Annotated in this window: 59 protein-coding genes and 1 other RNA gene; 28 read left to right on the top strand and 32 right to left on the bottom strand. The window is 66.8% G+C overall.

The window, feature by feature from the left end; all coding sequences use genetic code 11:
* Positions 1–76: 76 nt before the first annotated feature.
* Both E1832_RS19855 and E1832_RS19850 read right to left on the bottom strand, forming a co-directional pair.
* On the bottom strand, positions 77–694 hold the full coding sequence (locus E1832_RS19855) for a hypothetical protein (protein WP_133361518.1): 618 nt from the start codon (positions 692–694) through the stop codon (positions 77–79).
* A 66-nt stretch (positions 695–760) separates the two neighbouring features.
* Complete coding sequence (locus E1832_RS19850) at positions 761–1,720, bottom strand: L-malyl-CoA/beta-methylmalyl-CoA lyase (RefSeq protein WP_133361517.1); 960 nt, start codon at positions 1,718–1,720, stop codon at positions 761–763.
* Between the two features lie 279 nt (positions 1,721–1,999).
* Here E1832_RS19850 and dgcN point away from each other — a divergent pair, with 279 nt between their 5' ends.
* From dgcN to E1832_RS19835, 3 genes are all read left to right on the top strand, one after another.
* Positions 2,000–3,001, top strand: coding sequence for an N-acetyltransferase DgcN (dgcN, locus tag E1832_RS19845; RefSeq protein ID WP_133361516.1), 1,002 nt, complete (start codon positions 2,000–2,002; stop codon positions 2,999–3,001).
* 118 nt (positions 3,002–3,119) lie between these two features.
* Entirely contained in the window at positions 3,120–4,085 is a 966-nt protein-coding gene (dgcA, locus tag E1832_RS19840; RefSeq protein WP_133361515.1) for an N-acetyl-D-Glu racemase DgcA, read from the top strand.
* Positions 4,086–4,176: 91 nt separating this feature from the next.
* The gene (locus E1832_RS19835; RefSeq protein ID WP_133361514.1) at positions 4,177–5,037 is read left to right on the top strand and encodes a D-amino-acid transaminase; all 861 of its coding nucleotides are present in this window, start codon (positions 4,177–4,179) and stop codon (positions 5,035–5,037) included.
* A gap of 61 nt (positions 5,038–5,098) precedes the next feature.
* On the opposite strand, the gene E1832_RS19830 is transcribed toward E1832_RS19835, so the two are convergent.
* The 3 genes from E1832_RS19830 to E1832_RS19820 all read right to left on the bottom strand — a co-directional run bounded on the left by E1832_RS19830 (position 5,099) and on the right by E1832_RS19820 (position 7,876).
* Positions 5,099–5,893 (bottom strand): dioxygenase family protein, encoded by a 795-nt coding sequence (locus tag E1832_RS19830; RefSeq protein WP_133361513.1) that lies wholly within the window; start codon positions 5,891–5,893, stop codon positions 5,099–5,101.
* Between the two features lie 223 nt (positions 5,894–6,116).
* Entirely contained in the window at positions 6,117–7,391 is a 1,275-nt protein-coding gene (locus tag E1832_RS19825) for an MBL fold metallo-hydrolase (protein WP_133361512.1), read from the bottom strand.
* Between the two features lie 191 nt (positions 7,392–7,582).
* Entirely contained in the window at positions 7,583–7,876 is a 294-nt protein-coding gene (locus E1832_RS19820) for a DUF1330 domain-containing protein (RefSeq protein WP_165978934.1), read from the bottom strand.
* A 241-nt stretch (positions 7,877–8,117) separates the two neighbouring features.
* Here E1832_RS19820 and E1832_RS19815 point away from each other — a divergent pair, with 241 nt between their 5' ends.
* Complete coding sequence (locus E1832_RS19815) at positions 8,118–8,750, top strand: tyrosine-type recombinase/integrase (protein WP_133361510.1); 633 nt, start codon at positions 8,118–8,120, stop codon at positions 8,748–8,750.
* 168 nt (positions 8,751–8,918) lie between these two features.
* Here the strand turns inward: E1832_RS19815 and E1832_RS19810 are convergent, their stop codons facing one another.
* From E1832_RS19810 to E1832_RS19770, 9 genes are all read right to left on the bottom strand, one after another.
* Positions 8,919–9,659, bottom strand: a complete 741-nt coding sequence (locus tag E1832_RS19810) for an ABC transporter ATP-binding protein (protein WP_133361509.1) — start codon at positions 9,657–9,659, stop codon at positions 8,919–8,921.
* On the bottom strand, positions 9,656–10,702 hold the full coding sequence (locus tag E1832_RS19805) for a FecCD family ABC transporter permease (protein WP_133361508.1): 1,047 nt from the start codon (positions 10,700–10,702) through the stop codon (positions 9,656–9,658). The genes E1832_RS19810 and E1832_RS19805 overlap by 4 nt, the downstream gene beginning before the upstream one ends.
* Positions 10,699–11,790: an ABC transporter substrate-binding protein gene (locus E1832_RS19800; protein WP_133361507.1), complete on the bottom strand. Its 1,092-nt coding sequence runs from the start codon at positions 11,788–11,790 to the stop codon at positions 10,699–10,701. Before E1832_RS19800 ends, E1832_RS19805 begins: the two co-directional genes overlap by 4 nt.
* Positions 11,791–11,815: 25 nt before the next feature.
* On the bottom strand, positions 11,816–12,541 hold the full coding sequence (locus E1832_RS19795; protein ID WP_245514054.1) for a Crp/Fnr family transcriptional regulator: 726 nt from the start codon (positions 12,539–12,541) through the stop codon (positions 11,816–11,818).
* A gap of 58 nt (positions 12,542–12,599) precedes the next feature.
* Positions 12,600–12,953 carry a DUF2946 family protein gene (locus E1832_RS19790; protein WP_133361506.1) on the bottom strand — a complete coding sequence of 118 codons (354 nt, stop codon included), beginning with the start codon at positions 12,951–12,953 and terminating at the stop codon, positions 12,600–12,602.
* 33 nt (positions 12,954–12,986) lie between these two features.
* The gene (locus tag E1832_RS19785) at positions 12,987–13,451 is read right to left on the bottom strand and encodes a copper chaperone PCu(A)C (protein WP_133361505.1); all 465 of its coding nucleotides are present in this window, start codon (positions 13,449–13,451) and stop codon (positions 12,987–12,989) included.
* A gap of 357 nt (positions 13,452–13,808) precedes the next feature.
* Entirely contained in the window at positions 13,809–14,168 is a 360-nt protein-coding gene (locus E1832_RS19780; protein WP_133361504.1) for a polyketide synthase, read from the bottom strand.
* Between the two features lie 312 nt (positions 14,169–14,480).
* The gene (locus E1832_RS19775; RefSeq protein WP_133361503.1) at positions 14,481–14,798 is read right to left on the bottom strand and encodes a DUF1244 domain-containing protein; all 318 of its coding nucleotides are present in this window, start codon (positions 14,796–14,798) and stop codon (positions 14,481–14,483) included.
* Positions 14,799–14,960: 162 nt separating this feature from the next.
* Entirely contained in the window at positions 14,961–15,698 is a 738-nt protein-coding gene (locus tag E1832_RS19770) for an N-formylglutamate amidohydrolase (RefSeq protein WP_133361502.1), read from the bottom strand.
* A 141-nt stretch (positions 15,699–15,839) separates the two neighbouring features.
* On the opposite strand from E1832_RS19770, the gene pyk reads away from it, so the two are divergent.
* The 5 genes from pyk (at position 15,840) to E1832_RS19745 (ending at position 19,093) form a co-directional block, all read left to right on the top strand.
* Positions 15,840–17,285, top strand: a complete 1,446-nt coding sequence (gene pyk, locus E1832_RS19765) for a pyruvate kinase (RefSeq protein WP_133361501.1) — start codon at positions 15,840–15,842, stop codon at positions 17,283–17,285.
* A gap of 5 nt (positions 17,286–17,290) precedes the next feature.
* The gene (locus E1832_RS19760; protein WP_133361500.1) at positions 17,291–17,515 is read left to right on the top strand and encodes a hypothetical protein; all 225 of its coding nucleotides are present in this window, start codon (positions 17,291–17,293) and stop codon (positions 17,513–17,515) included.
* Positions 17,516–17,626: 111 nt separating this feature from the next.
* Positions 17,627–17,827 carry a 50S ribosomal protein L35 gene (rpmI, locus tag E1832_RS19755; protein WP_133361499.1) on the top strand — a complete coding sequence of 67 codons (201 nt, stop codon included), beginning with the start codon at positions 17,627–17,629 and terminating at the stop codon, positions 17,825–17,827.
* A gap of 14 nt (positions 17,828–17,841) precedes the next feature.
* Positions 17,842–18,207, top strand: coding sequence for a 50S ribosomal protein L20 (gene rplT / locus E1832_RS19750; protein WP_133361498.1), 366 nt, complete (start codon positions 17,842–17,844; stop codon positions 18,205–18,207).
* Between the two features lie 151 nt (positions 18,208–18,358).
* Positions 18,359–19,093 carry a bestrophin-like domain gene (locus E1832_RS19745; protein ID WP_165978933.1) on the top strand — a complete coding sequence of 245 codons (735 nt, stop codon included), beginning with the start codon at positions 18,359–18,361 and terminating at the stop codon, positions 19,091–19,093.
* 9 nt (positions 19,094–19,102) lie between these two features.
* Here E1832_RS19745 and E1832_RS19740 read toward each other — a convergent pair whose 3' ends face one another.
* A complete protein-coding gene (locus E1832_RS19740; protein WP_133361496.1) occupies positions 19,103–20,308 on the bottom strand; it encodes a YbfB/YjiJ family MFS transporter in 1,206 nt (401 codons plus the stop codon).
* A gap of 130 nt (positions 20,309–20,438) precedes the next feature.
* On the opposite strand from E1832_RS19740, the gene pheS reads away from it, so the two are divergent.
* From pheS to E1832_RS19720, 4 genes are all read left to right on the top strand, one after another.
* Positions 20,439–21,512: a phenylalanine--tRNA ligase subunit alpha gene (gene pheS, locus E1832_RS19735; protein ID WP_133361495.1), complete on the top strand. Its 1,074-nt coding sequence runs from the start codon at positions 20,439–20,441 to the stop codon at positions 21,510–21,512.
* 76 nt (positions 21,513–21,588) lie between these two features.
* Positions 21,589–23,982, top strand: coding sequence for a phenylalanine--tRNA ligase subunit beta (gene pheT, locus E1832_RS19730; protein ID WP_133361494.1), 2,394 nt, complete (start codon positions 21,589–21,591; stop codon positions 23,980–23,982).
* A gap of 149 nt (positions 23,983–24,131) precedes the next feature.
* Positions 24,132–24,773: a phosphoribosyltransferase gene (locus E1832_RS19725; RefSeq protein WP_133361493.1), complete on the top strand. Its 642-nt coding sequence runs from the start codon at positions 24,132–24,134 to the stop codon at positions 24,771–24,773.
* 60 nt (positions 24,774–24,833) lie between these two features.
* Positions 24,834–25,283, top strand: a complete 450-nt coding sequence (locus E1832_RS19720; RefSeq protein WP_133361492.1) for a YtoQ family protein — start codon at positions 24,834–24,836, stop codon at positions 25,281–25,283.
* Here E1832_RS19720 and pdxR read toward each other — a convergent pair.
* Entirely contained in the window at positions 25,280–26,695 is a 1,416-nt protein-coding gene (gene pdxR / locus E1832_RS19715; protein WP_133361491.1) for a MocR-like pyridoxine biosynthesis transcription factor PdxR, read from the bottom strand. The two genes, E1832_RS19720 and pdxR, sit on opposite strands and share 4 nt — an antisense overlap.
* Before the next feature lie 82 nt (positions 26,696–26,777).
* Here pdxR and E1832_RS19710 point away from each other — a divergent pair, with 82 nt between their 5' ends.
* Positions 26,778–27,425, top strand: a complete 648-nt coding sequence (locus tag E1832_RS19710) for a pyridoxamine 5'-phosphate oxidase family protein (RefSeq protein WP_133361490.1) — start codon at positions 26,778–26,780, stop codon at positions 27,423–27,425.
* A 22-nt stretch (positions 27,426–27,447) separates the two neighbouring features.
* Here the strand turns inward: E1832_RS19710 and E1832_RS19705 are convergent, their stop codons facing one another.
* Positions 27,448–28,146: a glutathione S-transferase family protein gene (locus E1832_RS19705; protein WP_133361489.1), complete on the bottom strand. Its 699-nt coding sequence runs from the start codon at positions 28,144–28,146 to the stop codon at positions 27,448–27,450.
* 157 nt (positions 28,147–28,303) lie between these two features.
* Between E1832_RS19705 and mscL the strand changes: the two genes are divergently transcribed.
* Both mscL and E1832_RS19695 read left to right on the top strand, forming a co-directional pair.
* Positions 28,304–28,738, top strand: a complete 435-nt coding sequence (gene mscL, locus E1832_RS19700) for a large conductance mechanosensitive channel protein MscL (protein WP_133361488.1) — start codon at positions 28,304–28,306, stop codon at positions 28,736–28,738.
* A gap of 100 nt (positions 28,739–28,838) precedes the next feature.
* Positions 28,839–29,624: a mechanosensitive ion channel family protein gene (locus tag E1832_RS19695; RefSeq protein WP_206021082.1), complete on the top strand. Its 786-nt coding sequence runs from the start codon at positions 28,839–28,841 to the stop codon at positions 29,622–29,624.
* 149 nt (positions 29,625–29,773) lie between these two features.
* On the opposite strand, the gene ald is transcribed toward E1832_RS19695, so the two are convergent.
* Complete coding sequence (gene ald, locus E1832_RS19690; protein WP_133361486.1) at positions 29,774–30,892, bottom strand: alanine dehydrogenase; 1,119 nt, start codon at positions 30,890–30,892, stop codon at positions 29,774–29,776.
* 144 nt (positions 30,893–31,036) lie between these two features.
* On the opposite strand from ald, the gene E1832_RS19685 reads away from it, so the two are divergent.
* Both E1832_RS19685 and ppk2 read left to right on the top strand, forming a co-directional pair.
* Positions 31,037–31,495, top strand: a complete 459-nt coding sequence (locus E1832_RS19685) for an Lrp/AsnC family transcriptional regulator (RefSeq protein WP_133361485.1) — start codon at positions 31,037–31,039, stop codon at positions 31,493–31,495.
* Between the two features lie 153 nt (positions 31,496–31,648).
* Positions 31,649–32,566, top strand: coding sequence for a polyphosphate kinase 2 (gene ppk2 / locus E1832_RS19680; protein WP_133361484.1), 918 nt, complete (start codon positions 31,649–31,651; stop codon positions 32,564–32,566).
* A gap of 18 nt (positions 32,567–32,584) precedes the next feature.
* Here the strand turns inward: ppk2 and E1832_RS19675 are convergent, their stop codons facing one another.
* The gene (locus E1832_RS19675) at positions 32,585–33,118 is read right to left on the bottom strand and encodes a MarR family winged helix-turn-helix transcriptional regulator (protein ID WP_133361483.1); all 534 of its coding nucleotides are present in this window, start codon (positions 33,116–33,118) and stop codon (positions 32,585–32,587) included.
* A gap of 93 nt (positions 33,119–33,211) precedes the next feature.
* Between E1832_RS19675 and E1832_RS19670 the strand changes: the two genes are divergently transcribed.
* Positions 33,212–34,375 carry a cytochrome P450 gene (locus E1832_RS19670; protein WP_133361482.1) on the top strand — a complete coding sequence of 388 codons (1,164 nt, stop codon included), beginning with the start codon at positions 33,212–33,214 and terminating at the stop codon, positions 34,373–34,375.
* Here the strand turns inward: E1832_RS19670 and mntR are convergent.
* Entirely contained in the window at positions 34,372–34,806 is a 435-nt protein-coding gene (mntR, locus tag E1832_RS19665) for a manganese-binding transcriptional regulator MntR (protein WP_133361481.1), read from the bottom strand. The two genes, E1832_RS19670 and mntR, sit on opposite strands and share 4 nt — an antisense overlap.
* A gap of 257 nt (positions 34,807–35,063) precedes the next feature.
* On the opposite strand from mntR, the gene E1832_RS19660 reads away from it, so the two are divergent.
* Complete coding sequence (locus E1832_RS19660) at positions 35,064–36,317, top strand: Nramp family divalent metal transporter (protein WP_245514060.1); 1,254 nt, start codon at positions 35,064–35,066, stop codon at positions 36,315–36,317.
* An 82-nt stretch (positions 36,318–36,399) separates the two neighbouring features.
* On the opposite strand, the gene rpsU is transcribed toward E1832_RS19660, so the two are convergent.
* On the bottom strand, positions 36,400–36,606 hold the full coding sequence (rpsU, locus tag E1832_RS19655; protein WP_008207378.1) for a 30S ribosomal protein S21: 207 nt from the start codon (positions 36,604–36,606) through the stop codon (positions 36,400–36,402).
* A gap of 116 nt (positions 36,607–36,722) precedes the next feature.
* Between rpsU and E1832_RS19650 the strand changes: the two genes are divergently transcribed.
* Positions 36,723–37,409 carry a COQ9 family protein gene (locus E1832_RS19650; RefSeq protein ID WP_133361480.1) on the top strand — a complete coding sequence of 229 codons (687 nt, stop codon included), beginning with the start codon at positions 36,723–36,725 and terminating at the stop codon, positions 37,407–37,409.
* On the opposite strand, the gene E1832_RS19645 is transcribed toward E1832_RS19650, so the two are convergent.
* Positions 37,406–37,759 carry a hypothetical protein gene (locus tag E1832_RS19645; RefSeq protein ID WP_133361479.1) on the bottom strand — a complete coding sequence of 118 codons (354 nt, stop codon included), beginning with the start codon at positions 37,757–37,759 and terminating at the stop codon, positions 37,406–37,408. The two genes, E1832_RS19650 and E1832_RS19645, sit on opposite strands and share 4 nt — an antisense overlap.
* Positions 37,760–37,891: 132 nt before the next feature.
* Between E1832_RS19645 and E1832_RS19640 the strand changes: the two genes are divergently transcribed.
* A complete protein-coding gene (locus E1832_RS19640; RefSeq protein WP_133361478.1) occupies positions 37,892–38,875 on the top strand; it encodes an NAD(P)H-quinone oxidoreductase in 984 nt (327 codons plus the stop codon).
* 169 nt (positions 38,876–39,044) lie between these two features.
* Here the strand turns inward: E1832_RS19640 and E1832_RS19635 are convergent, their stop codons facing one another.
* The gene (locus E1832_RS19635; RefSeq protein WP_133361477.1) at positions 39,045–39,902 is read right to left on the bottom strand and encodes a DUF2189 domain-containing protein; all 858 of its coding nucleotides are present in this window, start codon (positions 39,900–39,902) and stop codon (positions 39,045–39,047) included.
* A 227-nt stretch (positions 39,903–40,129) separates the two neighbouring features.
* Between E1832_RS19635 and E1832_RS19630 the strand changes: the two genes are divergently transcribed.
* A complete protein-coding gene (locus tag E1832_RS19630; protein ID WP_133361476.1) occupies positions 40,130–41,113 on the top strand; it encodes a quinone oxidoreductase family protein in 984 nt (327 codons plus the stop codon).
* Positions 41,114–41,248: 135 nt separating this feature from the next.
* Positions 41,249–41,728, top strand: coding sequence for a hypothetical protein (locus E1832_RS19625; protein ID WP_245514059.1), 480 nt, complete (start codon positions 41,249–41,251; stop codon positions 41,726–41,728).
* Positions 41,729–41,770: 42 nt separating this feature from the next.
* Here E1832_RS19625 and E1832_RS19620 read toward each other — a convergent pair whose 3' ends face one another.
* Complete coding sequence (locus E1832_RS19620) at positions 41,771–42,409, bottom strand: ribonuclease T2 family protein (RefSeq protein ID WP_133361474.1); 639 nt, start codon at positions 42,407–42,409, stop codon at positions 41,771–41,773.
* Positions 42,410–42,539: 130 nt separating this feature from the next.
* On the opposite strand from E1832_RS19620, the gene E1832_RS19615 reads away from it, so the two are divergent.
* On the top strand, positions 42,540–43,331 hold the full coding sequence (locus tag E1832_RS19615; RefSeq protein ID WP_133361473.1) for a DUF1013 domain-containing protein: 792 nt from the start codon (positions 42,540–42,542) through the stop codon (positions 43,329–43,331).
* A gap of 33 nt (positions 43,332–43,364) precedes the next feature.
* Here the strand turns inward: E1832_RS19615 and E1832_RS19610 are convergent, their stop codons facing one another.
* The 4 genes from E1832_RS19610 to E1832_RS19595 all read right to left on the bottom strand — a co-directional run bounded on the left by E1832_RS19610 (position 43,365) and on the right by E1832_RS19595 (position 45,866).
* The gene (locus E1832_RS19610; RefSeq protein WP_133361472.1) at positions 43,365–43,787 is read right to left on the bottom strand and encodes a hypothetical protein; all 423 of its coding nucleotides are present in this window, start codon (positions 43,785–43,787) and stop codon (positions 43,365–43,367) included.
* 8 nt (positions 43,788–43,795) lie between these two features.
* A complete protein-coding gene (recR, locus tag E1832_RS19605) occupies positions 43,796–44,389 on the bottom strand; it encodes a recombination mediator RecR (protein WP_133361471.1) in 594 nt (197 codons plus the stop codon).
* A 115-nt stretch (positions 44,390–44,504) separates the two neighbouring features.
* Positions 44,505–44,849, bottom strand: coding sequence for a YbaB/EbfC family nucleoid-associated protein (locus E1832_RS19600; protein WP_133361470.1), 345 nt, complete (start codon positions 44,847–44,849; stop codon positions 44,505–44,507).
* A gap of 33 nt (positions 44,850–44,882) precedes the next feature.
* Positions 44,883–45,866 (bottom strand): GlxA family transcriptional regulator, encoded by a 984-nt coding sequence (locus tag E1832_RS19595; protein WP_245514053.1) that lies wholly within the window; start codon positions 45,864–45,866, stop codon positions 44,883–44,885.
* An 88-nt stretch (positions 45,867–45,954) separates the two neighbouring features.
* Between E1832_RS19595 and E1832_RS19590 the strand changes: the two genes are divergently transcribed.
* Positions 45,955–46,518 carry a cysteine hydrolase family protein gene (locus E1832_RS19590; protein WP_133361468.1) on the top strand — a complete coding sequence of 188 codons (564 nt, stop codon included), beginning with the start codon at positions 45,955–45,957 and terminating at the stop codon, positions 46,516–46,518.
* A gap of 135 nt (positions 46,519–46,653) precedes the next feature.
* Here E1832_RS19590 and E1832_RS19585 read toward each other — a convergent pair whose 3' ends face one another.
* From E1832_RS19585 to E1832_RS19570, 4 genes are all read right to left on the bottom strand, one after another.
* On the bottom strand, positions 46,654–48,420 hold the full coding sequence (locus E1832_RS19585; RefSeq protein WP_133361467.1) for a DNA polymerase III subunit gamma/tau: 1,767 nt from the start codon (positions 48,418–48,420) through the stop codon (positions 46,654–46,656).
* An 82-nt stretch (positions 48,421–48,502) separates the two neighbouring features.
* The gene (locus tag E1832_RS19580; protein ID WP_133361466.1) at positions 48,503–48,892 is read right to left on the bottom strand and encodes a bacteriohemerythrin; all 390 of its coding nucleotides are present in this window, start codon (positions 48,890–48,892) and stop codon (positions 48,503–48,505) included.
* Between the two features lie 304 nt (positions 48,893–49,196).
* Positions 49,197–49,294, bottom strand: an RNA gene (gene ffs, locus E1832_RS19575) — signal recognition particle sRNA small type.
* A 59-nt stretch (positions 49,295–49,353) separates the two neighbouring features.
* Positions 49,354–51,180, bottom strand: coding sequence for a 5'-nucleotidase C-terminal domain-containing protein (locus E1832_RS19570; RefSeq protein WP_133361465.1), 1,827 nt, complete (start codon positions 51,178–51,180; stop codon positions 49,354–49,356).
* Positions 51,181–51,375: 195 nt separating this feature from the next.
* Between E1832_RS19570 and nudC the strand changes: the two genes are divergently transcribed.
* Both nudC and E1832_RS19560 read left to right on the top strand, forming a co-directional pair.
* Positions 51,376–52,359 carry an NAD(+) diphosphatase gene (nudC, locus tag E1832_RS19565; protein WP_133361464.1) on the top strand — a complete coding sequence of 328 codons (984 nt, stop codon included), beginning with the start codon at positions 51,376–51,378 and terminating at the stop codon, positions 52,357–52,359.
* 38 nt (positions 52,360–52,397) lie between these two features.
* A complete protein-coding gene (locus tag E1832_RS19560; protein WP_133361562.1) occupies positions 52,398–52,865 on the top strand; it encodes an SRPBCC family protein in 468 nt (155 codons plus the stop codon).
* The last annotated feature ends 89 nt before the right edge of the window (positions 52,866–52,954 follow it).

Below are 52,954 nucleotides of genomic sequence, written 5' to 3'. Positions count from 1 at the left end.
CGCGCCGATCAGAGGGTGCCGCGCCAGCCCCCGGTCCGGCGCTTGCGCGGCTCGCTCCATAACGGAACCAGCGACGTCAAGTCAGACCCAGCGCCGCTCGCAGCGCCGTCTCCGGCGAGGTCAGCACCGGAACGCCCGCCGCGATATGCGCCGCCGCCCCGGCCATCGAGGCCTGGGCCAGCACCACGCATCCGGTCCCGGGCGCCGCCCGCAGCTCTGCCTCCACCCGCCCCGCGATCTCCTGCGCGAAACCCTCGGTGTCCCCGGCCTCGAACAGCCCCCAGAGATCGCCCAGATCCAGCATCCGGACCTCCCCCGTGGTTCCCACCGCCGCAAAGGCCGCCTCCAGCAGCGCGCGCGAGGCGTCTTGTGTACTCTCCAGACAATAGGCCAGCAGCACCGGCCCGCCGGTCCGCGCCGCAAGCGCCATCATCGGCGCGTCGATCCGCACCGCCCCCGCCGCGCCTGCCACCGGCCCCAAGGTGGTGCAGCTGCACAGCACCGCGCCGGGGGCCGCGGCAATCTCCGCTTCGATCTCGTCGGCCAGATCTGCCGCAATCCCGTCCTGCGCCCGCGCCAGCCAGTCGGGCCGCACCACATGGACCAGCCGCGCCCCCGGCGCGATCCGCGCGGCCAGCGCGTCGAATGTGCCGCGATGCACCTCGGCGGTATGAATCAGGGTCAGCGCGGTCATGGCATCCTCTCGAAAAAAAGGGGGCGCCCGAGGCGCCCCTGAAAACCGTCTCCGATCGCGCCGGGCTCAGCTTGCCGCGATCATCTCGGACTGGCGCACGATCACCTCGGCCTGCTTGATGCTGGCGATATCGACCAGGCGGCCCTTGTAGACGGTCGCGCCTTCGCCCTTGGCCTTGGCCGCCTCCATCGCCGCGAGGATCTCGCGCGCCTCGGCGACGGCTGCCTCGGACGGCGTGAACACCTCGTTGGCCAGCGCCACCTGCTTGGGATGGATCGCCCATTTGCCGACCATGCCCAAGGTGGCCGAGCGCAGCGCCTGCGCGCGGAAGCCCTCGTCGTCGCTGAAATCGCCGAACGGGCCGTCCACCGGCAGCACGCCGTGGGTACGGCAGGCGGCGACGATGGCGGTCTGCGCCCAGTGCCAGGGGTCCGACCAGTATTTCGCGCCCTCGCGCAGCATGTAATAGTTTTCCTGCGTGCCGCCGATGCCGGTGGTCTGCATCCCCATCGAGGCGGCGAAATCCGCCGCCCCCAGGCTCATCGCCACCAGACGGGGGCTGGCGGCGGCGATCTCCTCCACATGGGCGATTCCCGCCGCGCTCTCGATGATCACCTCGAAGTTGATCTTCTTGGTGCGGCCCTTGGCGGTCTCGACCGCCGTGGCCAGCGCATCGACCGCATAGATGTCCGCCGCGCAGCCGACCTTGGGGATCATGATCTGGTCCAGACGCTCGCCCGCCTGTTCCAGCAGGTCGATGACGTCGCGATACCAATAGGGGGTGTCGAGCCCGTTGATCCGCACGCTCAGGGTCTTGTTGCCCCAGTCGATCCCGGAAATCGCCTCGATGATGTTCGCGCGCGCGCTGTCCTTGTCCGAGGGGGCGACCGAATCCTCCAGATCCAGATTGATCACGTCGGCGGCGCTGGCGGCCATCTTCTCGAAGATCGCCGGACGCGAGCCGGGGCCGAACAGCTGGCAGCGGTTGGGGCGGGCCGGGGCGGCGGGCTGGATGCGGAAGCTCATGTGACTCTCTCCGGGTAAGGAAATTGCGAATTTTCAGTCATGGGGCGTATTAAATTGCGCTGCGCCCTGCAAGGAAATTGTGCAGTCGCAGCATTTCCGCCGCATCCCGCCGCCGGCGCCCGGCCCGTCACGGCGGGCGGTAGAGAGTGCGTAATTCTTCGGCATTTCCGCATTCTCCGCGAAGAATATTCTGCATTTGTACGGAAACTGAGTGGAAAACGCGATACATTCCATCCCGCCTTCCGATAGTTTGCGCGGGAATCAAAGGAGACACGCGCGATGATCGAGACCCCGTATCTGCTGTTCCTGGGCGACGCGCCCGACCAACTGGCTGCCAAAGTGGCCCAGGGGATCAAGGACTGGCGCCCGGAAAATGCTGTCGGCCAGTTCCGGATGGACGGCTGCAAGGCCGACCTCGGCCTCACCGACATGACGCTGGAAGAGGCCAAGGCCGCCGGCGCCAAGACGCTGGTGATCGGCGTCGCCAACCGCGGCGGGCTGATCAGCCAGGACTGGAAAAAGGTGCTGGTCGCGGCGCTGGAAGAGGGCTTCGACCTGGCCTCCGGTCTGCACAACCTGCTGCGCGACGAGCCCGATCTCGTCGCCGTCGCCGAGGCCACCGGCCGCACCCTGCACGACGTGCGCATCCCGTCGGTCAAATACCCGATCGCCAACGGCGTGAAGCGCACTGGCAAACGCTGCCTCGCCGTCGGCACCGACTGTTCGGTGGGCAAGATGTACACCGCGCTGGCGATGGACGCCGAGATGCGCAAGCGCGGCATGAACTCCACCTTCCGCGCCACCGGCCAGACCGGGATCCTGATCACCGGCGATGGCGTGCCGCTGGACGCGGTGATCGCCGATTTCATGGCCGGATCGATCGAATACCTGACCCCCGACAACGATCCCGACCACTGGGATCTGATCGAGGGGCAGGGCTCGCTCTTTCACGTCAGCTATTCCGGCGTGACCATGGCGCTGGTCCACGGCGGCCAGCCCGACGCGCTGATCCTGTGCCACGAGCCGACCCGCGCGCATATGCGCGGCCTGCCGGGCTATACCCCGCCGACGCTCGAGGCGCTGCGCGACACCGCGCTGACGCTGGCCCGTGTCGCCAACCCCGCCTGCGTGGTGGTCGGCATCTCGGTCAACACCCAGCACATGGGCGACGAGGAGGCAAAGGCCTATCTTGTCAAGGTGGAGGCCGACATGGGTCTGCCCGCCACCGACCCGTTCCGCTATGGTGCGGACAAGCTGGTGGATGCGCTCGAGGCGTTCTAAGTCTTACGGGCCACCCCCCCCCGTGGCGGCCGCCGGATGCCTCCGGCGGCCGTATTTGAAACGAAAAGAAGAAATGGGCGCCGGACCCCCGCCGTGCGCGCCCTGAAGGGAGACAGCAATGTCCATCGAGGTCACCCGCGACGTTTTCAAACTGGCGCAGGTCTTCACCATCAGCCGCGGCTCGCGGACCGAGGCAAAGGTGCTGACCGCCCATGTCACCCGCGATGGCGTGACCGGCTGGGGCGAATGCGTGCCCTACGCCCGCTATGACGAAACCCTCGACAGCGTCGAGGCGGAAATCCGCGGTCTGCCCGCGGACGTCACCCGCGCCGCGCTGCAGGATCTGCTGCCCGCCGGGGCCGCCCGCAACGCGGTCGATTGCGCGCTCTGGGATCTGGAGGCCAAGACCGCCGGCAAACGGGTGTGGGAGCTGGCCGGCCTGCCCGCCCCGGGGCCGGAGATCACCGCCTATACCCTGTCGCTCGACACCCCCGAGGCGATGCGCGCGCAGGCGGCGAAAAACGCCCACCGGCCGCTCCTGAAGATCAAGCTCGGCACGCCGGACGACATGCCCCGGCTCGAGGCGGTGCGCGCCGGCGCCCCCGCGTCCCGCATCATCATCGACGCCAACGAGGGCTGGTCGGCGGCGGTCTATGCCGACCTTGCCCCGCATCTGGTCCGCCTCGGCGTCGAGCTGGTCGAACAGCCGCTGCCGGCGGGCGAGGACGAGGCGCTGATCGGCATGGACCGCCCGGTCCCCGTCTGCGCCGACGAGTCCTGCCACGACCGCGCCTCGCTGCCGGCGCTCAAGGGCAAGTACGACGTGGTCAATATCAAGCTCGACAAGACCGGCGGCCTGACCGAGGCGCTGGCGCTTCGCGACGCGGCGCTGGCGGCGGGCTATGACGTCATGGTCGGCTGCATGGTCGGAAGCTCGCTCGCCATGGCGCCGGCGACGCTGGTGGCCCAGGGCGCGCGCGTGGTGGATCTTGACGGCCCGCTGCTTCTGGCCGAAGACCGCGACCACCCGCTGCGCTTCGACGACAGGGGCGTCTATCCGCCGGATGCGGCGCTGTGGGGCTGAGGGGGCGACCCTCGGACATTGAACCGATCACCCCCTCCCCGATCGCGGGTCGGGCGAGGGACGAGCGAAGGCCAAAGGTTAGGAACGCGATATGAGCCGGACTGTCTATGTAAACGGAACCTACATGCCGGAAGAAGAGGCCACCGTGTCGATCTTCGACCGTGGATTTGTCATGGGCGACGCGGTCTATGAGGTGACCTGCGTTCTCGACGGCAAGCTGACCGAATTCGACGGCCACATGGCACGTCTCGCCCGGTCGCTCAGCGAGCTCGAGATCGTCTGCGACCTCACCCGCGACGACTGGCTGGAAATTCACCGCAAGCTGATCGAGATGAACGGGGTCGAAGAGGGCGGCGTTTACCTCCAGGTCTCGCGCGGCACCGCCGGCGACCGCGATTTCCACTACCCGCCCGAAGGCACGCCACCGACCGTGGTGCTTTACACCCAGTCCAAGCCGGGACTTTCCGCCGACCCCAAGGCCGACAAGGGCATCAAGGTGATCTCGGTCCCCGACCTGCGCTGGCACCGCCGCGACATCAAGACCGTGCAGCTGCTCTACGCCTCGATGGCCAAGATGGCCGCCGAGAAAGAGGGCAAGGACGACGCCTGGTTCGTCGAGGACGGTTTCGTCACCGAGGGGTCCTCGAACAACTGCTATATCGTCAAGGGCGGCAGGATCATCACCCGCCAGCTGTCGAACGACATCCTGCACGGCATCACCCGCGCCTCGGTGCTGAAGATGGCGCAGGAGGCCCAGATGGAGGTCGAGGAACGCCCCTTCACCATCGAGGAAGCGCAAGCCGCAGATGAGGCGTTCTACACCTCCGCCTCCGCCTTCGTGATGCCGATCGTCGAGGTCGACGGCGTCGCGGTGGGCGCGGGCAAACCCGGCCCGGTCGCCAAGCGCCTGCGCGAGATCTACATCGACGAAAGCCGCAAGTCGGCGATCTGATCCGGGCTTTGGACCGAGACAGGGCGGGCGGTCCCCACGGGGGGCCGCCCGTTCTGGTTTCTCAGCCGAAGCGAAAGCTTGACGCGGTCACCCCGCCGAAAATCCCGGTCTGGTGATAAACCCGGCTGGCCGGCTCCTGCTCTGCCGCGCCAAGCGCGGCGAACAGAGGCGCCAGATGATCCTCCTGCGCATGGCACTGGCGGGCGCAGGGCGCGTTCTCCCAATCCAGGATCGCCGCCGTCCGCCCGGTGGGCGGCAGCGCCAGCGCCCCGCTCAGCCATGTGTCGAATTGCTCCGAGGGCAGCTTTGCCCGCGGCCCGAACTGCGCCAGGTTGTGATAGCTCAGCCCGGACCCCACGATCAGCACGCCCTCATCGCGCAACGGCGCCAGCGCGCGGCCCAGCGCCATATGCCCGGCCGGGTCATAGCCATGGCGCAGCGACACCTGGAACAGCGGCATGTCGGCCCCGGGGTACATCAGCGCCATCGGCACGAAGGTGCCGTGATCAAAGCCCATCTCGTCATCCAGCCGCGTCGGCAGCCCGGCCCCGGCGATCAGCCCGGCGACCTTTTCGGCCAGCGCCGGCGCGCCCGGTGCCGCATAGTCGATCTCATAGGTATGGGCCGGAAAGTTGTAGTAATCATAGACCATCTTCGGCCGCGCCGCGTGCATCACCGCGAATTCGTCGCTCTCCCAATGGCCCGAGATCATCAGCACCGCCTCCGGCCGCGCGCCGATCTCGCCCGGCATCGCCGCCAGCGCGTTCGCCAGTGGCGCGAGCTGCGCCGCCATCTCCGGCATCCACGGCCAGGGGCCGCCCCCGTGCGAGATGAAGTAGGTCGGAAGTCGGATCATGTCGGGCCTTTCTTCAGGGGCAGACCCGCAGACCCTAGCGCCCCGCGCCACGCCGGAAAAGCCGGATGCGCGAACAGGGCCTGTGCGCGTGGGGTGGGGGGCTTTGCAAAGACGCGATCGTGGTGGCTGATCAACCGGCGCGACCGGCCCAAAGCCGCCGCTGACCGAGTAACGTAATGCTGCGCTGCGGCTTTCCTAAGCGGACGTTCATGGTGGGCACAGATCAGCGTACTTGCCAGACCGTTTCCTCCAACTCGGTGCTTGGTTCTTGCGAGACCAGCCAAGCATGAATGCCAGCGCTCTCCAGCTCGTGGATGACATACGGGCTGGGGTGCTTGTGACGAGAGGGCTTGGAGGCGTTGGCAATCGCATGTCTCAATCCCGGCAAAGCTGTCAGGTCGCTTCTGAAATTGTGTTTTGAGCCATGATGCGGCAGATCAAGTGTGACCACCTCACCAAGCACAGGGTCATAAGCTGCGCGAAACGCATTCCAAACATCCTCTACCTTTAGCGTTGCGTCGCCGGTTCCAAGCCATCCAACGGGTGCTGGGGGGATCGCTTCCTGATAGGGGCAGTGGCCGAGCCACCTCGACGCATCCAGCTCAGAAACCCAATGGGTTCGGCTCCCCCTGCCAGTCGGTCCTGAATAAAGCGACATCGAGATCCTATTGTGCATGCGCCTGGCACCACCGGCAATGATGGCCTCGTAGGAGTCCTTCATTTTCTTGCGTGTTCTGGCTTTGGAGAGGCCTTCGAGAAGCCGCGAGGTGTTGAGGCGGCGACCGGTCTCAAGATCAAGAGCGGACCTCAGTGCCTTGAGGAATGCAGCCACGTTTTCTTTCGGGGCCGGTGTCACATGTGGAATAAGCACCCAATCCAACAGACCAGCATCGCCGGAAAACACAACCGAACTACCGGGCGTCAGCCTGCAAAGCTCGGCGCGCGAGCCTTCCCGTCCTTGAGTGAGAACGGTCGCATCCTGTGGACCGATCTTGGCGACAATCTCCGATCGATCCGGCTCAGGTTCGCGCGAGGGTTCTGGTAGAAAGGGCCCATCTGAACCTTCTGGGCCACCGGGTCCAACGCGGATGACGCGTCTTACACCTCGGCTGCCAAACCAACTCGCGGGATCAAGTGCAGCTTCGATCAGCGAACCACTCAAACCCGACTCACCGTCGGCCTCCAAGAGATCGAGGACCTGGCAAACGTCATTCAGATAAGGCAGATACACCGTGTCGACATCAGCTTTGCTCAGAAGGCTGTCGATGCCATTCACATGGTCGCGGTCGAGATGGGAAATAAAGAGCGCATCAATGTCGCCGAAGCGCGCCGCAAAACGGTCGACGGCGGGATCGAGCGCCCAGCTCTGATCTGACCCACAGTCGTAGACGTAAGTGAATGCCGGTGGAAGGGTGCAATCTCGGTAAGATCCGGCATAAACGCCACCACCATGAAAGCCTCCTTGCCCAACGGCATATTGTACACGCTCAACCCACATGCTGCGCCCCTCCGTCTATGAATTACTTGAATATACACAAAAGCCGAGATCTCGAAATGATCTCCGGCCCAGAGCGGTCATCCAGGGCAATCGCCAGTGCCGCACCGCAGCTTCACCGAACCGGTCATTCATGCAGGCAGCAGCACTTTGAAAGAACCGAAGTCGGCAGTGCGGACAAAGAGGACATAGTTTCACTCAATCGCGTTGACGAGAATGGCGTTCAGAGTGGAACCAGAGCGGCGCAGGGCGGCGAGCGACTGAAATTCGTCCGATTTCCAGAAAGCCTCGGCATGATTGCGATCGGGGAACTCTATTATGAAAGCAGCGTCCGGCACCGGGTTGTCGCCTTCCATCCCCATTGGGTCGCCACCGCGGACCCTGAATTTTCCTTTATGCGCAGTCACTACATCGGGGATCTTGGTGAAGTATTCATCCATCCAATCCCGGCTATGGATCATCATCTGGCCAATAATAATTGCCGTCATGGTAGGTTCCTCCGTTGCAAGCGAGCAGACTGTTCTGAAAGCGTAAACCGCTTTCTCACACCGCCGCAACATCGGTGATCCGGCCGTCAGCGAAGATGGCTACCAAGGGCTCGAAGCGGTCATGCGGCGCTGCGGCAGGCTCGGCCGGACGTGATCCGCCCGCAGCGCAGCGGATTTGCTATACTCGGCTGTCGGCATAGCGCCGAAGACGTGGCGGGCGTGGTGGATCGGAGGAACCACCATGCCGACTACAAACCTGCCGGCCATCCGTGCCTGCCGTCCCGCTTGGAACAAGGGCCGCATCGTCGGCCAGAAGCGTCCGCTCGAACCTAAGCATGTATGGGCAATCCGGGTCCGCCTTGAGATCGCTCAGCGGACTCGCGAACTGGCACTCTTTAATCTCGCCATCGACAGCAAGTTGCGCGGATGCGACCTGGTGAAGCTGAAGGTCGCTGACGTCTATGCGGCCGGACAGGTCAAGCACCGCGCTTCGATCGTCCAGAGCAAAACTCGGAGGCCGGTCAGCTTCGAGATCACCGGGGGGACGCGAAAAGCCATCGCGACTTGGCTCGAGGCTCCCCTGATGGTCGGGTCGGAGCATCTCTGGCCGGGGCGCTTTCACGAACGTCGGCATATTTCGACAAGGCAATACGCCCGCCTCGTGAGGGACTGGGTGACCTCGATCGGTCTCGAGCCAAGCGCCTACGGCACCCACTCCATGCGGCGGACCAAGGTGGCGCAGATATATCGCAAGACTGGCAACCTTCGCGCGGTGCAGCTCCTGCTCGGCCATACGAAGATGGATAGCACGGTGCGCTACCTCGGAGTAGAGCTCGAAGATGCGCTCGCCATCGCAGAGGCGGTGGAGCTCTGAGAAGCGGGGCCGGTCGGTAGCGGCCGGCCCCTAGCTGCCATTCGCACGTGGCGCAGCGAAGGTCCGGAGGCATTGCGAAGCGGGTCTTCATGGAGCACTTGCACGAGTCGGTTCCGTTGCTTCTCAATACTGGGGTCGACGTTTTTCAAGACCCACCTCATATGCGGATTAGGACGCACGGTGGGCGACCACCACAAGGTGGTTGGACTGATCCAGAAGAAGCTCGCTGTGGATGCCGTAGACCGGGTTGAGGACACCGGGGGCCAGGGCCTTTGATGGATGAGCCGATACCTTCAGCGTGCCGGCCTCCAGCAGGACGAGATGATCGGCAAAGCGCCCGGCCAAGGTCAGGTCGTGCAGCGCGGCGATCACGAGCATTCCCTGGGACAAAGATTTCAGTCGGGTCAAGACCTCGAGCTGGTGGCGCATGTCGAGCGCGCTGGTCGGTTCGTCCAACAGCAGCAGACGCGGATGGCGCAACAGGCGCTGCGCGAGCAGAACACGCTGTTGCTGCCCGCCGGAGAGGCAGTCCATGCGAATCCCGGCGAGGTGGGACAGGTCCAGCATCTCCAGCGCGCGGGCGACCTCGGCCCGGTCACGCGTCGTCACGCGCCATCCCAGCTGCTCACGCCGCCCCAGCAGGACACACTCGGCCACGGAAATGGCCGCGGATACAGCGAAATTCTGCGGCAGGAAACCGATGCGCGCGGGGGCGGGCCAGCCGTCGTCCAGGGTTTTTGTGCCCGCGTGGGCGACAAGCCCGGCCATCGCGTGCAGCAGCGTGGACTTGCCCGCGCCATTGGGACCGATGATGCCGATCAGGCCGGTGGCAGGCAACGCCAGCTCGGGCAGGTGGAGCAGGCGACGCTGTCCGGCGTGAACGGAAAAATCTGTCAGAATCAGGTTCATGTGCGGCCCCTCATCAGGATGACCCCGAACAGCATGGGAATGCCGGCGATGGCAGTGATGATGCCCACGGGAATGACCGCGCCGGGGGAAATGAGCTTGCCCGTGACCGAGGCCGCGACCAGTACGACCGCCCCCACGATCCCCGCCAAGGGCAGGCCGAAACGGTGGTCCTCGCCCACCAGCGCGCGGCCCACGTGCGGGGCGATCAGCCCGACGAAGCCGATCGTTCCGGTAAAGCAGACCGCCCCGGCCGTCAGCAGGGCCACCAGCACCAGAACGCGGCGGCGCAGAGCCTCGACGTTCAGGCCAAGGCTGGCGGCGTTGCCATCGCCAAGGCGCAGCGCGGTCAGGTTCCAGACCTCGCGCGCAATCAGGGGTAGAGCCAGGGCCAAGATCACGGACAGCACCTTGACCGAGGTCCACGTCGCCTTGAGAAGGCTGCCGAACAGCCAGAAGACGATCTGTTGCAGCACTTCTGGCGCGGCCATGAATTGCAGCAGCGATTGCAGCGATTGAAACAGGAACAGCACGGCGATGCCCGCCAGCACCAGCAACTCGGGTGAGGCCCCGCGAAAGCGGGCGACGAGGTAGACCAGACCAGCGGCCGCCAGCGTGGCGGCAAAGGCCGCGATTGGCACGCCGATCCACATGGCGACCGGCAGGGCCGTGCCGAAGAGGATCACCGACGCCGCGCCGAACCCGGCCGCGGCGGAAAAGCCCAGTGTATAGGGGCTGGCCAGCGGGTTGTTCAGGATGGTCTGCATCATCAGCCCCGAGATCCCCAGCGCCGCGCCCACCAGCGCCGCCATCAGCGTCTGCGGCATTCGCAGGTGCCACAGGATCGTGGCCAGACGGCGGTCCTCGCCGGACGGGCCTTCGCGCAGGCCGTGCAGCACCTCGGATAGCGGCAGCCCGGCGGGGCCGGTCACGAGATCGGCCACCATCAGCGTGGACAACAAGATGAGGGCGGCGCAAACCGCCCCCATCCGCGATATCCCGGCGCGGGTGAACCCATCGCGCCGGTCATGGGCCAGGACGCTCATTCCGCCTGTATCACGAAGGTGCCCTCGGGCTTGATCGGCAGCCAGTCGACATAGAACTGCGTCAGCTCGGCCTGCGGGTCGACATCGGCAAAGGCCTCCGGGTGCAGCGCCTTACCGAGAAAGCGGAAATAGGCGAAATCCGACAGGGTGCGCGAGCCGCCGTGATAGATGCCAAAGACCTTGCCGTTCTGTACGGCGGGAAGGTCCGACCACCCGGGGCGGCCCATGTAGGCGTCGATTCGCACCTGTGCGAGCGCCTTGTCCGCGCCAAAGCCCATCGGCACGGCGGCGGGGCGGTTCAGCCACTCGGAGCCCGACAGCAAGATGACCTCGGGTGCCTCGGCCAGCACGTATTCGGGCGAGAGCGGCCCCCAGTTCTCGATCTGCCCATTGGCGATGTTGCGCCCGTTGAGCCGGTCGATGACGCCGCCCCACATGCCGCCCGCGTAGGAATTTCCCACCTCGTCGGGGCCCTTTTGCGCTAGTTCCACATAGACCTTGGGCTGTTCGGTCGAGGCGGCCACGCGGGCGGCGGTGTCGGCGGTCATCTCGGCATAGAGCGTCGCCAGCGTCTCGGCCCGGTCCTCGGCGCCCATTGCCTGCCCCAGTGCGCGGGTCGAGGCCAGGTGCGCCGCCAGCGTCTGCGCGTTGTAGTCGAGCACCAGCACCGGAATGCCCGCCGTATCGAATTGTTGCACGCTTTCTCCAAGCGCGTCGTATTGCCAGCCCGCAAGGATCACGAGGTCGGGATCGGTCGACAGCGCCGCCTCGATCGAAAAGGTGCTGCTTTCGGTGTCGCCCACATCGGGCAGGTTCGCCAGTTGCGGGAAGGTTTGCGTGTAGGCCTCCCACTGCCCGGGCCGCCAGCCGGCCCAGGGTCCACGCGACAGGCCGACGATCTTGTCGACAGCACCGTCACCCGCCACGGCCAGGTAATCCTCGTAGTAGAACCCCAGCAGCACCCGTTCGGCGGGCGCGTCCAGGGTGACGGTACGATCCCGCAGGTCGGTGATGGTGATTTCGGCACAGGCCGCGCTGCTCAGGGCGATCAGGCCGCAAGCCAGGATGGCGGATTTCACGGGTTTCATGGTCTCTCCTGTTGTCATGAAAGGGTCAGGCCGCGCGGTGCGCGGGCGCATCGCCGGTGAGGGTGTGCAGGGCGGTCGGGTTCAGCACCTGAACCCGGCTGGGCTGAGGCAGGGCGATTATCCGGGCCTTTTCCAGCCTGCGGATCTGGCGCGAGACGGTCTCCAGCGTCAGGCCGGACATCTGTCCCAGTTCGGCACGGTTTACGGGCAGCACCAGCTTACCCCGCTCGCCCTGCCGGACATGGAACCATTCGAGCATCGAGGCCACGCGCTCGGACGCGGTCTTGCGGCCCAGCAGTGTCTGCCAGCGATGCGTTTCGGCGATCTGGCCTTGCATCAGGTGCAGCAGGTTGAGCCGCAGGCGTGGAATTTCCGTCGCCAGCGCGTCAAAGTTGGTGCGGTCGCAGGTCAGCAGCACTGTCCGTTCGAGCGCGCTCAACCGGCCGCCGGATCCGCTCGGACCCAGCGGCGACAGTAACTCGCCCGTGAAGGTCAACGCAAAAAGCCTCCACGCGCCCTGCGCGTCGCGCACGTCCTCGCGCAGGGTGCCGCAGAGCAGCAGCGCGACAAAGGGCGCATCGGCCGGATTTCTGGGGACAGGCTCGCCCGGATGAAACAGGTTTTCGCTGAAATTGCGCTGGATGTGGTGCGCCTCGCGGCGGGTCAGGCCGCGGAAAAGTGCGGGGGGCAGGTGTTTGCGGGCATTCAGGCTGAGGGCCTTTGCTGCCCATTGGTGGTTCATCGCGTTCATGTGGAACGTCCTTGTCTTGGATCGCGGGACAAGGGGCGCGCGGCCCCCGGTGGAAGGATCAGACCTGGACGGGGGGCGCACGGACGCGATGACGGGTGGGGCGGGATTGACCGGTGGGCCGTTGCGCCGTGATGGCTGGCGGAGCCGTGGGCCAGCGTGGCAGGCGGACCAGGGCGCCGATCGGCGTCGGGGCCTCGGTCCCGGCGACGCTAACCTGAACGCAATGCGGCTGGTCGTGGTCGGCATCCCCGGGATGGCCGTCCTCGACGGGAATGGCCTCTCCGTCATCGGTCAGCCAGACCTCCTGGGTGCCATCGGAGGTGCACAGCACCAGCCGCATGCCATCGGGCCCCTGCGCACGCATCAGCCCGTTCGGCACGGTGGCCGTGCCGAGCAGCGCCAGAAGCAGCAATGCACGTGTTATGAGGCCCGCAAGATACAAGGGTCAGTGACCGCTGTGATCCGTTGAATGATCGGCCCCGTTTGCGGGATCGACCATGAATTCGACAGCCACTTCGCCCGCATTCCGGAAGATCAGCGTGGCGGGGATCATGTCTCCTTCAACCGCCGGGCTGGTCAGGCCCATGAACATCACATGGTCCCCTCCGGGTTCCAGATTGATCACCTCGCCCGGCGCGATGGTCAGGCCGGCCAGCGGGTGCATCCTGGCGATGCCGTCCTCGAAGATCGTGCTGTGCAGCGTCGTCGAGGCGGCGAAGGGCGTGCGCACGCCGATCAGTTCCTCGGGCGTGTCGCCGTCGTTCGAGATGGTCACATAGCCTGCCGCCGACTGGGCCGACGCGGCAGGCGCGGGGATCGATGGGTGGATGATGTGCAGGTCGCCGGCCATCCGGTCATGCGCCGCCAGGGGCGTGCCCAGCAGCATCAGGGAAAACAGTGCGCGTTTCATGCTGGTCCTTTCAGGGGGTCGGCCCGGTTGATCCGGGCGGGGTGGTCCTCGGGCCATGGGGCGGTATGGCCCGGTCTGGTCAGGAAGGTCTGATCGGTGAGGCTTCCGAGACCGGCGATGAGGCCGCCGATTTGGGCCTCGGGGCGGCCCGGCACCGCTTAGGTCGCGTCACAGGCAAAGGGCTTGCCGCCGATCCCGGCGTCGAAACCGATCGGGATGGGCCGGCCCGCCAGCGCGGCAGTCACGGGGAGCCAACAGGCAAGCGCCGCGCGACATACGAAGGATGTCATGGGTGTTCTCCAATGTCCGAACCCGGGCAAGACCGCCGGGCAAGCGTTTCACGAAAAGCGAAAGGCGTCAGACAGTCGGAGGCGCGCGCACCCGGCGTGTGGCCCCGACGCTCAGGGCATACGAGATGGATGGTTGCGGCGTCCAGTCGGCGAGGTCGAGCGAAAGCGCGGCGACAATCATCGAAACGGCCGGTTCTGGCAGGGACATGGCCGCGTGCAGGCGACAGGCATCACAGCCCTGTTGCGCGCCCTTGCCTCCGACGCCACCGCAAATTTCGGATGCCTCCAGGTCGAAGGCCTGAGCATAGTCCAACGCCGCCTGCTCGGCGGGCGTTACGAAACGATGCGCAAAGCCTGACGTTGCCAAGGCAACAATCATCAGCACGATCAGCGCGCGCAGGGGAAATATCCGCAACAGGAACCGCATTACACCGACTGGATAGCATGGCCCGGGAAAACAGCAAGCGTCACCCGCGTCGCAGACTTGCTTTCGATTGATGTGTCCTCGTCGGAAGGCTCTCGTGCGGCCGGGGAAATGCTGCGAGAAAATCCACCCCGCGTTTCCGCCGTTCGTGTCGTCCGCAGCGAACGACCGTTCTCCGCCCTTCCGGCACGTTGCGCTGGCAGGTGATGGCGCCGGAACAAATGTCCACTTCGGCCTGCGAGCAGTCCAACACTCCCGCAGCCCTGAACCGACCGGCAGCGGTTGAGGCCGCGATCCGGCTCCAGCGCCTCCCCCTCAGCCCTTCTCTTTCCCGACGTTCTCCGCAAATGCCGTCTCGAAGGCCGCCTGTTTCTCCGGGCTGGCCTCGGTCTGGTTCTGCGTCTTCCACTGGTCATAGGGCATGCCGTAAAAGGCTTCGCGCCCCTCGTCCTTGGTCATCTCGATGCCGCGCGCGTTGGCGGCCTCCTGGTACCAGCGGCTCAGGCAGTTGCGGCAGAATCCGGCCAGATTCATCAGGTCGATGTTCTGCACGTCCGCGCGGTCCTGCATCAGGTGCTGTTGCAGCCGGCGAAACGCCGCGGCCTGAATTTCGATTTCGGTTTGTTGATCCATGTGCGCGCTCCCTTGCCGTCGGGGACAGATTTAGGGGCAATCGGCGCCGCTGTCACCCGTCGCGGGGAAATGTACTAAACGGCGCGAAAATTCCCCAAACTGCATGTCGCGGGGTCCGGGTCCGGCCCGAAGTGTGTACGAAACGGCCCGAAAACTCCCCGATCAGAGCCCGGAGCCCTCCAGCGCGCGCTGCAGCAGCGGCGCCAGCCGCTCGGCCCAGGCCCGCTGTCCGGCCTCATCCGCGATCAGGTCGTTGCGCAGCTCGATCAGTACATTCGGCCGGCCCTGCGCCAGCGCATGCTTGTCGATGGAATCGCCGGGCAGGTGGCCGCTGTAGGGTTCGTTGTCGCCGACGGTCAGGTCGCCCTCGGCCTCCAGCAGCCGGATCAGCGGCCGCGCCAGCCGGTCGTCGCGGGCGTAAAGCACGCCGATCTCCCAGGGGCGCGGATCGCGGCCGCGCAGCTGGCGGGTAAAGGAGTGAACCGACAGGATCACCGCATGGGGCAGGGCGGCCAGCCGTCCCAGCGCCTGGTGATAGGGCCGATAGCACAGGGTCAGCCGGCGGTCCCGTTCGGCCGCGTCGGCCTCGCGGTTGGCCGGGATCACCGAGCCGTCATAAAGCTTCATCAGCAGGGTCGGATCGTCCTCGCCGCGGTTGGGATCGATCACAAGGCGCGAGAAATTCGATGCGATTACAGGACCATCCAGCAATTCGCCCAGATGTCGGGCGACGCCATAGGCGCCCACGTCATAGGCGATATGGCGCTCCATATCCGGGCGCGGCAGCCCCAGTTCGCCGCCGCCGATCTGCGGCGGCACGGTGTTGGTCGCATGGTCGCAGGTGACCAACCAGCGGCCGGGACGGGTTTCACCATGGAGGAAATACGGAGTATATGTCATTTGCCTGTCATCGTTTTGCCGACACCTTTAGGGCAGTTGCCCGAAAATGGGAATTGGGCAATAACCGGTGGGCGGGTGTTTGCGGTAACATGCCGTGACCGGGGCGCGATGCGCCTGCATCTGAAGCAAGGAGAGTGTGGAATGAGGCGCCTGCGAAACGTCAAGATCGTGGCCACCCTGGGGCCGGCGTCGGAGGATTACGACACCATCCGCGCCCTGCATGAGGCCGGCGCCGACGTGTTCCGCCTGAACATGAGCCACGGCAGTCACGACGAGATCCGCGAAAAGCACCGCATCATTCGCCAGATCGAACGCGACCTCGACAGCCCGATCGCCATCCTGGCCGACCTGCAGGGGCCGAAACTGCGCGTCGGCACCTTCGCCTCGGGCCCGTTGGAGTTGCGGGACGGCGCCGCCTTTCGCTTCGACCTCGACGGCGCGCCGGGGGACGCATCCCGCGTCTGCCTGCCACATCCCGAGATCTTCCAAGCCCTCGCGCCGGGCGCGACGCTGCTGGTCAACGACGGCAAGATCCGTCTGCGGGTCGAAAGCTGCGGCGCCGATTTCGCCGACTGCACGGTGATCGCGGGCGGCGAGATTTCCGACCGCAAGGGCGTGAACGTGCCTGACGTGGTGCTGCCGCTGGCGGCGCTCTCGGACAAGGACCGCGCCGATCTGGAATTTGTCTGCACGCTGGGTGTGGACTGGCTGGCGCTGTCCTTTGTCCAGCGCGCCGAGGATGTGACCGAGGCGCGGGCGCTGGCCGATGGGCGCGCCGCACTGCTGGCGAAGATCGAGAAACCCTCCGCGGTGGAGCGGTTCGACGAGATCCTCGCCGTCTCGGACGGGATCATGGTGGCGCGCGGCGATCTCGGTGTCGAACTGCCGGTGCAGAAGGTGCCGCCGATCCAGAAGCGGCTGATCCGCAAATGCCGGGCCGCCGCCAAGCCGGTGATCGTGGCCACGCAGATGCTGGAGAGCATGATCGAAAGCCCGATGCCCACCCGCGCCGAGGTTTCGGACGTGGCCGCCGCGATCTACGAGGGGACCGACGCCATCATGCTCAGCGCGGAATCGGCCGCCGGGCAGTATCCGGTCGAGGCGGTGCAGACCATGGACAAGGTCGCCGCCGAGGTCGAGGGCGACCCGAATTACCCGGCGATCATCGCCGCCTCGCGCCAGACCGAGGGGCACACGATCGCCGATGCCATCGTCGCGGCGGCGCGCGAGATCGCCGAGACCACGGATATCAAGGTGATCTGCTGCTTTACCCAGAGTGGGACCACGGCGTTGCTGACCGCGCGGGAACGCCCCGGCGTGCCGATCATCGCCATGACCAGTCAGCGCGGCACCGCGCGGCGGCTGTGCCTGAGCTGGGGTTGCAACTGCGTCATGACGGCCGAGCTGGAACGCTTCAAGGGGGCGGTGGTCAATGCCGCCCGGGCCGCCCGCGCCGGCGGGTTCGCCACCGAGGTGGATCAGATCGTGGTCATCGCCGGGGTGCCGTTCAACGTGCCGGGCACCACCAATATCCTGCGCGTCGCCCCCTGCGACGAGCGGTTGATCTACAACACCGACCCGGGCTGAGGCGCGTGGATCCCGACCTGATCCTTGTTCTCGGCCTGATGCTGATCGTCTTTGCGATTCCGGCGGCGATCTCGGCCTACAGCGACAACCGCCCGCCGGTCGCGCCGGCGGCGACGCTTCTGATCGCGGCGGGTATGATCCTGTTCGCCCATATCCGCCATCCCGTCGGCTATGCGCCGCGCGATGTTGCGGATGTGTTTTTCACCGTGATCGGGCGCTACATGCCATAAAGGGCTTGCCACCCTTTGCGGATTTGCCTACATGGCCCCTCTGACCGCGCGACCGGCTCAAGTGGCATGCCGAGTCGCGTTTGTAACCGACCCGAAAGACAGGAGACGGAAATGCCCAAGATGAAGACCAAATCGAGCGCCAAGAAGCGCTTTAAGGTGAGTGCGACCGGCAAGGTCATCACTGCCCAGGCCGGCAAGCGCCACGGGATGATCAAGCGCACCAAGAAATTCATCCGCAACGCGCGTGGCACCACCACGATGTCCGCCCCCGACGCCAAGATCGTCAAGGGCTTCATGCCCTACGACCGCTAAGAGGAGATTAAGACATGTCCCGCGTTAAAGGTGGAACCACAACCCACGCCCGTCACAAGAAGATCGTCAAGGCCGCCAAAGGCTATTACGGTCGTCGCAAGAACACCTTCAAGGTGGCCACCCAGGCCGTCGACAAGGCCAACCAGTATGCAACCCGCGACCGCAAGAACCGCAAGCGGAATTTCCGCGCGCTGTGGATCCAGCGGATCAACGCCGCCGTGCGTTCCCATGACGAATCGCTGACCTACAGCCGCTTCATCAATGGTCTGGCCAAGGCCGGCATCGAGGTGGACCGCAAGGTTCTGGCCGATCTGGCCGTGCACGAGCCGGCAGCCTTCGGCGCCATCGTCGACCAGGCCAAAGGCGCGCTGGCCGCCTGAGCCAGGCGAAAAACGGATTGAGGAAAGGCCGCCCTGCCGGGCGGCCTTTTTTTGTTGGCGCAGGTGGAAACCCGGTATTGAATTGACTGGCGCCGGCAGAGGCCGGCGACAGCAAGGGAGCGAGGGTGGGGGGCAGGTTTTTGGGGGCTTGATGTTTGCCGTCGGCACGGCGGGACTGGTGCTGGCGATCTATTTCCTGGCCCGCGCGGGTCTGGCGCGGCATGTGCGGGACGAGACGCGCGAGCTGGCCGGGTCGGTGGTGTTCCGCATCTCGGCGCTGCACGGGCTGATCCGGGCGCTGGTCTTCGCGCAGGAAACCGTGGGGCGGTACAATCTGGAACAGGAGACGATCCACGAGGCCTCGGCGCTGACCGATCTGTATTTCGACATCGACCGGCACGGCTCGGATCGGAGGGAGGAGATGCGGGCCGAGTTGCGGGCCTATGCCGAAACCGTCTACGGCGCCGAATGGGCGCAACTGGGGGAAACCGGGCGGCTGAGCGGCGCCGCCTGGGGCCAGTGGGAGAAGGTCTATGACATCGCGCTGGACCTACAGGTCGACACGCCCCGGCAGGAGAGCCTGCGCAGCGCGATGCTGGCCGATCTCGAAGAAATCGCCAAGATGCGCGACAACCGTGAAAGCCACGGGTTCTCCGGCAACCTGGTGCCGTTCTGGTTTGCGGCGGTGTCCGGGGTTGTCCTGATCTCGTTCTCTTATTTCTTCTTCAGCCCGCTGCCTTTGAATCTCCTCCTGTTGTCCATGTTCGGCGCCTATACCGGGATCGTGCTATTTCTGATCTATGCGTTCTCCAATCCCTTCTCGGCGCCGGGCGTGCTCGAGCCGGTGGCGGTTGAACGGTTCCTCGCAGACACCGCGCCGCCGTAGCGCGGCGGATCATTCCCCGGCGATCGGCCGCTGCAGCAGGGCGATCAGCGCGCCGGCGGCCAGGATCGCCGCCGCCGCCAGCAGCCCGTTGCCGATATCGCCCGACATGTCGCCCAGCCAGCCGGCCGCTACGGGCCCGATGGTCTGGGAGACGGCGAAGACCACGGTGAACAGGCTGATCGCGGCGCCCCAGCTTTCCATCGGCAGGTTGTGGCGGGTGAAATTCGTCACCGCGCCCGGCGCCATGAAGACAGAGAGGCCGAAAATCATCGCCGAGACCACAAGGCCCGGGCCCGAGGGGTAGATCACCGCAAGGCCGGATCCAACGGCGATGCAGAGCAGGATCATCGCCAGCGGCACCCCGCTGGCGAAACGGGCAAAGACCGGCCGCCAGACAAACGGCGACAGGCACAGGCACACCCCCAGCAGCGCCCAGACCGCCGCGATCAGCCCGCCGCCGGAGCCCTGCTCGGTCATCCAGGCGCTGAGGAAGGTCATGTAGACGATATAGCCCAGCCCGAAGGCGGCATAGCCGGCGATCTCGGGGCCCATGCGGGCCAGCGGCAGGCGCACGCGCGGTGCCCTGCCCTGCCGGGGCGGACGCAGGCTTTCCGAGGCCCAGAGGCTGAGCGGGGCGAAGACCACACAGGCGATGCCGACCAGATACCAGCCGATCGGCCAGGAGGCGGGGCCGTACCACTCCAGCATCAGCGGCAGCGCGCCGCCCGCCAGAACGATGCCCGAGCCGCCGCCAAAGCCGAACAGGAACGCGATGGCCAGCGCGTTCTTGCGCGGGTTGTCGCGGAACAGCTGGGCCGCCAGCGCGCCGCCCGAGGAAAACGACAGCGCCCCGAATACGCCCGCCAGCACCCGCCACAGCGTCTGCCACCACAGCGCCGGGTCATACCCGGTGACCAGCAGCGCCAGCGTGGTGGTGACGATGCCGAAGCTGAACAGGCGCGACGGGCTGATGCGGGCGATCAGCAGCATGGTCAGCACCGCGCCGGCCAGGTATCCCAGCGCGTTGGCGGTGTTGAGCCAGCCGGCCTGGGCATAGCTCCAGCCCAGTTCCGATTTCATCGCCGGCAGCAGCAGGCCATAGGCGAACCGCGCGAAGCCGTTGGTGATGCACAGTCCCAGCGCCAGGCCCAGCAGCACCAGCCAGGGCCGCCGTTCGGCGACGCCGGTCCTGCCGCAATGCTCCGATGTGCTCATGCCTGCCTCCCTGCCTGCCTGTTGGCGGCACCCTAGCGGCGGCCGGGGGAGAGTGTCCATCCGGTCCGCCCGGCTTGCATTCGCGGGGCGGCGGGGCTAGCAGGACGTGACCAAGTATCGGGGGACCGTCATGGACGATCTTAAGGCAAAATATCTGGCGCAGATCGCCGAGGCGGCGGACGAGTCCGCGCTGGAGACGATCCGCGTCGGCGCGGTGGGCAAGAAGGGCGAGATCAGCCTGAAGATGCGCGAACTGGGCAAGATGACCCCGGAAGAGCGGCAGGTTGCCGGCCCGGCGCTGAATGCGTTGAAGGACGAGATCAACAGCGCGCTGGCCGCCAAGAAGGCGGCGCTGGGCAATGCGGCGCTGGACGCGCGGCTGCGCAGCGAATGGCTGGACGTGACCCTGCCGGGCCGGCCGATGCGCCAGGGCACGCTGCACCCGGTCAGCCAGGCCACCGAGGAGGTCACCGCGATCTTTGCCGAGATGGGCTTTTCCGTCGCCGAAGGGCCGCGGATCGAGACCGACTGGCATAACTTCGACGCGCTGAATATCCCCGGCCACCACCCCGCGCGGGCCGAGATGGACACGTTCTACATGCACCGCGCCGAGGGGGACAATCGCCCGCCGCATGTGCTGCGCACCCACACCAGCCCGGTGCAGATCCGCTCGATGGAGCAGCAGGGCGCGCCGCTGCGCATCATCTGCCCCGGCGGCGTCTATCGCGCCGATTACGACCAGACCCATACGCCGATGTTCCATCAGGTCGAGGGACTGGCGATCGACACCGATATCTCCATGGCCAACCTGAAATGGGTGCTGGAGGAATTCGTGAAGGCCTATTTCGAGGTCGACGCGGTCGAGCTGCGCTTCCGCGCGTCGCATTTCCCCTTTACCGAACCCTCGGCCGAGGTCGACATTCGCTGTTCCTGGGAAGGCGGCACGCTGAAGGTGGGCGAGGGCGACGACTGGCTCGAGATCCTCGGCTCCGGCATGGTGCACCCCAAGGTGTTGCAGGCCGGCGGCATCGACCCCGACCGCTATCAGGGCTTTGCCTTTGGCATGGGGATCGACCGGATCGCGATGCTGAAATACGGCATTCCCGACCTGCGGGCGTTCTTCGACAGCGACCTGCGTTGGCTGCGGCACTACGGGTTTTCCAGCCTCGACGTGCCGACGTTGCATGGCGGGTTGAGCAGGTAATGTAGGGTGGGCAGTCTGCCTCCCTTCGACAGATACTGGTGGACGGATCGCCCACCCTACGAGACGGACGAAAACCATGAAATTCACCCTCTCCTGGCTGAAAGACCACCTCGACACCACCGCTACGGTGGACGAGATCGCCGAGGCGCTGACCGATCTGGGCCTTGAGGTCGAAGGCATCACCAACCCCGCCGACCGGCTGAAAACATTCACGCTGGCCAGGGTGAAACATGCCGAACAGCATCCCGACGCCGACCGGCTGCGGGTCTGCACCGTCGAGACCGACGAGGGCGACAAGCAGATCGTCTGCGGCGCCCCCAACGCGCGCGAAGGCATCACCGTGGTGCTGTGCAAGCCCGGCGATTACGTGCCCGGCATCGACGTGACCCTCTCGGTCGGCAAGATCCGCGGTGTCGAGAGCCACGGCATGATGGCCTCGGAGCGCGAACTGGAGCTGTCCGACGAGCATGACGGCATCATCGAGCTGCCCTCGGGCGAGGTCGGCGAACGGTTCGTCGATTGGCTGGCCGAGAACGATCCGGCCAGGATCGACCCGGTGATCGAGATCGCCATCACCCCCAACCGCCCGGACGCGCTGGGCGTGCGCGGCATCGCCCGCGATCTGGCCGCGCGCGGTCTGGGCACGCTGAAGCCGCGCGAAACCCATGCGGTGCCGGGCGAATTCCCCTCTCCGATCACCGTCACCATCGACGCCGATACGCTGGACGGCTGCCCGGTCTTCACAGGTCGGGTGATCCGGGGCGTCAAGAACGGCCCCAGCCCGCAATGGCTGCAGAACCAGTTGCGCGCGATCGGGCTGCGGCCGATCTCGGCGCTGGTGGATATCACCAATTTCTTCACCTACGACAGCAATCGCCCGCTGCACGTCTTTGACGCCGACAAGGTGTCAGGCGATCTGCGGGTGCATCGCGCCAAGGGGGGCGAAACCCTGCTGGCGCTGGACGACAAGGACTATACGCTGGTCCCCGGCATGATGGTGATCTCGGACGACACCGGCCCGGAAAGCCTGGCCGGGATCATGGGCGGCGAGGCGACCGGCTGCACCGAAGAGACGGTGAACGTCTTTCTCGAAAGCGCCTATTGGGACCACGTGCAGATCGCGCTGGCAGGCCGCGCGCTGAAGATCAACTCCGACGCGCGTTATCGCTTCGAACGCGGCATCGACCCGGCGTTCACGCTGGAGGGGCTGGAGCAGGCCACCCAGATGATCCTCGATCTGTGTGGCGGCGAGCCCTCCGAGGTCGTCATCGCCGGCGCCATCCCGGACCAGTCCCGCGCCTACAAGCTGGACCCGGCGCGGGTGCAGTCGCTGGTGGGGATGGAGATCCCCGAGAGCGAACAGCGTCAGACTCTGACCCGGCTGGGGTTCCGGCTGGAGGGCAATATCGCCCATGTGCCCAGCTGGCGCCCCGATGTGCAGGGCGAGGCCGATCTGGTCGAGGAGGTGGCGCGCATCGCCTCGCTGACGGGGCTTCAGGGCCGGCCGCTGCCGCGGATCACCGCGGGGGTGCCGAAACCGGTGATGACGCCGATGCAGCGCCGGTTGCAGACCGCGCGGCGCACCTCTGCCGCGCTGGGTTATAACGAGTGCATCAGCTATTCCTTCATCGATCAGGCCTGCGCCGCGCTGTTCGGCGGCGGTGACGGGGCGATGCTGGAAAACCCGATCAGTTCCGAGATGAGCCACATGCGCCCCTCGCTGCTGCCCGGGCTGCTGCAGGCGGCGGCGCGCAACCAGGCGCGCGGCTTTGCCGATCTGGCGCTGTTCGAGATCGGCCCGGCCTTCCACGGCGGCGAACCCGAGCAGCAGCACGAGATGATCGCCGGCCTGCTGGTGGGCCGCACCGGGCCGCGCGACGTGCATGGCACCACCCGCCCGGTCGACGTCTTTGACGCCAAGGCGGATGCCGAGGCGGTGCTGGCCGCCATCGGCGCGCCGGCCAAGGTGCAAATCCTGCGCGACGGGCCGGACTGGTGGCATCCGGGCCGGCACGGGCGGATCTGTCTGGGTCCGAAAAAGGTGCTGGGCATCTTCGGCGAGCTGCACCCGCGGGTGCTTGAGGCGATGGATGTGAAGGGGCCAGCGGTTGCCTTTACCCTGTTCCCGCAGGAGGTGCCGCTGCCGCGCAGATCGGGCGCCACCCGCGCCGCGCTGGAGCTGCGCGACCTGCAGGCGGTGGAGCGCGATTTCGCCTTTGTCGTCGATACCGGGGTCGAGGCGCTGACGCTGGTCAATGCCGCCGCCGGCGCCGACAAGGCGCTGATCGAGGATGTGCGCGTCTTCGACGAGTTCATCGGCGGTTCGCTGGGCGAGGGCAAGAAGTCGCTGGCGCTGAGCGTGCGGCTGCAGCCCCGTGACAAGACCCTGACCGAGGCCGAGATCGAGGCGGTGGGCAGGAAGATCGTCGAAAAGGTCGCCAAGGCCACCGGCGGCGTGCTGCGCGGCTGAGGCGGCCCCCTCCGGGGGGGGGGCGTGTTCGGGCGACGAGGAAGGGGGCGCGGCGGCGCCCCTTTTTGCATGCGGCGGTCCGGGGGCTGGCCGGGGCGCGCGGCGCGCGGCATAGTGGGGCGGGCCGGGTGCGATATGGAGGCCGCAGCATGTTTCAGGATCGTGACGACGCCGGAAAGCAACTGGCCAGGGCGGTGGCCCGGGCCGCGCCGCAGGATCCGGTGGTGCTGGCCCTGCCGCGCGGCGGCGTGCCGCTGGCCGCAGAGGTCGCCGGGGCGCTCGGCGCGCCGCTGGATCTGGTGCTGGTGCGCAAGATCGGCATGCCCGGCCATGCCGAGCTTGCCGCCGGCGCGATCGTTGACGGGCCGGCACCGACCACGCTGTTCAACACCGCGATCCTGCGCGCCGCCGGGCTGAGCGAGGCGGATTTCGAGGGCCGGATCGACGCGCTGAAGGCCGAGATCGAGGACCGCCGCGCCCGATACCTGCCCGGGCGCGATCCGGTGCCGGTGGCGGGCAGGACAGCGATCCTGGTCGATGACGGCATCGCCACCGGGGCCACCATCCGCGTGGCGGTCAAGGCGCTGCGCGCGCAGAAACCGGCGGCCGTCTGGATCGCGGTGCCGGTGGCCCCGGCCGACATCATTTCGCGGCTGGAGGCGGAGGCCGACAGGGTGATCTGCCTGGAAGCCCCACAGGAGTTCTGGGCGGTGGGCGCCCATTATCGCGAGTTCGGTCAGGTCGAGGATGCCGAGGTGACCGCATGCCTTCTGCGGTTCGATCAGGGCTAGTGGCCTTGGGCGCGCCCGCGCGCTATGTCGGAGGCAACGAGGAAATCGAGGAACCAGCCCATGACCCTGAGTGTTTATCTTTCCGGCGAAATCCACACCGACTGGCGTGAACAGATCATCGCCGGGGCCGAAGGGCTCGATGTGGCCTTCAGCGCGCCGGTGACCGATCACGCTGCCAGCGACGATTGCGGTGTGGCGATCCTGGGCGCGGAGGACAACAAGTTCTGGCACGATCACAAGGGCGCGATGGTCAACGCCATCCGCACCCGCAAGGGGATCGCGGACGCCGATGTTGTAGTGGTGCGTTTCGGCGAGAAATACAAACAGTGGAACGCGGCCTTTGACGCAGGTTATGCCGCGGCGCTGGGCAAGTCGATCATCGTGCTGAACCCGCCGGAGCATCAGCATGCGTTGAAAGAGGTGCATGCCGCCGCACTGGCCGTGGCCGAAGAGCCGGCCCAGGTGGTCGAGATCCTGCGCTATGTGCTGACCGGCGCGCTGCCGGGCTAAGCCGTCCTGAGCGCGGCGGTCAGGCGGATCACCGCCGCCTCGATCCTCTCCGGGGCAAAGCCCGCATAGCCCAGGATAAGCCCCTGCGGTCCGGCCCCGCCGGGCCAATAGGCGGAGAGGGCGCGCAGACTGATCCCGGCCTCTGCTGCCTCGGCGGCGATTTCAGTATCGGAAAGCCCGCGCAGGGCAGGCCCGATACCGCAGAGCAGGTGCATCCCCGACGGGTCCGGCGGCGCGGTCAGGTGGTCGGGCAGATGGCGGGCGAGCGCGGCGCGCAGCACCTTCTGCCGCTGGCCATAGATCCGGCGCATCCGCCGCAGGTGGGTGGCGAACTCGCCGCTTTCCATGAACCGTGCCAGCGCCGGTTGCGGCACCAGCGAGGCGCGCGGGCCGGTTTCCGCCAGCGCCGCGCGGACCGGGGTCAGCAGGGCGGCCGGCACCACGAAATAGCCCAGCCGCAGGGCGGGCGAGAGCAGTTTGGAGAAGCTGCCGACATAGATCGTCCATTCCGCCGCCAGCGAGGCCAGCGCCGGCAGCGGCGCGCCGGTATAGCGAAACTCGCTGTCGTAATCGTCCTCGATCACCCAGGCCGCGCTCCGCTGTGCCCAGTCGAGCAGCGCCAGACGGCGCGGCAGCGGCATGGTCATGCCGGTGGGGTGGTGGCGCGAGGGGGTGACGATGGCGCCGCGGGCGTCGCTCCCCTCCGGGAGGAGGGCGCCGTCGCCGTCCACCGGCATGGGCGTGGTCCCGAGGCCCGCGCGCCGCAGCGCTCGGCGCATGGGGGCATAGCCGGGCTCTTCGGTCAGTACCGCCTCGCCGGGGCGGAAGGCCGCGTGCGCCAGCAGCTCGAAGGTTTCCACCGCGCCCGAAGTGATCACCACCTGACCCGCGGCGCAGGCGATGCCGCGCCAGGCGGCCAGATGCGCCGCGATGGCGGCGCGCAGTGGCGGCCAGCCCAGCGGATCGGGCCGGTCCAGCAGTGCCGGGTCCGGCCGCCGCCAGGCACGGTCCAGATGGCGCGCCCAGGCGGCGTGGGGGAACAGGGTCATGTCGGGGATGCCCGGCTCGAACGGGCGAAGCGGTTGCGGCCCCTCGGGCACGGGACCGACGGGTCCGGGCGCGGCGGGCGGGGCCAGATCCGGCAGATCGCGCGCCACGAAGGTGCCGGCGCCGGGCCGGGTTTCCAGATAGCCCTCGGCGATGAGCTGGTCGAGCGCGGTCAGCGCGGTCTGGCGCGACACCGAGAGATCGAGCGCCAGCTGGCGGCTCGCGGGCAGACGGGCGCCGGGGGCGGCCTGTCCGATCAGGATCAGGTGGCGCAGCGCCTCGGTCAGCTGTGTGTGGAGCGGCTGGCGGCCACGCCGGTCGAGGCCGAGCGCCAGCAGCGCGGCCTGAAAATTGGTATTGGTCATTTTGTCAGAACTGGTCATTTCAGAAATACCAATCCCATGCCACAGAGACGGCGACAAGTCACACAACCGAAAAGGACCGCAGATGTCGCTGGAGATCACCGACCGCAGCCGCCTGCGCCGCGCGCATGAGCGCGGCCTGCACGACCGGGACACGGTCAATGCCATTCTCGACGCCCAGCCGATGTGCAGCGTGGGCTATGTGATCGACGGCAAGCCCTATGTCACGCCCACCCTGCAATGGCGCGAGGGCGATCACGTCTATTGGCACGGTTCCAGCGCCAGCCGGGCGCTGCGCGCCAGCAAGGGGGCCGAGGTCTGCCTGACCGTCTCGATCCTGGACGGTTTCGTGATGGCGCGCTCGGGTTTCCATCACTCGGTCAACTCGCGGTCGGTCATGCTGTTCGGGACCGCCTTCGTGGTGCCGGAGGAGGAGAAGGAGGCGCGGCTCTCGACCTTTGTCGATGGGCTCTGGCCGGGGCGGGCGGCGATGCTGCGCCCGAACAATGCACAGGAGCTGAAGGCGACCACGGTGCTGGGCCTGAAGATTGCCGAGGGCTCCGCCAAGGTCCGCAGCGGCCCTCCGGGTGACGATGAAGAGGATTACGCGCTGCCGATCTGGGCCGGTGTAATCCCGGTCGAGACCCGGGTGGGCCCGCTGCAGCCCGATCCGCGCAACCTGGATGGCGTCGAGGCGCCGGAGCATCTGACCGGCTTCCGGTGGCCTGGCTGAGCCTTGTCCGCGCCGCGCGCGATCAGTCGCGCGGCGGGGTGACCAGCCCGGTTTGCACCGCCGGCCGCTGGAGGAAGCGATCAAGATAGGCGTTCGTGCGCGGAAAGTCAGCCCAGCCCACGATTTCGCGCGCCTCGTAACGCTCCAGCACGCGCAGCCAGGGGGCGATGGCGATATCGGCGATGGAATAGTCATCGCAGACCCAGCCGCGCCCTTCCAGCCGCCCCTCCAGCACCGCGAGCAGCCGCCGGGTTTCAGTGATATAGCGCTGGCGCGGGCGGGGATCCTCGATCTCGGCACCGCCGAAGGCGTAGAAGAATCCAAGCTGCCCGAACATCGGGCCGACCCCGCCCATCTGCCACATCAGCCACTGGATGATCTGCATCCGCTCGGTCGCGGTGTCGCCAAGAAGCTTGCCGGTCTTTTCCGCCAGATAGATCAGGATCGCGCCGCTTTCGAACAGGGCCATCGGCCCGCCGTCCGGCCCGTTCGGGTCGATGATGGCGGGGATCTTGTTGTTGGGGTTGAGCGACAGGAACTCGGCGCTTTTTACATCCGCGTCCGCCAGCGTGACCTTGTGCGCCTCATAGGGCAGGCCGGTTTCCTCGAGCATGATCGAGGCCTTGACCCCGTTCGGCGTGGGAAAGGAGTAGAGCTGGATCACATCCGGATCGCGGGGCGGCCATTTGCGGGTGATCGGGAAGGCAGAGAGATCGGGCATGGTCGGTCCTTTTCGGTCGCGCCCCGCATAGCCGATTTCCCGGCCCGATGACAGGGCCCGGCCGCCGCGACGGCAGGCGTTCACAGAACCTGCAAGCTGCACTAGTCTTTCCTGAGGCGCAAACGCAGAGCGCCCGATTTCATGGGGACCAAGGGACATGATCAAGGAATTCCGAGACTTCATCGCAAAGGGCAACGTGATGGACATGGCGGTCGGCATCATTATCGGCGCTGCCTTCACCGCGATCGTCAAGTCCATGGTGGGGGATCTGATCAATCCCATCGTCGGGCTGTTTCTGGGTGGGGTGGATTTCACCAATCTCTATGTCGTGCTGTCAGGCGAGGTGGCCCCGGGCGCCAGCCTTGAGGCCGCGCGCGAGGTGGGGGCGGCCGTCTTTGCCTATGGCGCCTTCATCATGGCGGTCATCAATTTTCTGATCATCGCCTTTGTCGTCTTCATGCTGGTGCGCTACGTCAACAAGGTGAAGGATATGGCGCTGCGCGAGGAAGAGGAAACCACGGCCGAGGCCGAGCCATCGGGGCCGTCCGAGCTGGACGTTCTGCTGGAAATCCGCGACGCGCTGAAACGGTAAACCCATGCGCAGGACGGCCCTGTCCGGGCGGCGACCCGCCTTCGGGACGGGCCGTCTTGCCGATAGAAAGGAGATTTGAGTGCAACATTTTACCGGTGAGATGAGCGCGTTGGCGCCGCTGATCCTCAATGTCGTCAAGGCGGTGGTCGTTCTGATCCTCGGCTGGATCGCGGCCGGCGCCATCGGCGGGCTGGTCCGGCGCAGGGTGAACGCCACACCGCAAATCGACCCGACACTGGGCAATTTCCTGGCCAGCACGGTCAAATGGGTGATCCTGGCGGTCGTTCTGGTCGCGGTTCTGGGCATTTTCGGCATCCAGGCCACCAGCATCGTCGCCATCCTCGGCGCGGCCTCGCTGGCCATCGGTCTGGCGTTGCAGGGCACGCTCAGCGATCTGGCCGCAGGCGTGATGCTGGTGATCTTCCGTCCCTACAAGCTTGGCCAGTTCATCGACATCGGGGGCACCTCGGGCACGGTGAAGGATCTCACCCTTTTCACCACCGAGCTGGCGACGGCGGACAACGTGCAGATCATCGTACCCAACGGCAAGGCCTGGGGCGAGATTATCATCAACTATTCCGCCCATCCGACCCGGCGCGTCGATCTGACCTTCGGGATCGACTATGGTGACGACGCCGACACGGCGATGCAGATCATCCTGGACACCGCCCGGGCCGATGGCCGCGTGCACTCGGACCCGGAACCCTGGGCGCGGGTGACCAATCTGGGCGACAGTTCGGTCGATCTCACCGCGCGGCTGTGGTGCGACGCGGGCGATTACTGGGATCTGAAATTCATCCTGACCAAGGCGGTGAAAGAGGCGTTCGACAAGGGCGGCATCTCGATCCCCTATCCGCATCAGGTAGAGATACAGAAACAGGGGTGAATCGCCTGCGTTTTGTACAGTTTGAACCGGCCGGATTTTCCGGCCGGTTTTTCTTTGCGCGCGGAGGCCGTCAGGCAAGAAAAATGCCGGCCGGGCGAACCCGACCGGCGCACCTGGGGCAGAAGGGGTGCCCCCGGCGTAAGCGAAGATCAGGACTTCACGATGACCTGCGGCGAGACCACGTCGATCCCCAGCGCCTTGCCGACCGCGTAATAGGTCAGCTGGCCCGCATGCACGTTCAGCCCGTCCAGTAGGTGCGGATCGTCGAGGCAGGCCTGTCTCCACCCCTTGTCCGCCAGCGCCAGCATGAAGGGCATGGTGGCATTGCCGAGCGCGATGGTCGAGGTGCGCGCGACCGCGCCGGGCATGTTGGCGACGCAGTAATGCATGATCCCGTCCACCTCATAGATGGGATCGGCATGGGTGGTCGCGCGCGAGGTCTCGAAACAGCCGCCCTGGTCGATCGCCACATCGACCAGCGCCGCGCCGGGCTTCATGCCGGCAAACTGATCGCGGCGCACCAGCTTGGGCGCCTCGGCACCGGGGATCAGCACCGCGCCGATCACCATGTCGGCCTCGCCCAGATGTTCGGCCAGCAGCCCGGCCGAGGAATAGCCGGTGCTGAACGTGCCGCCAAAGACATCGTCCAGATAGCGCAGCCGTGGCAGCGAACGGTCCAGAACGGTGACGTCCGCGCCCATGCCCGCAGCGATACGGGCGGCATGGGTGCCCACGACGCCGCCGCCGATGACCAGAACCTTGGCCGGGCCGACGCCGGGCACGCCGCCCATCAGCACACCACGCCCGCCATTGGCCTTTTGCAGCGTCCAGGCGCCGACCTGGGGTGCCAGCCGTCCGGCCACCTCGGACATCGGCGCCAGCAGCGGCAGGCCGCCGCGGTCGTCGGTGACGGTTTCATAGGCGATCGCGGTGCAGCCCGAGGCGAGCAGATCGCGGGTCTGTTCCGGATCGGGGGCCAGGTGCAGATAGGTGAACAGCAGTTGCCCCTCGCGCAGCATCTTGCGTTCGACCGGCTGCGGCTCTTTCACCTTGACGATCATGTCGGCGGTGGCAAAGATTTCCTCGGCGGTCTGCAGGATCGTCGCGCCGGCGGCCTCATAGGCGGCGTCGTCGAATCCGGCGCCGGCGCCGGCGCCGGTCTCGATAACGACCTGATGGCCGTGCATCACCGCCTCATGCGCGGCATTGGGCGTGACGCCGACGCGGAATTCCTGTGGCTTGATTTCTTTCGGGCAACCGATTTTCATGGTGCCTCCTCCCTTCGGGTTTGTTCTGTGCCTAATAAATAGGCGAAGTCGCGCGCAATTTCCGTGAAATCTTGGCTCGTCATCAGGGGGTATTGTCGAATAGTCTTCGACAAATGATATATTTTCCGCAAAAGGTGTGCGCCGATGACGCTTGATGCAACAGATCGCCGGATTCTCGACGCGCTCCAGAAAAAGGGGCGGATGTCGAACGCGGAACTGTCCGAACAGGTCAACCTGTCGCCCTCGGCCTGCCATCGCCGTGTACAGCGGCTGGAGAGCGAGGGCTATATCCGCGACTATGTCGCGCTGCTCGACGAACGCAAGATGGGTGTGCCCACGACGGTCTTTGTCGAGATCACCCTGCAGGCCCAGGCCGATGAGGTGCTGGACGCGTTCGAGCGGGCCGTGGCGAAAATCCCGTCGGTTCTGGAATGCCATCTGATGGCGGGAACCGCTGACTACATCCTCAAGATCGTGGCCGAGGACACCGAGGATTTCGCCCGCATCCATCGCCAGTACCTGTCGCGCCTGCCGCGGGTGGCGCAGATGCAATCGAGCTTTGCGCTGCGGACCGTTTGCCGGACCACCGCATTGCCGGTCTGAGCGGCAGGGGGGCACCCGGCCGGCGCGTGGAAAATTCCGGGGCCGGCGCGTCGTTTCTCCGGGTCGTTGCCCTTGTATCCACCGGGCTCTGACACCAAAACTTTACACCATGGGGGTAGCCCCGGGATGAAACGCGAAACACGGGAGCGGGATTTGACCGACGAGAGTGGCAACCATTCGCTGGACTGGCTTCAGGCCGAACTGCAGGACACGTTCGACGAGGATATCGAGATCGAGTTCGCGGAGCCGATGCTGTCGCTCGAAATCCGCAAGATCTATAAGGAAGCGCATCCCGAGATGCTCGACCGCAGGGTCTATTTCCACAATCTGCTGCGGCTTCAGGCCGAACTGATCAAGGTCCAGGACTGGGTCGAACACACCGGCGCCAAGGTCTGCATCCTGTTCGAGGGCCGCGACAGCGCCGGCAAGGGCGGGGTGATCAAGCGGATCACCCAGCGGCTCAACCCGCGCATCGCCCGCGTCGTGGCGCTGCCCGCGCCGTCGCGCCGGGAACAGAGCCAGTGGTATTTCCAGCGCTACGTGCCGCATCTGCCGGCGGCGGGGGAAATCGTGCTGTTCGATCGTTCCTGGTACAACCGCGCCGGGGTCGAGCGGGTGATGGGCTTTGCCTCCGAGGATCAGGTTGAACAATTCTTCCAGGACGTTCCGGAATTCGAACGGATGCTGGCCCGCTCGGGCATCATCCTGCTGAAATACTGGTTCTCGATCACCGACGAGGAACAGCAGCTGCGGTTCCTGATGCGCATCCACGACCCGATGAAACAGTGGAAACTGTCGCCGATGGATCTGGAATCCCGCATCCGCTGGGAGGATTACACCAAGGCCAAGGAAGAGATGTTCGCGCGCACCAACATCCCCGAGGCGCCCTGGTACATCGTCGAGGGCAACGACAAGAAACGCGAACGGCTGAACTGCATCGAGCATCTGCTGACCAAGATCCCCTATGAGGATGTGGAGCACGAAAAGGTCGAGTTGCCCGAACGGGTCTACAACCCCGATTACGAACGGCGGGTGCTGCCCGACGAGCTCTACGTGCCCAAGATCTACTGACCGGGCCAGCCGTCGCCGTCAGGCGTCGTCGTCAAAGGCGGCGTCGAGATTGTCCAGCATCCGTGCGAGATAGCCGGTAAAGTTGCGGATCTCCTCGGGATCGAACCCGGCCATCAGCTGACGCAGCCGCCCCAGCGCGTGGACGAGAACCCGGTCATGCGTTTCATTGCCGGCCTGGGTCAGCGTCCAGCTCTTGCGGCGTTCGTCCGGGCCGGTCTGTACCGCCGCCGCCAGCCCCGCGGTCTCCAGCCGCCGCAGGCTGCGGCTGACCGCAGCCTTGTCGATGCCGATGGTGCGGGCGGCATGGCTGACCGTGCTGCCCGGCTCGCGCGTCAGCATCACCAGCATCCGCCAGTCCATCGCCCCGATCCCGAATTTCTGCTGATACTCGCGCGAGGCGGCCCGGGTGAACCGGTTGGCGGCAAAGGTCAGCAGCACGGTGGGGGTGCGCGAAAAGCTCAGTGTTGGCCGCGCCGGTCCTCCCGGCACATCGCCCGGGGCAATCAGGTACAGCTCGTCGGGAAGGGCGTCGGGCGCGGGGGTGTCGGTCATGGCCGGAGGGTAGGGGATTTGTGTTGACATGACAACAGTACCGGCAGATCGTGTTGACCTGACAACATCAGAGACCGAGGGAGGAGAGCCGCCATGTCAGATGCCCCCGTCTACGAGATCGACCCGGCCGCGTTCTGGGCCGACCCCTATCCCGACCTGAAACGCATGCGCGCGCAGGGGCCGGTGCTCCGGGTGCCGCAACTGGGGGTCACCCTGCTGACCCGGCGCGACGACATCTTCGAGAACGAAAAGAAGATCGAGGTGTTCTCCTCCGACCAGCCGGGCGGTCTGATGACCGTGCTGATGGGCCAGAACATGATGCGCAAGGACGGTGACGCACATATGTCCGAGCGCAAGGCGATCTTTCCGACCGTCTCGCCCAAGACCGTCAAACAGATCTGGACCGATCAGTTCCGCGCCCATACCGCCCGCATCCTCGACGACCTTGCGCCAAGGGGGGGCTGCGATCTGGTGGCCGACTATGCCATGCCGGTCTCGGGCGAGGCGCTGAAATGCATCACCGGTCTGACCAATATGACCGCGCATGAGATGAACCGGGTCAGTCAGGGCATGATCGATGGCTGCGCCAACTATACCGGCGATCCGCGGGTGGAGGCCAACTGCCACGACTGCACTGCCTCGATCGACCGCCACATCGACGGCATGATCCCGGTGCTGGACGCGGAGCCGAACCATTCGCTGCTGTCGGTCCAACGTCGGGCGGGGCTTTCGGATTATCAGGTGCGCGCCAATATCAAGCTGGCGATTTCCGGCGGTCAGAACGAGCCGCGCGACGCCATCGCCGGCACCGCCTGGGCGCTGCTGACCCATCCCGGGCAGCTGGAGCAGGTGAAGGCGGACCCGGGCGGCTGGCTGCGTGCCTTCGAGGAATACGCGCGCTGGATCTCGCCCATCGGCATGTCGCCGCGCCGGGTGGCGCAGCGGTACGAATTGCACGGCGTCACGCTGGAGCCCGAGGATAGGGTGTTCCTGATGTTCGGCTCCGGAAACCGGGACGAGGATGTGTTCGCCAACCCCGATGCCTTCGACACCGGCCAGGATGTCAGCGCCGCGATCTCCTTTGGCGCCGGGCCGCATTTCTGTGCCGGGGCCTGGGCGTCGAAGGCGCTGATCGCCGAGGTGGCGCTGCCGATGCTGTTCGCGCGGTTTGACGATCTGCGCCTCGCCGGGCCGGCGCGATTCGGCGGCTGGGCGTTTCGCGGGCCGCTGAGCATGCCGGTGACCTGGGGCGTCTAGGTGCCACGCTCCAGATAGGATTCGAAAGCCTTCAGCGTCACGTCCGAGACATGGTGCTCCATTCCCTCGGCGTCCATCTCGGCGGTCTCGGGCGGCACCCCCAGCGCCACCAGAACCGCCACCACCGTACGATGCCGCGCCCGCACCCGGTCGGCCAGCGCCAGCCCCTCCTCGGTCAGAAAGACGCCGCGATAGGGGCGCGAGACCGCCAGCCCCTCGCGTTTCAGTCGCGCCACGGCCTTGGTCGCGGTGGGATGGGTCACCCCCATCCGCCGGGCTATATCAGTGATCCGCGCCTCGCCCATCTCCTCCATCAGATCGCCGATCATCTCGGCGTAATCCTCGAGAATCGCGACAGATTGCGCCGCCCGTGCCTGGTTGAAGCGGTCCGGTTGCGCCGCTGCTTCGGCTTCGGCCCCGGGGCTGGGCACTGAGGGCGGGCGGTGGGGCACAGGATTGATGTCTCCGGTCTGCGCGGGGCGGATCAATAGAGAAGGAACAGATTACAGATGCCGCTTCAATTTGCAAACCGGCTTTCAGATTGGACAGAAGTTATGGCTAAATTCCGTCACCTATTGTCAAAAGTGTAGCTATGGCTTTAATTGAGGTCGACCCCATCGACAAGGCGGTCGGCAGACGGGAACACGAAGAGATGAAGTCGACATCGACTGGCCGCACGCGCCTCGGCATGACCGAAGTGCTCGAGGGGCGGCGCCGGGGACCGCGCGCAGCGTTTCTGTTCGCGGGGCCGGCCATCATCGCCTCGGTCGCCTATATGGACCCCGGCAACTATGCCACCAACATCCAGGCCGGGGCGGGATACGGTTATTCGCTGCTCTGGGTGGTGCTGATCGCCAACCTTATCGCCATGCTGTTCCAGTCGCTCTCGGCGCGGCTGGGTATCGTGACCGGCCGGAACCTGGCCGAGCTCTGCCGCGATCATTTCCCGCGCCCCGTGGTCTGGGTCATGTGGGCGGTGAGCGAGATCGCGGCGATGGCCACCGACCTGGCCGAGTTCCTGGGCGGCGCCATCGGTCTGGCGCTGCTGTTCGACATGCCGCTGATGGCGGGGATGGGGGTCACCGCCGTGGTGACCTATGGCATCCTGCTGTTCGAGGCGCGCGGGTTTCGCCCGATGGAGCTGATCATCGGCACCTTTGTCGCCATCATCGGCCTGTGCTACCTGATCGAGATATTCATCGCTCCGGTCGCCTGGGGCGCGGCCGGGGCCGGGTTGATCACCCCGAATCTGCCCGATCTGACGGCGCTGACCATCGCGGTGGGCATCATCGGCGCCACGGTGATGCCGCACGCGATCTATCTGCATTCCGGCCTGACCCAGAACCGCGCGCTGGTGCGCCATGACATCGACCGCCGCGCGGTCGTGAAATTCTCCAACCGCGAGGTGGTGCTGGCGCTGGCCGCCGCCGGGATGGTGAACATCGCCATGGTGATGATGGCCGCCGGCGCCTTTCATTCCGGCCATGCCGAGGTGGCCGAAATCGAGACCGCCTATCACATGCTGACGCCGCTGCTGGGCGGCGCCGCTGCGGCGGTCTTTCTGGTCTCTCTGATCGCCTCGGGCATCTCCAGCTCGGTGGTGGGAACAATGGCCGGCCAGCTGATCATGCAGGGCTTTGTCCGCATGCGCCTGCCGATCTGGCTCCGCCGCGCGGTGACGATGATCCCCGCCTTTGCGGTGGTGGCAATGGGGGTGAACGCGACCCAGGCACTGGTGATGTCACAGGTTATTCTGTCGATTGCGCTGCCGGTGCCGATGGTAGCGCTGATCATTTTTGTCTCGCGCAGCGACATCATGGGCGCATTCCGCATCGGCTGGCCGGTGCGGGCGCTGGCGGTAATCGGGGCGGGGATTGTCCTGTGCCTCAACGCGGTGCTGCTGTTTCAGACCTTCGGCCTCAGCGTTCAGGGGCTGGGCTGACCCCCGAAAAAAAGACAAACCCCCGGGCCAGGCCACGGGGGTCGTCTGAATAAGCGTCAGAATAAACCGCTTCCGGGTGTGCTTAGAGCATCCCCTCGCGCTGAGCTTTTTTGCGCGCCAGCTTACGGGCACGCCGAATCGCTTCAGCTTTTTCGCGCGCTTTTTTCTCGGACGGTTTCTCGAAATGTTGCTTGAGCTTCATTTCGCGGAAAACGCCTTCGCGCTGCAGCTTCTTCTTCAGGGCACGAAGCGCCTGATCGACATTGTTGTCGCGAACACTAACCTGCATGTGGTTGTCACCACCTTTCTAGATTCGAGTTGCAAGGATTTGCAGGAAGTGGCCGTATAGCAAGCAGCGCCTATCTTGTCTAGTGTGCGGGGCGAATGCCAAAGGAGGCCAGACTCATGCAACACGATGACATCAAGGACAGGCTTCTGGACGCCGCGCTGATCCATGTGGCCTTCGACGGCTGGACCGAGGCAACCTTCAAGGCCGCGGTCGCGGATGCCGGCATCGACCCGGCTCTGGCGCGGGCGCTCTGCCCCCGGGGGGCGGTAGATCTGGCGCTGGGGTTTCATGCCCGCGGCGACGCGATGATGCTGGAGCTGCTGGGCGCGTCGCACCTCGACGGGATGCGCTTTCGAGACAAGATCGCGTTGGCGGTGCGGCTCCGGCTCGAGGCGGTCCCGGACAGGGAGGCGGTGCGCCGCGGCGTCACTCTGTTCGCGATGCCGCAATATGCCGCCGATGGGGCAAAGGCGATCTGGGGCACCTGCGATCTGATCTGGAATACGCTGGGCGATACCTCGCGCGATGTGAACTGGTACACCAAGCGCGCGACGCTGTCGGCGGTCTATTCCTCCACGGTGCTTTATTGGCTCGGTGATGACAGCCCCGGTCACGAGGCGACCTGGGCCTTTCTCGACCGGCGGATCGACGATGTGATGCGCTTCGAGGGAATGAAGGCAAAGGTCCGGGGCAACCCGCTGCTGAAACCCCTGCTGGCCGGGCCTGAGTGGCTGGCGGCGCAGATCCATGCGCCAAAGGACCGGCGCGGCGACCTGCCGGGTTCGGTCGGCGGCGCGGATTAGAGTACCACGCTCAGCGTCACCCCGTGCAGCGCGCTGAGCGCGAGGCCGCCCCAAAGCAACGGGTTGCGGGGCAGCGCCGGAACGGCCATCAGCGACCAGAGGATCTGGGTGGGCAAAAGCCCCAGCAGAACCGCCATGGCAGTTTCGTCGTGACCGGTGGGCCAGGCGTAAAGACCCAGCAGGCTTAGCAGCGTGACGGTGGCAAAGAGGCACGCCAGCAGGCGGCGGGACGGGGAGTCCGGGCCGAGAACCGTACAGATTGCGGTCCCGCCGCGCAGGGCCATCCAGGTCAGCGGCAGGGTGATCGCCACATTGGCGCCCAGCGAGAGGTAGAGCATTAGCGGAAACATGGGCCGGCACCTTATCCGATTGCGGCCCGGCGGCAAGCGGCGGCGCTCTCTCGCGCGCGGGGGAATTTCGGTGTATGCCCGGGGACAAAGCGATGCGGGCGCGACGCCGCGCCACGGAACAAGGAGTGTCAGATGACCCAGACCATGCGAGCCGTCGAGATCAGCCAGCCGGGCGGGCCGGAGGTTCTGAAACTGGCCGAACGCCCGGTGCCGCAGCCGGGCCATGGCCAGGTGGTGATCAAGGTGGCCTATGCCGGGGTCAACCGCCCCGACGCGCTGCAGCGGGCCGGTGCCTATGCGCCGCCGCCGGGGGCCAGCGACCTACCGGGGCTGGAGGCTTCGGGCGAGGTGGTGACGCTGGGCGCGGGGGTGAGCGACTGGGCCGTCGGCGATCAGGTGTGCGCGCTGCTGCCGGGCGGTGGTTATGCCGAGTACGTGGCGACGCCGGCCGCCCATTGCCTGCGCATTCCCCAAGGAATGGGGATGAAGGAGGCCGCCTGCCTGCCGGAGACCTATTTCACCGTCTGGACCAATGTGTTCACCCGTGGCGGGCTGAAGGGCGGCGAGCGGTTCTTGGTGCATGGCGGTACCTCGGGCATCGGCACCACCGCGATCCAGCTTGCCAATGCCTTCGGCGCGCGGGTCTTCGCCACCGCCGGGTCGGATGAGAAATGCAGGGTCTGCACCGATCTGGGCGCCGAGCGGGCGATCAACTACCGCGACGAGGATTTCGTCGAGGTGCTGAGCGCGGCGGGCGGCGCCGATCTGATCCTCGACATGGTGGGCGGCGATTATATCCCGCGCAACGTGCGGGCGCTGGCGGACGACGGGCGGCTGGTGCAGATTGCGTTCCTGAGCGGGCCGAAGGTCGAACTGAACTTTGCGCAGGTGATGACCCGGCGGCTGACCATCACCGGCTCGACCCTGCGCCCGCAGAGCGATCTGGCCAAGGCGCGGATCGCGCAGGATCTGGCCGAGAAGGTGTGGCCGCTTCTGGATGCGGGCCGCATCGCCCCGGTGATGGACAGCGAGTTCCCGCTGGAGGAGGCCGCCGCAGCCCATGCGAGGCTGGAAAGCGCGGGGCATATCGGCAAGGTCGTGATGAAGGTGGGGTGAGGCGCCTCGGCGCCCCCTCCCTATCCCTCCCCCTGGCAGGGGGAGGGCAGGGACGCCGAGGCGCCTTTGGGCTGGGAGCGGGGACTGACCGCACAGACCCCAGGCCGCCTTTCCCCCACCGTTCGGCGGGAACGCCGGGAGGAAGGTTTGAACGAGGCCTCTGAGCCCCTCAAACCACCGCGCGGCGATAGAAATGCCAACTGGCGTGGCCCAGCACCGGCAGCACAATCACCAGCCCCAGCAGCAGCGGGATCGCCGCCAGACTCAGCGCGGCCCCGATCAGCGCGCCCCAGCTCAGCACCACGCGTGGGTTCTCGCGCATCAGCCTGACCGAGGTCGCCACCGCCACCGGCACGCTGACGTTGCGATCCAGCAGCATCGGAAAGGACACCACGCTTGTTGCCAGGGCGAGCAGAGCGAAACAGGCCCCCACCGCAGAGCCGGCGACCGCCATGAGCCAGCCCGCCGGCGTCGTGGCCACATCGCGCAGGAACGCGGAGGCCGAGGCCGGCGCCGCTGGTCCCAGGGTCAGGGCATAGATCCCCCGTGCGGTGAGCATCCAGCCGAGGAACAGCCCGGCCAGATAGAGCCCCAGCACCAGAATCGCGCCAAAGCGGGGGCTGCGCAGCACGCCGAGCCCGTCGATCCAGCTGGCGGTCTGCCCCGCCTCGCGCCGCCGGCTCATCTCGTAGAGGCCCACCGCCGCCACCGGCCCCAGCAGGGCAAAGCCCATCACCAGCGGCAGCAACAGCGGCAACAGCTGCATGTGCAGCGCGAAGCCCATCAGCACCAGCCCCACCACCGGATAGACCAGCACCAGGAACATCACGTCGCTGCGCCCGGCAAGGAAATCGCCCCATCCGGCGCGCAGGGCATGGCCGATATCGGCCATCTCCAGTCTGCGGGTTTGCGGCATGGCGACAGTGTGATCGCCGCCCAGACGCTCCGTCGCCTCGCCCAGATAGTGCCCGGCCGCGCCCAGATTGCGCGCGGTCCAGGACAGCGGGTTTCCGATTGTATGTGCCATATCTCTTCCTCCATGGCGGTTCTCTGCGCCGTGGATCCGGGATCTGGCCCGATGTTGCCGACGGCCAGACCGGACGGCACCTTAGGCCGTTAGTTTAGCACAAATCGGCGCAGCCTGCGCTCACGCCTTCGGGAGCGGCGCGTGCGGGGCCGATGGGGCATGGACACCGGCGCGGATTGCGGCATGATCGGCCCGGCAAACAAGGATTGAAGAGGGGAGGGGACGGGATGACCGAAACCGCGCGCACCGTCATGTTCCACCAGGCCGGCGGGCCGGAGGTGATGGAGATCGAGGATCGTCCGCTGGGCGATCCGGGTCCGGGCGAGGTCCGCATCAGGCACCGCGCCTGCGGGCTGAATTTCATCGACGTCTATCAGCGCAGCGGGCTTTACCCGATGGCGCTGCCGCATCCGCTGGGCATGGAGGCCGCCGGCGTTATCGAGGCGGTGGGCGAGGGCGTCACCCACCTGAGGCCGGGCGACCGGGCCGCCTATGCGGCGATGCCCCCCGGCGCCTATACCGAGGCGCGGGTGATGCCCGCTGCCCAGATTTGCCCGCTGCCCGACGCAATCGGCTATGACCAGGCCGCCGCCATGATGCTCAAGGGGATGACGGTGGAATACCTGTTTCATCGCACCACCCCGCTGAAACGCGGCGATACGGTGCTGTTCCATGCCGCCGCCGGCGGCGTCGGGCTGATCGCCTGTCAATGGGCGCGGTCCGAGGGGATCACCCTGATCGGGACTGCCGGAACCGATGAAAAATGCCGCCTCGCGCTGGAGCATGGCGCAACCCACTGCATCAACTACCGGACCGGGGATTTCGTCGCCCGTGTGCGCGAGCTGACCGGCGGCAAGGGGGTCGACGCGGTGATGGATTCGGTGGGCAAGGACACCTTTGACGGCTCGCTCGATTGCCTGAAACCGCTGGGCATGATGATCTCTTTCGGCAATGCCTCGGGGCCGGTGCCGCCCTTTAACCTGGCGGTGCTGGGACAGAAGGGATCGCTCAAGATCACCCGACCCACGCTGTTCACCCATATCGCCGAACACGACGCCTGCCAGGCAATGGCGCAGCACCTGTTCCGCAAGGTGCTGGACGGCGACGTGTCGATCCGCATCGATCAGCGTTTTCCGCTGGATCAGGTCGTCAAGGCGCATCGCACGCTGGAGGCGCGGGCCACTACCGGAAGCACGGTTCTGGAGCTGTGAGTCCGCGCAGCCGCCGCGCTGGCACGGTTTCTCTTTGTCGAGTGGTGTATTTGACTTAAACTGTATTCAGGGCAGGGCATTTTGCGCAATAGGTGTCGGAAGCCTGCCCACAGGGGAGCGACAACATTGAAATACGTGACACTGGCCGCGGCGGCGCTGATCGCCGCTGCAGGGGCCTTGCAGGCGCAGCAACTCGAACAATGGGGAACCGCCGGCGGCTGGGACGTGATGATCGACCCCAGCCTTGGTGACGGTTGCCTGATCCAGGCGGCCTACAATGACGGCTCGCTGGTTCGTATCGGGTTCGACCGGAATGAGGGCAGCGGTTACATCACCGCCTTCAACGAGGCCTGGGGCGACATCGAGGAGGGCGCGACATACGACATCTCCTTCGATCTGGACGGTCAGCAATATGACGGCGTCGCCAAGGGGATCTATCTCAACGACGTGCCCGGCGCCGATATCTATTTCGACAACCCCGATTTCCTGTTCGACATCGCCGAGAAGTACACGCTGACGCTCTATCACGATGGCGGCGAGGTCATGGCGATCGATCTGGGCGGCACCTATGTCGGGCTCGAGGCCGTTATCGCCTGCCAGGACGAGATGGGCTGACACCAGCGGCGGGGGCGTCGGCCGCCGCCCTTACCGCCTCCTTTACCGCACCGGCGCGAACACCGCGTCTTTCAGTGGGCAGTCGGCGATCACGTCGCGGCCGCAGGGCACCGGTTTCAGATCGCGCGACAGGCACAGTCGCGCCTCCTGGATATGGCCGTCCTTGCAGGTGATGGTCAGCATGTCGCGGCTCCAGCCGGGATTGGCCTGCAAAAAGGCCTGTTCCACCACGCTGGCCGGCAGTTTCACGCTTCGGTCCAGCTTGCGGAATATCGCTGGCCGATTGACGGCCTCATAGGCGCGCCGCGCCAGCGCGAAATAGGCTGGCGCGGACAGGCCGGAACAGGTGCCGTGTTTCTTCCACTGGTGCCAGGCCAGGCCTGGACTGCCCATGATGTCGGTCATCGCCGCGGTCATGCCGCGGCTGGGGGACGCCTCGCCCGTGCGGCAGAAGGCGGGCCAGCCGCGATGGTACTGCGGCCAGAGCCCGTGCAGCACCCAGCCGTGATCGTGACGGGGGTGGCACTGGTCGGACCGGCGCGCGTCGCCCTCGGTCGCGCACCAGTTGGGCGACCAGCTCAGACTGAGGACGTAATAGTCGAAAGCGCCCGCCTTTTCGCCGTCCGCCAGCGCCGGGAGGGGGGGCAGCACCGTCAGCAGCCACAGGATAATCCAGCGCATTCACTCTTTCCTTATGCGTTTCGGCCCACTATATAGGCGCCAAGTTCCCCGACAACGGTAACCCGTCCCGGACCCTCCGGGACCGCCGATTTCAGGCGACGGGGAAGATTTGTTTGAAGGAGATGTGCGCATGGCAAAACCATTGATGGCCAAAGCAACCGCCGTGTGGCTGGTGGACAATACGACGATCGGTTTCAAGCAGATCGCCGATTTCGTCGGCATGCATGAGCTGGAAATCCAGGGCATCGCCGATGGCGATGTGGCCGCCGGCGTCAAGGGCTTCGACCCGATCGCCAACAATCAGCTGACCCAGGAAGAGATCGACAAGGCCGAAAAAGATCCCCTGTACAAGATGAAGCTGAAGTTCAATCCCGCCGCCGTGGGCGAGGAAAAACGTCGCGGCCCGCGGTACACCCCGCTGTCGAAACGCCAGGACCGCCCGGCCGCGATCCTGTGGCTGGTGAAGTTCCACCCCGAGCTGAGCGACGGCCAGGTCTCCAAGCTGGTCGGCACCACCAAGCCGACGATCCAGGCGATCCGCGAGCGGACCCACTGGAACATCTCGAACATCCAGCCGATCGATCCGGTGGCGCTGGGCCTGTGCAAGCAGTCCGAGCTGGACGCGGTGGTGCAGAAGGCCGCCGCCAAGAAGGCCGCCGAGGGCGCGGTGATGAGCGATGACGAGCGCCGCAAGCTGGTCAGCACCGAACAGTCGCTGGGGATGGAGGCCGAGCCGAGGATCCCGACCGCGATCGAAGGGCTGGAAACCTTTACCCTGTCGGGCTCCAATTCGACCCCGGACGAGGAGGAAGAGGACAAGCGCGACGTCTCCGATGCCGACAGCTTCTTCAACCTTCCGGGCAGCTCCGAGGACGAGGACGACGACGAGGATACCTCGCGCGATCCGCGCTACAGACAGTAAGGCAGGGGCAGGCGCGGCGCCGGGTCGCGCCGCTCAGCCGCGCCCGGTCGGACCGGCCAGCAGACGCAGCCAGGGTATCAGGCCGAAGGCCAGTTGCCCGGCCAGCCCCAGCGCCCCGTGCGGGGTGGCCATCGCGGCCAGCCAGCCAGCCGGGCTCTGACCGAACAGCGTGACCGCCAGCAGACACTCCGCCGCCAGCAGCAGCGCCAGCGCGCTGGCGCCCATCGTCAGCCGGGGCCGCGCCCCGGCCAGCGCCGCGCGACCCCGCGTGAGGCGCCCCGCGACGACCCAGGACAGCACCAGCATCACCGGCAGTTCCAGCGCCACGGCTGTGACCGGACCGAACGCCGGCATCAGGACCAGCGTGCGCAGCGTGCCCAGAACGAAGCCGCAGGCGAAGAGGACCAGGAAATAGAGCGCCCCCGCACCGGCCGGTATGACGAACGCTGCGGCCACGACCGGCCCTAGAATTCCTTGCGCGCGCGCAAGGCGGCGCTGATCGTGCCGTCGTCGAGATAGTCCAGCTCGCCGCCGATCGGCACCCCCTGCGCCAGCGAGGTCAGCCTGACCTGTCCCTCGAGCTGGTCGGCAATGTAATGGGCGGTGGTTTGCCCCTCGACCGTGGCATTCAGCGCCAGGATCACCTCGGTGATATGTTCCGAGGCGATGCGGTCGATCAGTCGGGGAATGCGCAAGCTGTCCGGGCCCACCGCGTCCAGCGCCGAGAGCGTGCCGCCCAGCACGTGATAGCGCCCCTTGAACACGCCCGAGCGTTCCATCGCCCAGAGGTCGGCCACGTCCTCGACCACGCAGAGCTCGCCGGTGGCGCGTTTCTCGCTGGTGCAGATGTCGCAGACGTCGCCGGTGCCGACGTTGCCGCAGTTGAGGCATTCGCGCGCGGTGGCGGCGACCTCCTGCATGGCGTCGGCCAGGGGCGTCAGCAGCAGCGCGCGCTTGCGGATCAGGTGCAGCACCGCGCGGCGGGCCGAGCGCGGCCCCAGCCCCGGCAGCTTGGCCATAAGCTCGATCAGGTTCTCGATCTCGCGGTTAGAGGACATGGGGCGGTCTTGTGTTTGGGGAAGCAGGTTCCCGGATTTCGGAGGTGCGCGACTCCGCAGGAATTCTTTGAAGTCCCGCTTTGTCGCGCCGCCCTCGTTCCGTGCGCCTTTGCGCCTAGAACGGGAGCTTGATGTCCTTGGGCAGGCCCATGCTTTCGGTCAGCCGGGCCATTTCCTCCTGCGCCTTCTCGGCCGCCTTGGTCTGGGCGTCCTTGACGGCGGCGAGAATCAGATCCTCGACCACCTCCTTGTCGTCGCCGTTGAAGATCGACGGGTCGATGTCCAGCGCGGTCAGCTCGCCCTTGGCGGTGGCGGTGGCCTTGACCAGGCCGGCGCCGGCCTCGCCGGTGACCGACAGACCGGCCAGATCGTCCTGCATCTGGGCCATCTTGGTCTGCAGTTCCTGTGCGGATTTCATCATCTTGGCCATGTCGCCAAGCCCGCCCAAACCTTTCAGCATCATTGTCTCCTGTGGGATTGCTCCTGTCGCCTCCTAGATACGGGCGCCGGCGGGCCGGCACAAGGCCGCCGGGCGCTGGGGCCGGGGCGTGACGCGGAACCGCGCACGATAGGCGCCGGGGGTCAGGCCGGTGCCGGATTTGAAGGCGCGGGCAAAGGCCGAGGGATCCCGATAGCCCACCGACCAGGCGATCTCGGCGGTGGTGCCGCCGCTCCGCTCCAGCGCGCCTCGGGCCTTTTCCACCCGCAGCCGTTGCAGATAGGCCGCCGGGCCAAGCCCGGTGGCGGCCTGAAACCGGCGCAGAAAGGTGCGCTCGCTCAACCCTGCATGGGTGGCGAGGTCCGCGACGCTGAGCGGGTCCGCAAAGCCGGTCTCGATCCGCCTCTGTGCGCGCAGCACGGCGGCATCGCCATGACCGCGGGCCGGGCGAAAGCCGGAATAGTGCCGCTGCTCGCGGCCGGCGGGATCGACCAGCAGATGCCGGGCAAGGCGCGAGACCATGTCGGGGCCGAACCACAGGCCGGTCAGATGCAGCCCGAGGTCGAGCCAGGCCATCAGCCCGCCGGCGGTGACGATGTCGAGGTCGTCGACCAGGATATGGTCCGGTTGCAGCTCGACCTGCGGAAAGGCGGCGCGAAAGGCGGGCTCCAGCGCCCAGTGGGTGGTGGCGGGCCGCCGGTCGAGCAGCCCCGCATGACCCAGCCAGAAGGCCCCGGCGCAGACCGAGCAGGCCAGCGCGCCGGCGCCATGCTGTGCCCGCGCCCAATGCGCCAGCGGATGATCCGGGCGCGCCTGCGTCGACTCCAGCGAGGGTGGAAAGACAAAGGCATCGACCGACCCCGCCGGCCGGTCGGTTTCGGTGACGGTCCGGGTTTCGAGCCTTTGTATCGCCTCTTCGCCACGGGACAGCCGCGGCAGCAGGGCAAAGAGGTCAGCCAGCCCCTCGACCGCCGACCGCTGCGCGCCGGGATAGGCGACGAGGGCGAGGCGGATCGGGGAATTTGGCGGTTTCTGCATTTTATTTGTCATATCCGCCAATACCCATCCCGGTCAAGATCGGGCAGTCTGGACCCCGGACTGTACAAAACGTGAAAGGGCGACGGGCATGACCAAACGGGCGCTGATCCTGGTGGATATCCAGAACGATTATTTCGACGCCGGGCTCTGGCCCGTGGCGCATATGGAGGCGGTGGCGATCAATGCCGCCCGGCTGCTGGACCGCGCGCGGTCAGTGGGCGATCTGGTGATCCACATCCGGCACGAAATGGGCTCGGACCAGGCGCCGTTCTTTCGCCCGGGCAGCGCGGGGGCCGAAATCCACCTGGCGGTGGCGCCGCAAGAGGGCGAGGCGGTGATCACCAAGGCGCGCCCCAACAGTTTCCAGGGCACCGACCTGCTGGAGCGGCTGCGCGGCGCCGGGATCGAGGCTGTGACGATCTGCGGCGCGATGAGCCAGATGTGCATCGACGCCACCACCCGGGCGGCGGTGGACCACGGCTTTGCCGTGACCCTGGCCGAGGATGCCTGTGGCGCCAAGGAGGCGGCATTCGGCGGCGTGACGGTGAGTGCGGCGCAGGTGCACGCGGCCTTCATGGCGCCGCTGGCGATGAGCTATGCCAAGGTGATGACGACGGATGAGGTTCTGGCGGGGTCGGGGGCACGTCCCTGATCGTCTTCAGCCAAAACGTCGTTGATCAGTGTTCGGGCGGGCGCCGACGAGGCGCCGCGCCCGGATGGCACGGGCGCGCGACTGTGCGAAGATGCGATTTGCGCCCTGTCGCGCTCGGGTGATTTGCGGCGCAAATCACCCGTCTTCGAATGGATCCCATTCATCCTCGACCTCGGGCAGGGCCTCGGTCTCGGCGCTGGCTGCGATCTGTTCTTGGGTGCGGATCCCGGTGATCCTGGCCTTGGGGAAGCGGGTCAGCACCGCCTGCACCAATGGATGTTCGGCGGCAGTGGCGCGCAGGGCGTTTTCGGCGGCGTCGCGCTGTTCGGCGATGGTTAGGGTATCGCTGCCCGACACCACGCTCACCGCCCAGCGGTTCCCGGTCCAGCTCTGCAGGCGGCTGCCCAGCCGCTGCGCCAGGTCGGCGGGGGCGTTGTCGGTGGGGGAGAATTCGATCCGCCCCGGCTGATAGGCGGCCAGGCGCAGCCCGGTCTCGACCTCGACCAGAAGTTTCACGTCGCGGTTGGCGCGGATCAGTTCCAGCACATGTTCGAAGGTGGGATAGCGCGCCAGAGCCGCCTCGGGGTGCTGTGCCAGCGCCGCCTGCGCCGTTCCGCCGTAACCGGCGGCCTGGCCGCCGATGCCGCCGCCCTGCGCAGAGATGGTGCCGGCATGGGCCATCGGAGCGCTGTTGTCCGCGCCGCCGGCGCGCATGCCGCCCCCCGGCCCGCCGGCGGGCGGGGGCGTGTCCTGCAGCTTGCGCACCAGCTCGCCGGGCGTCGGCAGATCGGCCACATGGGTCATCCGGATCACCGCCATCTCGGCGGCCATCATCGCGTTCGGCGCGGCGGCGACCTCTTCCAGCGCCTTGAGCAGCATCTGCCACATCCGGCTGAGCACCCGCATCGGCAGCGCCTCGGCCATGGCCTGGCCGCGGGCGCGTTCGTCGGGGGAAACTGTGGGATCCTCGGCGGCGTCCGGGGTGATCTTGACCACCGAAACCCAGTGAGTGATTTCGGCCAGATCGCGCAGCACCGCCAGCGGATCGGCCCCGTCCGCGTACTGCGACGACAGTTCGGTCAGCGCGCCCGCCGCATCGCCCCTGAGGATCAGGTCCAGCAGGTCCAGCACCCGGCCGCGGTCGGCCAGTCCCAGCATGGCGCGCACCTGTTCGGCGGTGGTCTCGCCGGCGCCGTGGGAAATCGCCTGGTCCAGCAGCGAGGTCGCGTCGCGGGCCGAGCCCTCGGCCGCGCGGGTGATCAGCGCCAGCGCGTCATCGGCGATCTCGGCCCCCTCGGCATCGGCGATGCGGCGCAGCAGGGCGATCTGATCCTCCGGCTCGATCCGGCGCAGGTCGAATCGCTGGCAGCGGCTCAGCACGGTGACCGGCACCTTGCGGATCTCGGTGGTGGCAAAGATGAATTTGACGTGGGCGGGCGGTTCCTCCAGCGTCTTGAGCAGCGCGTTGAAGGCGCTGGTCGAGAGCATGTGAACCTCGTCGATGATGTAGATCTTGTAGCGGGCGCTGGCGGCGCGGTAGCGCACCGAATCGATGATTTCGCGGATGTCGCCCACGCCGGTTCGGCTGGCCGCGTCCATCTCCATCACGTCGACATGGCGGCCCTCCATGATCGCCCGGCAATGCTCGCATTGGCCGCAGGGCTCGGTCGTCGGCCCGCCGGTGCCGTCGGGGCCGATGCAGTTCATCCCCTTGGCGATGATCCGCGCGGTGGTCGTCTTGCCGGTGCCGCGGATGCCGGTCATGATGAAGGCTTGGGCGATGCGGTCGGCGGCAAAGGCGTTTTTCAGGGTGCGCACCATCGCCTCCTGACCGACCAGGTCGGCAAAGGTCTCGGGGCGGTACTTGCGGGCGAGGACCTGATAGGCGGGGCTGTCGGACAAGGGGGCTACCTGCGCATGGAGGGGGTTGCGCCCCAAACCTATTGTCTGGGCGGCGCAAGGTCCAGTGGCGGCACGGGCGGTCTCAGTCCAGAACTTCGTTCAGACGGATGTCGATCCGGCAGATGTGGCTTTCCAGCCATTGGTCGAGCTTGTCCAGCATTGCCGTCGCCCGGGCGGCGTCGAAGCCGTGCTCGCGGAACCAGGCGTTCTCTTGTTCCAGCAATTTCAGGAACAGTGTGTGTTCATGGTGGTTCAGCGCCGCGACCGGGCATTTATGCGCGAACATACACTTCTCCTCGACCGCGAAATGCATTTCGCAGTAGGCGTTCAGGAAATCCAGAAACAGATCATAGGTTCTTTCCCCTTCGCCCGCCTCAAGGGTGTGGCGGAATTGATCGGACGTGGTGAACAGCATCTTGTGCTGTTCGTCGATCTGCGCGTCACCCGTTGCGAAGTGTGGTTGCCATTTCATGGTGAACGGGCCTTTGACTTGAGGTGCCGGAGATACGGTACGTGAATTGAACACAAATAGGGCCCTGCCCGTCAAGATTGTGCCATCGGCTTGATCGAAAAGAAATTTCTCCCCGATCACATTCGTGTTCCGGCATGGTTACCAAGCGATGCGCAGGAGCCGGACCCCGGGGGGCTGTTCCTGCGGCTTTGGGCCGCCTCTTTGCCCGGCCTGTGGCACGACGGGGCGGCTGCGGCGGCAAAACCGGACGGCCCGTCGTGCAAGGCGGAGGCCCGTCGGATCAAAGAACACTGGATGAGGGAAAAGGTGAGAGGCTGGACAACGACCCAAGCGGGCTCGTTACGGCTGCTTCCTTCCGGACCTGACCGGGTTGGCGAGGTGCCTGCCCGCGCCAACCTCTCGACGCGCAACATAAGGAGCCGGGCGGTGGATGGCAAGGGCGCAGCGCACGGGATTTGGGGCTAACCGAGCGGGACGCTCAGCCGCAGAAAGCCGTCGGCATCGAGACCCGCCTCGGTGACGCCGCGCCCGGCAAGCTCGGCCAGATGGGCGCGGGCGCCGGGACCGGTACGGGCGATGGCCGCGGTTTCGGGGATGGCGGCGAAGCGCCAGGGGGGCGGGGCGCCTTCCAGCGGGTCGCGGGAAAGATCGCCGGTGAGGTAACGGCGCAGCGCCTCACTGATTCGCAGATAGGGCAGGGGGAGCTGGCAGCTCCCGCTGAGCGCCGCCACATGGCCGCCGCCGGCGGCGCGGTAGCTGTTGAGGGCGACGGCAAAGCGTTGGTCGGGGCCCAGCGGGCGGCCCCGCCAGGTGGCGTTGCGGAGGCGGGTGTCGTCGCCCAGGCGCTGGCCTTCGGGGCCAAAGCGGGGCGGGGAGGTCAGGTCGATCTCATAGGTGATCCCATGCAGCACGTCGAAGCCGTGGCCGGGCTGGGCCGGGTCGGTCAGATCGGTGTCGCGGCTGCCTGGTGCGATCCGGTTGAACTGGCCGGCCACCTGTTCCAGCCAGTCGAGGATCTGCGCGCCGGTCAGCACCACCAGGCTGAGCGCGTTGGGAAAGGGATAAAGGTCGGCCAGGTTGCGCAGACGCAGCGGCCCGTCGGGCACGTCGGTGTAATGGCCCGGTCCGCCACGGCCGCCGGTCCTGCCCGGCGCCGCCGCCGAGAGCAGCGGCAGTCCCTCGGCGGAGGTTCCGGCAAGCAGCGGGCGCAGCGCCGCCGCCTGTGCCGCCGCGATCAGCGCCAATGCGCGGTCGGGGGCGAAAAAGCTGAAATAGCTGTGCAGCGGCTGCGGGCTCTCGCCCATCGGGGCGCGCAGGGCGGCGCGGGCGGCGGCATGGGCGGGGGCGATCAGGCGGCTGAGCGCGGCATCCTCGGCCGCCAGCGGCGTGACCTGCCCCCCGGGGCCGCGCCGCGCCACCGCGCGCAACGCGGCGGTCGCGCCGGCGACGCGCCAGCGTCCGTCCGCATCCGGTGCCAGATCGAGGTCGATCACCCCCAGATGCGAGCCGGCATAGCCGGGCATCACCGCCGGTGCGCCGGGGCCGTCCCAGGTGCGGACCTCATGGGTATGGCCGCCCAGCACCGCATCCACCCCGGGCAGGGCGGCGATGGCGCATAGCGCGTTTTCCGCGCCCGGGGCGGCGGCGGTGCCCTGCCCGGGGCCGGTATGGGCCAGCGCGATCACCAGGTCGCAGCCCGCCGCGCGCAGCGCCGCCACCTCGCGCGCGGCGCTCCCGACGATGTCGTCAAAGCGCACCCGCCCTGTCAGCAGATGCCGGTTCCAGATGCCGGTCTGCGGCGGCAGAACCGACAGCACCCCGAGGCGCAGCGCCGGCCCGCCGGGCAAGGCCCGCTCAAGCACCGCATGGGGGAGGATCCCGGCGGGAAGCGGATCGCGCCCGGGTCGGAGATTGGCGCAGAGCACCGGGCAGGGGGCGTCGGCGAGGGCGCGGGTCAGCGCCTCGAGCCCGAAATCGAAATCGTGGTTGCCCAGTCCGATGGCGTCGTACCCCAGATGCGCGAAGGCCTGCATCAGCGGGTGCGGCCCGGCGTCCGGCAGGGCGGCCAGATCGCCCAGCGCGGTGCCCTGCATCCCGTCGCCGTTGTCGAAAAGCAGCGTCAGCGCGCCCTCCCGGGCGGCCGCGTCCCGCGCCGCCGCGATCAGGGTGGCCAGACGGGCGAGCCCCACGCCCGGATCGGGCCGTTCGGCGCTGTAGTCGAAGCCGGTCAGGTGCATGTGCAGATCACTGGTGGCGAGAATACGCAGGCGCGCGGGCGCGCCGGTCATGACAGGGCTCCGTTTTCGGGCGGGTGGATGGGCCGCCCTCTTTCAAACATGAACCGGGCAGCGGGAAAAGCGGATTGTCCGGCCCCGGCGGGCGCGGAGGGACGGGTGAGGCGGCGCCGGGGCGAAAACCTGTTGAGTTGCCCCGCCCGGCGTGGCACCCGGGATCATCGGTGGACGAACGCAAGGGGCACGGGCATGAGAACGGCAGAACAGGTCACCTTCGGCGGCTCCGGCCTGAACCGGGCGGCGCAGATTCGCGGCGACGCAGCGGCGCTGGCCCAGGCGATGGCCGATCCCGCGGCGCGCTGCCTGCCGATGTGGCGGGGCAAGCCGCTGTTGCGCGGCGACGGGCTGGACGCGCTGGGACTGATCCCGATGGACCACCCGGTGCTGGCGGCGGGTCTGGGCAAGGCGATCCGCGCGCCGGTCTTCCTGGGGCTGGAGGAGGACGGTGCGCCGCGGTTCGCGCATGATCTGTCCCGCTGGGAGCCCGAGGAGCTGGACTATGGTGCGCTGGGCAGTTTCGTCGACCGCTCCGAACAGCGCCACCCGGACCTGCCCGAGGACATGGCCTTTGCCGAGCTGCGCCGGGTGATGACCGCCCTCAGCCCGCGTGACGCCGAGCTGGCCGCGACCGCAAAGGCGATCATCGGCTGGCACGCCACCCATCGGTTCTGCGCCCGCTGCGGCGTCGAAACGGTGATCGGCCATGCCGGCTGGCAGCGCGATTGCCCGGACTGTGGCGGGCATCATTTCCCGCGCACCGATCCGGTGGTGATCATGCTGATCACCCATGGCGACGCGGTGTTGATGGGCCGCTCGCCGGGCTGGCCCGAGGGGATGTATTCGCTGCTGGCCGGGTTCGTCGAGCCGGGCGAGACGCTGGAGGCGGCGGTGCGCCGCGAGGTGATGGAAGAGGCCGGCGTTCCGGTCGGCGCGGTCAGCTATCTGGCCAGCCAGCCCTGGCCGTTCCCGGCCTCGCTGATGTTCGGCTGCGCCGGCGAGGCGCTGGCGCGCGAGATCACCATCGATCCGGTCGAGATCGAGGATGCGATCTGGGTTTCGCGCGCCGACATGATGACGGCCTTTGCCGGCGAACACCCGACAATCAAGCCCGCCCGGCGTGGCGCAATTGCGCATTTTCTTTTGCAGAACTGGCTTGCAGATACCCTGAATTGAAGGGAGACTTGTCTGCGCCAGAGTGAATTGGATTGGTTATGAAGTTTTCGAGCAAGGAAGACATCGACGCCCCGATCGAGGCGGTGTTTGACGCAATCTCCGATTTCGAGATGTTCGAGCGGTCGGCAATCCGCCGCGGGATCGAGGTTCAGCGGGCCGACGAGGCCGCTGCGGTGGCGCCTGGACTGGTCTGGAATGCCGTCTTCGAGTTGCGCGGCAAGCGGCGCGATCTGCGCCTGCAACTGGTCGAGTGGGACCGCCCGAACGGGATGAAATTCGACTCCGAGAGCGCGGGTCTCAACGGCGACTTTACCGTCGAACTGGTGGCGCTGTCGCCGCGCCGGACCCGGATGTCGGTCGTGCTGGCGCTGTCGCCCAAGACGCTCCCGGCGCGGCTGTTTCTGCAATCGCTGAAACTGGCCAAGGCGAATCTGACTAAGCGGTTCAAGGTGAAGGTGGCCGATTTTGCCAAATCGGTCGAGGAGCGCCAGACCCGCAGCGCCTGATCCCGTCGCGCAGCGCCGGCCCCGCTCCCGATCCTTCCCCCTGCTGGGGGAAGGGGGCGGCGCAAGTGGCCAGGGGCGGGCGATTTCGG

Source organism: Antarcticimicrobium luteum, from assembly GCF_004358185.1.
Lineage (GTDB): Bacteria > Pseudomonadota > Alphaproteobacteria > Rhodobacterales > Rhodobacteraceae > Antarcticimicrobium > Antarcticimicrobium luteum.
Note: the sequence above shows the minus strand (reverse complement) of the source record. Positions and strands in the feature narration are given on the sequence as shown.

What these genes read in the sequence shown, in the direction of transcription:
- E1832_RS19850 (WP_133361517.1), bottom strand. Translation starts at nt 1,720, where the DNA reads ATGAGCTTCCGCATCCAGCCCGCCGCCCCGGCCCGCCCCAACCGCTGC.
- E1832_RS19740 (WP_133361496.1), bottom strand. Translation starts at nt 20,308, where the DNA reads ATGAGCACATCGGAGCATTGCGGCAGGACCGGCGTCGCCGAACGGCGG.
- pheS (WP_133361495.1), top strand. Translation starts at nt 20,439, where the DNA reads ATGGACGATCTTAAGGCAAAATATCTGGCGCAGATCGCCGAGGCGGCG.
- E1832_RS19810 (WP_133361509.1), bottom strand. Translation starts at nt 9,659, where the DNA reads ATGAACCTGATTCTGACAGATTTTTCCGTTCACGCCGGACAGCGTCGC.
- pdxR (WP_133361491.1), bottom strand. Translation starts at nt 26,695, where the DNA reads ATGACCAATACCAATTTTCAGGCCGCGCTGCTGGCGCTCGGCCTCGAC.
- E1832_RS19675 (WP_133361483.1), bottom strand. Translation starts at nt 33,118, where the DNA reads ATGACCGACACCCCCGCGCCCGACGCCCTTCCCGACGAGCTGTACCTG.
- E1832_RS19620 (WP_133361474.1), bottom strand. Translation starts at nt 42,409, where the DNA reads ATGCGCTGGATTATCCTGTGGCTGCTGACGGTGCTGCCCCCCCTCCCG.
- pyk (WP_133361501.1), top strand. Translation starts at nt 15,840, where the DNA reads ATGAGGCGCCTGCGAAACGTCAAGATCGTGGCCACCCTGGGGCCGGCG.
- E1832_RS19635 (WP_133361477.1), bottom strand. Translation starts at nt 39,902, where the DNA reads ATGGCACATACAATCGGAAACCCGCTGTCCTGGACCGCGCGCAATCTG.
- E1832_RS19710 (WP_133361490.1), top strand. Translation starts at nt 26,778, where the DNA reads ATGTCGCTGGAGATCACCGACCGCAGCCGCCTGCGCCGCGCGCATGAG.
- pheT (WP_133361494.1), top strand. Translation starts at nt 21,589, where the DNA reads ATGAAATTCACCCTCTCCTGGCTGAAAGACCACCTCGACACCACCGCT.
- E1832_RS19725 (WP_133361493.1), top strand. Translation starts at nt 24,132, where the DNA reads ATGTTTCAGGATCGTGACGACGCCGGAAAGCAACTGGCCAGGGCGGTG.
- E1832_RS19645 (WP_133361479.1), bottom strand. Translation starts at nt 37,759, where the DNA reads ATGTTTCCGCTAATGCTCTACCTCTCGCTGGGCGCCAATGTGGCGATC.
- E1832_RS19630 (WP_133361476.1), top strand. Translation starts at nt 40,130, where the DNA reads ATGACCGAAACCGCGCGCACCGTCATGTTCCACCAGGCCGGCGGGCCG.
- E1832_RS19775 (WP_133361503.1), bottom strand. Translation starts at nt 14,798, where the DNA reads ATGGATCAACAAACCGAAATCGAAATTCAGGCCGCGGCGTTTCGCCGG.
- E1832_RS19705 (WP_133361489.1), bottom strand. Translation starts at nt 28,146, where the DNA reads ATGCCCGATCTCTCTGCCTTCCCGATCACCCGCAAATGGCCGCCCCGC.
- E1832_RS19615 (WP_133361473.1), top strand. Translation starts at nt 42,540, where the DNA reads ATGGCAAAACCATTGATGGCCAAAGCAACCGCCGTGTGGCTGGTGGAC.
- rpsU (WP_008207378.1), bottom strand. Translation starts at nt 36,606, where the DNA reads ATGCAGGTTAGTGTTCGCGACAACAATGTCGATCAGGCGCTTCGTGCC.
- rplT (WP_133361498.1), top strand. Translation starts at nt 17,842, where the DNA reads ATGTCCCGCGTTAAAGGTGGAACCACAACCCACGCCCGTCACAAGAAG.
- E1832_RS19650 (WP_133361480.1), top strand. Translation starts at nt 36,723, where the DNA reads ATGCAACACGATGACATCAAGGACAGGCTTCTGGACGCCGCGCTGATC.
- E1832_RS19770 (WP_133361502.1), bottom strand. Translation starts at nt 15,698, where the DNA reads ATGACATATACTCCGTATTTCCTCCATGGTGAAACCCGTCCCGGCCGC.
- E1832_RS19600 (WP_133361470.1), bottom strand. Translation starts at nt 44,849, where the DNA reads ATGCTGAAAGGTTTGGGCGGGCTTGGCGACATGGCCAAGATGATGAAA.
- dgcA (WP_133361515.1), top strand. Translation starts at nt 3,120, where the DNA reads ATGTCCATCGAGGTCACCCGCGACGTTTTCAAACTGGCGCAGGTCTTC.
- E1832_RS19825 (WP_133361512.1), bottom strand. Translation starts at nt 7,391, where the DNA reads ATGTGGGTTGAGCGTGTACAATATGCCGTTGGGCAAGGAGGCTTTCAT.
- E1832_RS19780 (WP_133361504.1), bottom strand. Translation starts at nt 14,168, where the DNA reads ATGCGGTTCCTGTTGCGGATATTTCCCCTGCGCGCGCTGATCGTGCTG.
- E1832_RS19835 (WP_133361514.1), top strand. Translation starts at nt 4,177, where the DNA reads ATGAGCCGGACTGTCTATGTAAACGGAACCTACATGCCGGAAGAAGAG.
- E1832_RS19795 (WP_245514054.1), bottom strand. Translation starts at nt 12,541, where the DNA reads ATGAACGCGATGAACCACCAATGGGCAGCAAAGGCCCTCAGCCTGAAT.
- E1832_RS19805 (WP_133361508.1), bottom strand. Translation starts at nt 10,702, where the DNA reads ATGAGCGTCCTGGCCCATGACCGGCGCGATGGGTTCACCCGCGCCGGG.
- E1832_RS19660 (WP_245514060.1), top strand. Translation starts at nt 35,064, where the DNA reads ATGACCGAAGTGCTCGAGGGGCGGCGCCGGGGACCGCGCGCAGCGTTT.
- E1832_RS19720 (WP_133361492.1), top strand. Translation starts at nt 24,834, where the DNA reads ATGACCCTGAGTGTTTATCTTTCCGGCGAAATCCACACCGACTGGCGT.
- E1832_RS19570 (WP_133361465.1), bottom strand. Translation starts at nt 51,180, where the DNA reads ATGACCGGCGCGCCCGCGCGCCTGCGTATTCTCGCCACCAGTGATCTG.
- ald (WP_133361486.1), bottom strand. Translation starts at nt 30,892, where the DNA reads ATGAAAATCGGTTGCCCGAAAGAAATCAAGCCACAGGAATTCCGCGTC.
- E1832_RS19830 (WP_133361513.1), bottom strand. Translation starts at nt 5,893, where the DNA reads ATGATCCGACTTCCGACCTACTTCATCTCGCACGGGGGCGGCCCCTGG.
- E1832_RS19800 (WP_133361507.1), bottom strand. Translation starts at nt 11,790, where the DNA reads ATGAAACCCGTGAAATCCGCCATCCTGGCTTGCGGCCTGATCGCCCTG.
- nudC (WP_133361464.1), top strand. Translation starts at nt 51,376, where the DNA reads ATGAGAACGGCAGAACAGGTCACCTTCGGCGGCTCCGGCCTGAACCGG.
- E1832_RS19745 (WP_165978933.1), top strand. Translation starts at nt 18,359, where the DNA reads ATGTTTGCCGTCGGCACGGCGGGACTGGTGCTGGCGATCTATTTCCTG.
- E1832_RS19590 (WP_133361468.1), top strand. Translation starts at nt 45,955, where the DNA reads ATGACCAAACGGGCGCTGATCCTGGTGGATATCCAGAACGATTATTTC.
- E1832_RS19560 (WP_133361562.1), top strand. Translation starts at nt 52,398, where the DNA reads ATGAAGTTTTCGAGCAAGGAAGACATCGACGCCCCGATCGAGGCGGTG.
- E1832_RS19670 (WP_133361482.1), top strand. Translation starts at nt 33,212, where the DNA reads ATGTCAGATGCCCCCGTCTACGAGATCGACCCGGCCGCGTTCTGGGCC.
- rpmI (WP_133361499.1), top strand. Translation starts at nt 17,627, where the DNA reads ATGCCCAAGATGAAGACCAAATCGAGCGCCAAGAAGCGCTTTAAGGTG.
- E1832_RS19685 (WP_133361485.1), top strand. Translation starts at nt 31,037, where the DNA reads ATGACGCTTGATGCAACAGATCGCCGGATTCTCGACGCGCTCCAGAAA.
- E1832_RS19820 (WP_165978934.1), bottom strand. Translation starts at nt 7,876, where the DNA reads ATGACGGCAATTATTATTGGCCAGATGATGATCCATAGCCGGGATTGG.
- recR (WP_133361471.1), bottom strand. Translation starts at nt 44,389, where the DNA reads ATGTCCTCTAACCGCGAGATCGAGAACCTGATCGAGCTTATGGCCAAG.
- E1832_RS19785 (WP_133361505.1), bottom strand. Translation starts at nt 13,451, where the DNA reads ATGAAACGCGCACTGTTTTCCCTGATGCTGCTGGGCACGCCCCTGGCG.
- E1832_RS19815 (WP_133361510.1), top strand. Translation starts at nt 8,118, where the DNA reads ATGCCGACTACAAACCTGCCGGCCATCCGTGCCTGCCGTCCCGCTTGG.
- E1832_RS19695 (WP_206021082.1), top strand. Translation starts at nt 28,839, where the DNA reads ATGAGCGCGTTGGCGCCGCTGATCCTCAATGTCGTCAAGGCGGTGGTC.
- dgcN (WP_133361516.1), top strand. Translation starts at nt 2,000, where the DNA reads ATGATCGAGACCCCGTATCTGCTGTTCCTGGGCGACGCGCCCGACCAA.
- E1832_RS19855 (WP_133361518.1), bottom strand. Translation starts at nt 694, where the DNA reads ATGACCGCGCTGACCCTGATTCATACCGCCGAGGTGCATCGCGGCACA.
- E1832_RS19580 (WP_133361466.1), bottom strand. Translation starts at nt 48,892, where the DNA reads ATGAAATGGCAACCACACTTCGCAACGGGTGACGCGCAGATCGACGAA.
- E1832_RS19640 (WP_133361478.1), top strand. Translation starts at nt 37,892, where the DNA reads ATGACCCAGACCATGCGAGCCGTCGAGATCAGCCAGCCGGGCGGGCCG.
- mscL (WP_133361488.1), top strand. Translation starts at nt 28,304, where the DNA reads ATGATCAAGGAATTCCGAGACTTCATCGCAAAGGGCAACGTGATGGAC.
- E1832_RS19595 (WP_245514053.1), bottom strand. Translation starts at nt 45,866, where the DNA reads ATGCAGAAACCGCCAAATTCCCCGATCCGCCTCGCCCTCGTCGCCTAT.